At 59.9% G+C, this 51,657-nt stretch carries 46 protein-coding genes; 19 read left to right on the top strand and 27 right to left on the bottom strand.

The annotated features are described in order from the left end of the window. Positions 1-103: 103 nt before the first annotated feature. The 10 genes from AC3WWR_RS16665 to AC3WWR_RS16620 all read right to left on the bottom strand — a co-directional run bounded on the left by AC3WWR_RS16665 (position 104) and on the right by AC3WWR_RS16620 (position 9,412). A complete protein-coding gene (locus AC3WWR_RS16665) occupies positions 104-904 on the bottom strand; it encodes an N-acyl homoserine lactonase family protein (RefSeq protein WP_020796835.1) in 801 nt (266 codons plus the stop codon). A gap of 14 nt (positions 905-918) precedes the next feature. Then, complete coding sequence (locus AC3WWR_RS16660) at positions 919-1,878, bottom strand: diiron oxygenase (RefSeq protein ID WP_492598891.1); 960 nt, start codon at positions 1,876-1,878, stop codon at positions 919-921. Between the two features lie 62 nt (positions 1,879-1,940). Then, the gene (locus AC3WWR_RS16655) at positions 1,941-2,699 is read right to left on the bottom strand and encodes a TauD/TfdA family dioxygenase (RefSeq protein ID WP_492598890.1); all 759 of its coding nucleotides are present in this window, start codon (positions 2,697-2,699) and stop codon (positions 1,941-1,943) included. Between the two features lie 21 nt (positions 2,700-2,720). After that, positions 2,721-3,593, bottom strand: coding sequence for a branched-chain amino acid aminotransferase (locus AC3WWR_RS16650; protein ID WP_020796838.1), 873 nt, complete (start codon positions 3,591-3,593; stop codon positions 2,721-2,723). 31 nt (positions 3,594-3,624) lie between these two features. Then, positions 3,625-4,977 (bottom strand): KamA family radical SAM protein, encoded by a 1,353-nt coding sequence (locus AC3WWR_RS16645; protein ID WP_020796839.1) that lies wholly within the window; start codon positions 4,975-4,977, stop codon positions 3,625-3,627. A 34-nt stretch (positions 4,978-5,011) separates the two neighbouring features. After that, a complete protein-coding gene (gene yfcF / locus AC3WWR_RS16640; RefSeq protein ID WP_020796840.1) occupies positions 5,012-5,668 on the bottom strand; it encodes a glutathione transferase in 657 nt (218 codons plus the stop codon). A gap of 210 nt (positions 5,669-5,878) precedes the next feature. Beyond that, entirely contained in the window at positions 5,879-6,364 is a 486-nt protein-coding gene (locus AC3WWR_RS16635) for a cupin domain-containing protein (protein WP_020796841.1), read from the bottom strand. 84 nt (positions 6,365-6,448) lie between these two features. Then, positions 6,449-6,943 (bottom strand): RidA family protein, encoded by a 495-nt coding sequence (locus AC3WWR_RS16630; RefSeq protein ID WP_020796842.1) that lies wholly within the window; start codon positions 6,941-6,943, stop codon positions 6,449-6,451. Positions 6,944-6,991: 48 nt separating this feature from the next. After that, positions 6,992-8,272, bottom strand: coding sequence for an ATP-grasp domain-containing protein (locus tag AC3WWR_RS16625; protein WP_083348251.1), 1,281 nt, complete (start codon positions 8,270-8,272; stop codon positions 6,992-6,994). A 42-nt stretch (positions 8,273-8,314) separates the two neighbouring features. Further along, positions 8,315-9,412 carry an MFS transporter gene (locus AC3WWR_RS16620; RefSeq protein ID WP_020796844.1) on the bottom strand — a complete coding sequence of 366 codons (1,098 nt, stop codon included), beginning with the start codon at positions 9,410-9,412 and terminating at the stop codon, positions 8,315-8,317. Positions 9,413-9,560: 148 nt separating this feature from the next. On the opposite strand from AC3WWR_RS16620, the gene AC3WWR_RS16615 reads away from it, so the two are divergent. Then, on the top strand, positions 9,561-10,979 hold the full coding sequence (locus AC3WWR_RS16615) for an aminotransferase-like domain-containing protein (protein ID WP_020796845.1): 1,419 nt from the start codon (positions 9,561-9,563) through the stop codon (positions 10,977-10,979). Positions 10,980-11,077: 98 nt separating this feature from the next. Here the strand turns inward: AC3WWR_RS16615 and cyoE are convergent, their stop codons facing one another. The 7 genes from cyoE to AC3WWR_RS16580 form a co-directional block, all read right to left on the bottom strand. Further along, a complete protein-coding gene (gene cyoE, locus AC3WWR_RS16610; protein WP_020796846.1) occupies positions 11,078-11,965 on the bottom strand; it encodes a heme o synthase in 888 nt (295 codons plus the stop codon). Positions 11,966-11,975: 10 nt separating this feature from the next. Next, positions 11,976-12,311: a cytochrome o ubiquinol oxidase subunit IV gene (gene cyoD / locus AC3WWR_RS16605; RefSeq protein WP_007916940.1), complete on the bottom strand. Its 336-nt coding sequence runs from the start codon at positions 12,309-12,311 to the stop codon at positions 11,976-11,978. After that, positions 12,311-12,934, bottom strand: a complete 624-nt coding sequence (locus AC3WWR_RS16600; protein ID WP_033038499.1) for a cytochrome o ubiquinol oxidase subunit III — start codon at positions 12,932-12,934, stop codon at positions 12,311-12,313. The genes cyoD and AC3WWR_RS16600 overlap by 1 nt, the downstream gene beginning before the upstream one ends. 3 nt (positions 12,935-12,937) lie before the next feature. Further along, positions 12,938-14,968, bottom strand: coding sequence for a cytochrome o ubiquinol oxidase subunit I (gene cyoB / locus AC3WWR_RS16595; RefSeq protein ID WP_020796848.1), 2,031 nt, complete (start codon positions 14,966-14,968; stop codon positions 12,938-12,940). A gap of 3 nt (positions 14,969-14,971) precedes the next feature. Continuing rightward, positions 14,972-15,907, bottom strand: a complete 936-nt coding sequence (cyoA, locus tag AC3WWR_RS16590; protein ID WP_033038503.1) for a ubiquinol oxidase subunit II — start codon at positions 15,905-15,907, stop codon at positions 14,972-14,974. A gap of 815 nt (positions 15,908-16,722) precedes the next feature. Next, on the bottom strand, positions 16,723-17,232 hold the full coding sequence (locus AC3WWR_RS16585; protein WP_033038505.1) for a disulfide bond formation protein B: 510 nt from the start codon (positions 17,230-17,232) through the stop codon (positions 16,723-16,725). A 107-nt stretch (positions 17,233-17,339) separates the two neighbouring features. Continuing rightward, a complete protein-coding gene (locus tag AC3WWR_RS16580; protein ID WP_020796852.1) occupies positions 17,340-18,233 on the bottom strand; it encodes a LysR family transcriptional regulator in 894 nt (297 codons plus the stop codon). A gap of 121 nt (positions 18,234-18,354) precedes the next feature. On the opposite strand from AC3WWR_RS16580, the gene AC3WWR_RS16575 reads away from it, so the two are divergent. Then, entirely contained in the window at positions 18,355-19,290 is a 936-nt protein-coding gene (locus AC3WWR_RS16575) for a DMT family transporter (RefSeq protein ID WP_492598889.1), read from the top strand. Positions 19,291-19,311: 21 nt separating this feature from the next. Here the strand turns inward: AC3WWR_RS16575 and AC3WWR_RS16570 are convergent, their stop codons facing one another. The 6 genes from AC3WWR_RS16570 to AC3WWR_RS16545 form a co-directional block, all read right to left on the bottom strand. Continuing rightward, entirely contained in the window at positions 19,312-20,088 is a 777-nt protein-coding gene (locus AC3WWR_RS16570; protein ID WP_020796854.1) for an ABC transporter substrate-binding protein, read from the bottom strand. Positions 20,089-20,394: 306 nt separating this feature from the next. After that, positions 20,395-20,847, bottom strand: a complete 453-nt coding sequence (gene moaE, locus AC3WWR_RS16565) for a molybdopterin synthase catalytic subunit MoaE (protein ID WP_033042207.1) — start codon at positions 20,845-20,847, stop codon at positions 20,395-20,397. A gap of 3 nt (positions 20,848-20,850) precedes the next feature. Continuing rightward, positions 20,851-21,093, bottom strand: a complete 243-nt coding sequence (moaD, locus tag AC3WWR_RS16560) for a molybdopterin converting factor subunit 1 (protein ID WP_020796856.1) — start codon at positions 21,091-21,093, stop codon at positions 20,851-20,853. Beyond that, on the bottom strand, positions 21,090-21,563 hold the full coding sequence (gene moaC, locus AC3WWR_RS16555) for a cyclic pyranopterin monophosphate synthase MoaC (protein WP_020796857.1): 474 nt from the start codon (positions 21,561-21,563) through the stop codon (positions 21,090-21,092). Before moaC ends, moaD begins: the two co-directional genes overlap by 4 nt. A gap of 233 nt (positions 21,564-21,796) precedes the next feature. Next, a complete protein-coding gene (locus AC3WWR_RS16550) occupies positions 21,797-23,191 on the bottom strand; it encodes a PhoH family protein (protein WP_020796858.1) in 1,395 nt (464 codons plus the stop codon). Positions 23,192-23,527: 336 nt separating this feature from the next. Next, positions 23,528-24,652 (bottom strand): polysaccharide deacetylase family protein, encoded by a 1,125-nt coding sequence (locus AC3WWR_RS16545; protein WP_492598888.1) that lies wholly within the window; start codon positions 24,650-24,652, stop codon positions 23,528-23,530. Positions 24,653-24,906: 254 nt separating this feature from the next. On the opposite strand from AC3WWR_RS16545, the gene yaaA reads away from it, so the two are divergent. From yaaA to AC3WWR_RS16465, 16 genes are all read left to right on the top strand, one after another. Continuing rightward, positions 24,907-25,686: a peroxide stress protein YaaA gene (gene yaaA / locus AC3WWR_RS16540; RefSeq protein ID WP_492598887.1), complete on the top strand. Its 780-nt coding sequence runs from the start codon at positions 24,907-24,909 to the stop codon at positions 25,684-25,686. Positions 25,687-26,505: 819 nt separating this feature from the next. Beyond that, positions 26,506-27,822 carry a nucleotide sugar dehydrogenase gene (locus AC3WWR_RS16535; protein WP_020796861.1) on the top strand — a complete coding sequence of 439 codons (1,317 nt, stop codon included), beginning with the start codon at positions 26,506-26,508 and terminating at the stop codon, positions 27,820-27,822. 169 nt (positions 27,823-27,991) lie between these two features. Then, a complete protein-coding gene (alg8, locus tag AC3WWR_RS16530; protein ID WP_020796862.1) occupies positions 27,992-29,473 on the top strand; it encodes a mannuronan synthase in 1,482 nt (493 codons plus the stop codon). Positions 29,474-29,509: 36 nt separating this feature from the next. Further along, positions 29,510-30,679, top strand: coding sequence for an alginate biosynthesis protein Alg44 (locus AC3WWR_RS16525; RefSeq protein WP_020796863.1), 1,170 nt, complete (start codon positions 29,510-29,512; stop codon positions 30,677-30,679). Positions 30,680-30,817: 138 nt separating this feature from the next. Continuing rightward, positions 30,818-32,197 carry an alginate biosynthesis TPR repeat lipoprotein AlgK gene (gene algK / locus AC3WWR_RS16520; RefSeq protein WP_492598886.1) on the top strand — a complete coding sequence of 460 codons (1,380 nt, stop codon included), beginning with the start codon at positions 30,818-30,820 and terminating at the stop codon, positions 32,195-32,197. Next, positions 32,194-33,684 (top strand): alginate export family protein, encoded by a 1,491-nt coding sequence (locus AC3WWR_RS16515; protein ID WP_492598885.1) that lies wholly within the window; start codon positions 32,194-32,196, stop codon positions 33,682-33,684. The genes algK and AC3WWR_RS16515 overlap by 4 nt, the downstream gene beginning before the upstream one ends. A 26-nt stretch (positions 33,685-33,710) precedes the next feature. Then, complete coding sequence (algG, locus tag AC3WWR_RS16510) at positions 33,711-35,315, top strand: mannuronan 5-epimerase AlgG (RefSeq protein ID WP_492598884.1); 1,605 nt, start codon at positions 33,711-33,713, stop codon at positions 35,313-35,315. Positions 35,316-35,325: 10 nt separating this feature from the next. Next, a complete protein-coding gene (locus AC3WWR_RS16505; RefSeq protein ID WP_020796867.1) occupies positions 35,326-36,789 on the top strand; it encodes an alginate O-acetyltransferase in 1,464 nt (487 codons plus the stop codon). A gap of 8 nt (positions 36,790-36,797) precedes the next feature. Further along, positions 36,798-37,922: a mannuronate-specific alginate lyase gene (locus tag AC3WWR_RS16500; protein WP_492598883.1), complete on the top strand. Its 1,125-nt coding sequence runs from the start codon at positions 36,798-36,800 to the stop codon at positions 37,920-37,922. Between the two features lie 199 nt (positions 37,923-38,121). Then, the gene (locus AC3WWR_RS16495) at positions 38,122-39,687 is read left to right on the top strand and encodes an MBOAT family O-acyltransferase (protein ID WP_020796869.1); all 1,566 of its coding nucleotides are present in this window, start codon (positions 38,122-38,124) and stop codon (positions 39,685-39,687) included. A gap of 11 nt (positions 39,688-39,698) precedes the next feature. After that, complete coding sequence (locus tag AC3WWR_RS16490) at positions 39,699-40,874, top strand: alginate O-acetyltransferase (RefSeq protein ID WP_020796870.1); 1,176 nt, start codon at positions 39,699-39,701, stop codon at positions 40,872-40,874. 17 nt (positions 40,875-40,891) lie between these two features. Next, positions 40,892-41,548, top strand: coding sequence for an alginate O-acetyltransferase AlgF (locus AC3WWR_RS16485; protein WP_042955313.1), 657 nt, complete (start codon positions 40,892-40,894; stop codon positions 41,546-41,548). A gap of 219 nt (positions 41,549-41,767) precedes the next feature. Further along, on the top strand, positions 41,768-43,219 hold the full coding sequence (locus tag AC3WWR_RS16480) for a mannose-1-phosphate guanylyltransferase/mannose-6-phosphate isomerase (RefSeq protein WP_020796872.1): 1,452 nt from the start codon (positions 41,768-41,770) through the stop codon (positions 43,217-43,219). Positions 43,220-43,510: 291 nt separating this feature from the next. Continuing rightward, positions 43,511-43,975, top strand: coding sequence for a hypothetical protein (locus AC3WWR_RS16475; RefSeq protein WP_033044341.1), 465 nt, complete (start codon positions 43,511-43,513; stop codon positions 43,973-43,975). Between the two features lie 33 nt (positions 43,976-44,008). After that, on the top strand, positions 44,009-44,833 hold the full coding sequence (locus tag AC3WWR_RS16470) for an SDR family oxidoreductase (protein WP_454866581.1): 825 nt from the start codon (positions 44,009-44,011) through the stop codon (positions 44,831-44,833). A 104-nt stretch (positions 44,834-44,937) separates the two neighbouring features. Beyond that, a complete protein-coding gene (locus AC3WWR_RS16465) occupies positions 44,938-45,327 on the top strand; it encodes a hypothetical protein (protein WP_033044339.1) in 390 nt (129 codons plus the stop codon). A 3-nt stretch (positions 45,328-45,330) separates the two neighbouring features. Here AC3WWR_RS16465 and AC3WWR_RS16460 read toward each other — a convergent pair whose 3' ends face one another. The 4 genes from AC3WWR_RS16460 to AC3WWR_RS16445 all read right to left on the bottom strand — a co-directional run bounded on the left by AC3WWR_RS16460 (position 45,331) and on the right by AC3WWR_RS16445 (position 50,231). Next, positions 45,331-46,185 (bottom strand): efflux RND transporter periplasmic adaptor subunit, encoded by an 855-nt coding sequence (locus tag AC3WWR_RS16460; RefSeq protein ID WP_083348245.1) that lies wholly within the window; start codon positions 46,183-46,185, stop codon positions 45,331-45,333. A 24-nt stretch (positions 46,186-46,209) separates the two neighbouring features. Then, positions 46,210-46,410, bottom strand: coding sequence for a DUF1656 domain-containing protein (locus tag AC3WWR_RS16455; protein ID WP_007896379.1), 201 nt, complete (start codon positions 46,408-46,410; stop codon positions 46,210-46,212). Further along, on the bottom strand, positions 46,400-48,592 hold the full coding sequence (locus AC3WWR_RS16450; RefSeq protein WP_454866580.1) for an FUSC family protein: 2,193 nt from the start codon (positions 48,590-48,592) through the stop codon (positions 46,400-46,402). The genes AC3WWR_RS16455 and AC3WWR_RS16450 overlap by 11 nt, the downstream gene beginning before the upstream one ends. A gap of 139 nt (positions 48,593-48,731) precedes the next feature. Then, a complete protein-coding gene (locus AC3WWR_RS16445; RefSeq protein ID WP_033044517.1) occupies positions 48,732-50,231 on the bottom strand; it encodes an efflux transporter outer membrane subunit in 1,500 nt (499 codons plus the stop codon). Between the two features lie 181 nt (positions 50,232-50,412). Between AC3WWR_RS16445 and AC3WWR_RS16440 the strand changes: the two genes are divergently transcribed. Further along, positions 50,413-51,381: a LysR family transcriptional regulator gene (locus AC3WWR_RS16440; RefSeq protein ID WP_020800725.1), complete on the top strand. Its 969-nt coding sequence runs from the start codon at positions 50,413-50,415 to the stop codon at positions 51,379-51,381. Positions 51,382-51,657 lie beyond the last annotated feature (276 nt).

Below are 51,657 nucleotides of genomic sequence, written 5' to 3'. Positions count from 1 at the left end.
TCGTGGGCTCGGAGATGTGGAGAAGAGACAGGCCGCAGGCTGCGATCTTTTGATCTGAAAAAAACAAGATCAAAAATCGCAGCCTGCGGCAGCTCCTACAGGGTCAACGTGGCGGTTGGTGCAGGCAAATGATATGCGGGTCGTCATTCCAATGCGGGAAACGTTCGGCGATCAGCGGGTCGTGGCCAGGGATGACGTGGTCTTCGCTGTCGGCCAGGCGATCGATTTCACTGAACGCTTCGAGTGACTGCGCCAGGTCATCGATGATCGGAAACGGACTGCGCTCGCGAATGTTCACCCACAAGTGCGCCGCGTCCGATGCCAACACGATCCAGCCCCGTTCAGTGTTCACCCGCACCACCTGGCTGCCGGGTGTGTGACCGCCCACCGCGTGCAGTGTCACTCCCGGCAGCACCTCGACAGTACCGTTGTGCAAACGCATCCTTCCTTCGAACAGCGGTGGCAGCGCCGACATCACATCCTCGACCTCATAGGTCTTGTTCACCGTGTGATGGGTCATCTTCGGTCCGGTGCAGAAACGCAGTTCCGCTTCCTGCAAATGCACCGTGGCCTTGGGAAACAGCCCCAGGTTGCCAGCGTGATCCCAGTGCAGGTGCGTGAGGATCAGGTGCTCGACCTGCGCCGGATCGATGTCCAGTTGCCGCAGGGAGTCTTGCGGCAGGCGATACATCTGCCGGTTGCGCCGGTCCGCCGTGGCCGGTTGAAAACAGGTGTCGACCACGATCACCTGGTGCTCGTTGCGAATCACCCAGAAGTAATAGTCCAGCGGCATCGGCGCATTCGGATCGCCGCAGCAGGCGTCGTAGAGGAAGTTCTCCCGGGCAGTGCGCTGCGCGTTGGCGCCGACACGCAGGGCGAACACTTCGTACATGGGAACGGACATGGGCACCTCCAGGTTCAGGCGGCTGCGGTGGCTTTGAGGGTCGGACGAAAATCGAAGTCGATCTGCTCGCTGATGCCCAGGTCCTGCGCCAGCTTATGCAGACCACTGTAGTCGCGCATGATCGTCGCGTTCCTGTTGCTCTCGCGGGTGTCGGCAATGATTGCCTGCGCGTCCTCGACCCCGAGCTGCGTGAGGATCGCCTCCCACATCGAGTAGTCCTGGGCGATAAAAGCACTCAGCGCCACCGACAGGTTGCGGGCGAAAAGTTCCCGTTGGACTGGCTGCATGTTGGCGTACATCACCTTGGCGACTTCGGCCAGCACCTTGCTGTGGGCGTATTCGTCGCGGTTGTGCAGCTCGGCCACGCGGCGGTTTTGCGGCTGGATGGTCGGGTCGTCCGCCAGCAGGTCGAGATAGGCGTTGACGCTGATCTCGGCGACCACCGCGAAGGTGATCGCCGCCAGGTCGCGCTGCCAGGGTTCGCGCAGTTCCTCGCGCAGGGCCTTGAGGCGCAGGTAAGTCACCGACGGCGGCAACTCCAGGTCCTGGTCCAGTGCGCGATCGCGCTTGGTCCGCTCGATGGCCCGCAGGTGCATGAGCGTGTGGTAGTGCTCGTCGATCAGGGTCTGCTGCATCGCTTCGCGAAAATGCCAGTCGTCCTTGCCCAGGTATTGATTGGCGATGACGCTCAGCGCCGGGTTCACCACGAGCTCTTCGGCGGTGACCGTGCGCAGGTTGTAGCCGATCCAACCCCAGGTCACCACCTTGCTCTTGAGCTCATCACTCAAGGCCTGGAATGTCGGATGATGGAAAAACGGCACCATGCACTCCGGGTAATCCGGGCGTGCCGGGTCGAACACTTCGTTGATCTGGGCCTTGTCCGGCGAGCAGACTGCGGCGCGTTTGATCCAGGCCTGATTGAGCCGTACGATCAGTTGATGATCGACCTGGGCGATCTCGATTGCTGTTTGCATGACGCGATACCTGTAAACGCGTACCCCTGGGGGTACGCTGAAAAAGAAGGGCGACGGAAAAATCAGGCCAGCCAGTAGCGGGTCAGGTGGCGCGCCGGGTCAGTGTATCGGCTGCGAGCATGAATCATCCGCCAGTTGTCCCAAATCAGCATGCATCCGTCGGGAATCAGCACCGGGATGTTGTGTTCGACGAAGTACGCTTCGCCGAGCACCGCAAACCTGGCAAGCGGCGAGTCGTTGTCGGCGACCTGTGATTGCTGCAAGGCTTCCTTGGACGGATTCACATCGCCGTAGTGAAACTGGTTGTAGCTGAAGCGGAAAATATCGCCTTCCTCGGTCGGTGTCAGGATGTATTCCCTGACCCGGGTTTGCGCCGGTTCGCCGGGCTTGGCAGTGGCGACGAATTCCACCGGCGTATCGTCGAGCCACTTGCGCAGTTCCGGTTCGGATCGCTCAAGCGATCTCAAGAACGCATAGCCGTCCACCAGCCCGGTGTGACCGCCACCGCAGGTCGCCTGTTTATGGCAATGCAACGCCAGGTAACGCGGTGGCGGGCCGTACACCGGCGCTTCGGTGTGAGGGCCGATGCCGTTCATGCTCTGGGAGTACGGCAAGTCCTCGTAGCCCGGCTTGCGGGTGATGGCGAACGCCACCTGGCCATTGAACTGCGGAATGATCGGGCCGAATTCATGCAGTGTTCCTGCAACATCGTGGGCAAATTCCCCTGGCGTCAGCACGGTCCAGCCACGATTCGACAATTCTTCATGGCGATGGCCCAGCGAAACATAAGGTGTGGACGCAACAATCCCTTGGTCTGACATGGTGAGTTTCCTGGCGGTTTATCAGGCGTTTACGGTTGAGGTGTAAGCGGCAATCAATTCACTGCAGGCGGTGCCCGGTCGGTATCGCTGCTCATCGATGCTCTGTACCGGGGTGATTTCAGCGGCGGTACCGGTGAGAAAACACTCGTCGAAGTCGCCCAGTTCCGTGGGCAATATCGTGCGTTCGATGACCTGGTAATCCAGGGCACGGGCCAGTTCGATGACGGTCTGGCGGGTAATGCCGTCGAGGAAGCAGTCAGGCACCGGCGTGTGCAAGGTCCGGCCTTTGGCGAAGAACACGTTAGCGCTGGTGGCTTCGGCCACATGGCCGCGCCAGTCGAGCATCAAGGCGTCGTGGTAGCCGGTGTTTTCGGCGTCGTGCTTGCTCAGCGTGGCGATCTGGTAATGCCCGGACGCCTTGGCTTCGAAGGGACTGCTGCTGGGAGGCGGACGACGCCAGGTGGCGGTTTTCAGACGGATGCCGGCCATGCGCGCGGCCGGGTCGAAATAGCTCGGCCATTGCCAGCAGGCGATCGCCACATGCACGCGATTGAAACGCGCCGACGTGGAAATCATCTCGCTGCCGCGCCAGGCCACCGGGCGCAAATAGCCGTCGTTCACCTGGTTGCGTTGCAGCAATTGATGGCTGGCCGCTTCCAGCTCGGCGGGTTCGAAGGGGATGGCAAAATCCATCAGCTGCGCCGAGCGATACAAACGCTCAGTGTGTTCGCGCAACTTGAAGATCTTGCCGTCATACACGCGCTCGCCCTCGTACACGGTGCTTGCATAATGCAAGCCGTGAGTCAGCACATGCAGGCGCGCCTGGGACCACTCGACGAATTCGCCATCGAGCCAGATCAATCCTTCGCGCTGATCAAACGGGATACCGCTCATGTCCTTGTCTCCCCAATAATCAAGTGTCGTCCTAGGCCGTTTGCAGCAGGACCGGTATCAACTCAGGCGTTGGCGCCAGCAACAGCTCAGCCTCGGCCTGAAAGAAAAAGCTTCGTTCGCCAAAGGCCGGGCGAAGCTCATCGAACCAGGTCGCCTGCGGATCGAAGCGCGCATAGAAGGTCCGCAATACCCATTGCGGGTCCCGGGCCTGGAGGAACTGCAGCACGAAGACTTTTTCCCCGGCGACGGTCTCGATGCCATTGATCAACACCTTGCCGTAGAAGGTGCTCATCGACGGCCCGCGCACCGTTCGCGCCAGGCCCGAGACCGTGCGGTACGCTGCCTGGAAGATTTCGAACGCACGGGCCAGCGGCATCGCAAAGTAGTGGCTGGGGCCGGTGTCGCGCTCGACGAACATGTAATACGGCACTGCACCGAGCCGTACGCCTTCGGTCCAGAGATCCGCCCAATCGGCGGGGTTTTCGTTGATATGGCGGATCACCGGCGCCTGCATGCGCAGGGTCGCGCCCGTGGAGCGAATACGTTCGACGGCGTGCCGGGCGATGTCCTGGCGAATCTCTACCGGGTGGTTGTAGTGCCCCATGATCGACAGGTTTTTACCCGCCGCGACGATCCGCCGGAACAGCTCGAGCAACTCGTCTGCGTCCTTGTCGCTGACAAACCGCTGCGGCCAGTACGCCACCGACTTGGTGCCGATGCGGATGCTCTTGAGATGCGCCAGCTCCAGCAGCGGCTCGATGTACCCGGCCAGCGAGCGGGTGTTCATGATCAGGGGATCGCCACCGGTGACCAGTACGTCGGTCACTTCCGTGTGCACACGCAGGTAGCTCAGCAGCTCTTGGGATTCCCGCGCGTTGAACTTGAGCTCCTCCTCGCCGATGAACTGCGCCCAGCGGAAACAGAAGGTGCAATAGGCATGACAGGTTTGACCGGCACCGGGGAAAAACAGCACGGTCTCGCGATATTTGTGCTGAATGCCCGGCAAGACTTTTCCGTCGAGGGTCGCGCCGTTGTGCGTCAGTTGCCCGGCCGGGTGGGGGTTCATGCGCAGCCAGATCGCCTCGATCCGGCGCTTGATCGCAGCGGCGTCATCCTGCTCGATCAGTTGTTTGAGCGAGTCATATTCATCGACCAGCAACATGTCTTTGTGGGGAAAGGTCATGCGGAAGATCGGATCGTCCGGGATGTTGTTCCAGTCGATCAGCGTTCCCAGCACGTATTCGTTGGTGCGAAACGGCATGACCCGGGCCACGACCGTCATGGCTTCCTGCAACTGCGGCGTCAGCCTGTGCCAATACGGTGTGTCGCGAATGGTGCGAGCGTTGTAGGGTTTGTAGCGTTCGTGCTCCGACAGTCCTTGCATGGCAGCGCTCCTGGTGATTGCCCTGACGGTCGCCTTAAACCACCGCGGGTGCGATGGCCGGCGCTTTGCGCTCTATGTCCATCCATGCCCGAACGCTGTCGCGATCCCACTGGCGACGGACATAGGCGGCGAGTCGCGCCGGGACTTGATCACCATTGGCGACCAGTCGATTGAGCATGATCGCCAGGTCGGTATCGGCAATGCTCCAGTCGCCGAAGAGGTGCTCGGCGCCCTCCTCCAACAAGCGCTCGGCGACGAAGAACAGACGTTCGACCGCGGCCTTGGCATCGTCGGAGAGCGGCGCGTCCTTCTTGCCGAAGTACACCAGGTCAAACGGGCGCTCTTTGCGGATCACCAGCAAATCGCTGCGCAGCCAGGCCTGGAGTTGACGGGCCCGGGCGCGCTGCTGGAGGTCCTGGGGGAAAAGCCGTGCATGCCCTGGCGCGAGTTCCTCGAGGTATTCGGCGATGGCGGAAGACTCTGAAAGCGCAAAACCTGTGTGAACTAATGTAGGAATCTTGCAGGTAAGTGAAATATCTCGATATTTCGCCTGATAGTTCTCTCGCGCCTTTAAATCCAGCGTGACAAGTTCAAATGAAAGTTGCTTCTCCTTGAGCGCTACAAACGCTGACATCGCAAACGCGCTGACAAAATCCGCGCCGACATAAAGTTTAATCCTGTTATTTTCCATGGAACGCTCCCTTGCACTAAGCACATTAATCCGTTGCATTCGAGTCGATCGTAGTAAGTTGATCGAACGCTGAACAGATACAGAAATTATCCGTTTGCATCGATACAGAAATTCGAAAATTCGCATCGCCAAGGGCTTATCGAGGGCACGACAGAAACGAAAAAAGGGAGTCCGCGAACGCGGACTCCCTCGTGTGTAATGAAGGGGGATTTACAGCTGGCGGGGGATCAGGCCGACGTTGTCGGTGCAATTGGCGAGTAGCAGCGCCTGGGGCATATTGCTGATATTGAGCATGGCCAGCGGCTCGGTGGTGCTGGTGTTGACGAAGCCGTGGCGGGTCCAGGCCGGCACCAGCAGCACGTCCCCACTGCCGACGCACACGGCCTCGGCATCCCCCAGGGTCAAGGTGCCGTTACCGCTCTGGATGATGAACAGGTGCCACCACGAATGATCATGACCTTGGAGCTGCGCGCCCGGTATCAACCATTGCATGGACACGGCCATGCCAGGCGTCAGCGAGCAGCCATCGAGGCTGTTGTCGTGGGCCAGCGCGACAATATCGACATCGCTGTCCTCAAGGCTCTGACGTATTCCCGTTAGTTCAACTTCCTTCCACACCCGTGGCTTGATCGGCTGGCGAACCAGACTTTGACGAAAGTCCTTATAGGAAAAGAACGCACCTTGAACGTTATTCATGCTCGTCTTCCAACTTATTCTTCAGCGTTGAGTCACTCGACCTTAGGCGAACAATTAATCGCTGTAAAGCCGAACACCCCTTACTTATAACGCCGAAGGTCGTAACGCTACGATCATGTCCACTTCTACTGCCGCATTTTTTGGTAATTGATAAACACCGACGGTCGTGCGCGTATGTTTCCCGGCATCGCCGAGTACGTGACTGAAAACATCCGAGGCGCCGTTGGCCACATCGCTGAGGTCGACAAAATCTGCCGTGGATTTCACATACACCGTGATCCTTATCAACGACTTGATCTTGTCCAGCGAACCGATGGCGTCGACGATCAACGCCAACCCGCGCATCGCGCAGAGGCTGGCGGCCGCTTGCGCATCCGCCATGTCGAGGTCCAGGCCGACGCGCCCAGGGAATTGGATCTTGCCATTCACCCGCGGCACCATGCCGCTGACATACAACTCGTCGTGATGACGGATCAGCGGAGCGTAATGCCCACCTACACTGTTTTCACCGTAGATGTCGTAGTCGAATTCCTTCGCCAGCGCGATGAAGCGCTCGTCACAAGTCATGTGCTCAATCATTTACCGAACCTCTTGATCAATACTGCAAAAAACATCGATCCCTGACACTCAACACACCGCCTTTGCAGAAGACGCCAGGCTGGTGATCCCGATGTTCGTTTCAATCGTTTCGGCCAGGCGTAACAGGTCATGGCTGAGCCGCTCGTAGTCTTCGTTGAACAACACGATGTGGCCGATAAACGAGAAGTTGTCTTTCACCAGCGCGCTGACCGGTTCGCCGATGCGTTTGCTCACCACCGAATCCAGCAGATCGATATTCAGCGAGCGGGCCAGGGACGGGATGTCTGGTACATCTCGCAGGATGCCGCCCGTGGTCGCCCGCAGCAGGCGTATGCCGCAGTAGCCGCGAGGTACCGGGTCCTGGCTATCGACCTGGCCTTCCACGGCCCAGCGGACCCAACGCTCCCACGGGTCGAAATCGACGAACGCCTGGCGCGCCAGGTCCCAGATGTGCATGCCACCGGGGCGCATGTTGGTTTCCACGGCCGAGGTGCGATGATTGGCCCTGTAGAACACTTCGTTGTGCCAGGCACCGTTGTCCTGGGAAACCAACCCCGCCATGTGCTGGCCGGCAGCCTTCAGTCGAGCCTGCACCTCAGGCGCCAACGGTGCTGGCACCACTTGCTGGATCTCGGCGCGGTAGGCACCGTCGGTGGTGGTTTTTTCGGTGATCCAGGTGCTCCCGGCGACAGAATCCCAGCTGTATTCCCGGGCATTCTGGATCAGTTCCTCGAGCACGATGCCGCCCTCGCGATAGGGCTTGAGTGCTTGCCACGCGTCGTCGCATTCGGACGGGTGACGGATGACCCGGCAGCCTCGACTGGCACCTTCGCAGGCTGGCTTGATGAAAGCCTTGCCGCCCAGTTCGATCACTCGCTGACGCAGTTCCGGCAGGCTTTCGATACGGCTGGAAACCACCGGCCGGTAATCTTCGGGAGCCGTGGTGGCCGACGCTTCGAGCTGGCGGAAAATCTGTTTATCCAACCCGGCCCTGGCCTCGACGGGAGAAATACCGGGCAAGCCGAAATGACTGGCCAGCGCCGCACCGAGCAGCACGCCACGGTCGGAAAACGGCAGCACGCCGATCAGCTTCCAGCGATCGGCATTCAGGCACCCCACCACCAGTTCGAGGGATGACGCAACGTCTTGTTCGGCCAGTGAAGTGCTGCAAACGTGATCCGCCACCTGGTCGTCATGGGGCTGGACCTGCTCGACCAGCAGGATCAGCCTGGCGTCGTACAGCGACTTGCACAGGTCACGCAGCTTCTGGATATCGTGAACCCGACTGCCGTTGTACCCCACCACTACTACGCATGAAGTCGTATTCATAATGCCCCCGACTTGCAAAGTTAAAACCGGAACAGCGATGACTCAGTCATGCAATGCGATTGATCGACGGTTGAGCCAGTACCAGGCCAGGATCCCGCCAGCGCCGATGGCCGCCAGTACCAATGCGTTGTAGGGCGGTGGCGCGACCCGCATGATCAACACGGTCAACCCCGCGCCGACGCCCAGGGACACTTCCTTGACGAACATGTTGTTCTGCTTGACCGAGAAGTAATCGAGGTGACTGAAGGCGCACTCGGCGATGGACAGCAGCGCCACCCAGATCAGTGCGCCGACCAGGGTTTCGACGTGGAACGCGGCAGGCGAAGACAGCACGGCAAAACCGCCGACGATGATTGCGATCACCGTCAGCACCTTGAAGCGCCCGGTGCTCTCGATCAGTTTCATGACCGGTACTTGCGCGAACACCACCACGGCGCTGTTGAGGATCAGCATCAGGCCATACCAGGCCGGCAGCTCGCCGGTCTTGAGCAGGATCGCCTGGGGCAGGATCGAGAACACGCCGAACAGCTTGATGCCCATGATGACGCCGGCGATGACCCACGGCAGCTTGTTGCGCCAGCCGCTGCCATCCTGGCTGGCGGGACGGGCAACCACGGGGTCGCAGGTGAACGTCGCGCCCATGGCGATCGGCAGGCACAACAGGACGAACCCGGCGGCGCCGAGGAAAAACAGGGTCGGGGTGAGCAACGGCGACAACAGGATCAACCCTGCCAGCAGGCTGCCCATGTTCATGGCGACGCGGTTGTAGGCGGCGCCCTCCTTGGTCTGGGCCGCCTCGCTCTTGATCAGGTAGCCGGCAATTGCAATGCCGTAGGCAAACAACGCCGCGGCAAACATGACCACTCCCTGGTTGCTGGTGACCGCCAGTAATATCAGCCCGAGGGCGGCGCACAGCAGCGTGACGCTCAAGGAGCGGCGACCGAGGACCAGCAACGTCAACGGCAACAGTAGCAACAAGGCCCGATAACCCAGGGCCAGGATGCTGTTGGTGGCGGTATCGAGCCAGACGTTGGCCTTGCCCAGCACCGCGAACAGCGACACGGCAGTGATGATCCGGATAGTGAACAACCGCAGGTTGATCACCGGTTTCGCCACGACGACCGTTGTTTCGACACTCATGCAACACCTCACGAACCTGGCATGGATCGACCGGCATAGGCCGACCATCCAGAAAGTCTGTAAAGCGATGGTAGAAAGAGATGCTTGTCTTGATCAGAGCAAGTTCGTATAGAATCGAACGAACTTTACTGCCGGAGAGACCAGTAAAATGCACGCTCAGCGAGCAGTGATCGCCGCTATCGAGTTCCAGCCGGGTGTGCCGCTGGTGCAGCAGATCGTCGATCAGTTGACGGTGGCGATCAGCAAGGGTGGACTGCCCCACGGCTCCAGGCTGCCACCGATTCGCGAACTCTCCGACCTGATGCACGTGGGCAAGTCCACGGTGGTCGACGCTCTCGATCGCTTGCGCGCCAAGGGGCTGGTGGTGTCACGCCAGGGCTCGGGGCATTACGTGCACCGTTCGAGCACCACCGCCCAGACCAACGCCGGCCCCGACCTGTTGCCCCAGGACACACTCAGCGTGGTCCGCCGCGCGGTCTTGCAGGACAACGGTGCGCTGCGTCCGGGTGCCGGTTTTCTGCCGTCTTCATGGTTGCCTGCCGAAGAGTTGCTCAAGGCTGTGCGCGGCACACTTCGCGCAACGTCACTGCGCATGGGCGAATACGGTAACGCCAGCGGCTACCTGCCGTTGCGCCAGGCCTTGCGGGTCAAGATGTCGACCCTGGGCATCGAAGCGCCAGTCGACCAGATCATTACCACCGCCAACACCGTACAAGCCATCGACATGCTGATGCGCCTGTTGGTCAAGCCCGGCGACACGGTGCTGCTCGATGATCCCTGTTACTTCACGATGCACACCAACCTGGCCTGGCACGGCGCCAAGGTCATCACCATCCGCCGCGATTGCGACGGCATGGACCTTGATGCCCTGGAACAGTTGCTGATCGCCCACCGTCCCGTGCTCTACTTGACCAACAATGCACTGCACAACCCGACCGGGCACTCGTTCACCTCGGCGCAGGTCTACCGCTTGGTGGAACTGAGCCATCGCTACAATTTCCACATCGTCGAAGATGATCTGTACTGCGACATGCAGCAACGCCGAACGCCGCGCCTGGCCGCGAGCGGGCTGGACAACGTGTCTTACGTCTCGGGTTTCTCCAAGACCCTGACCGCCAACAGCCGCGTCAGCTTCGCGGTGCTGTCCCCACAACTCGCGGCGCGGATGGTGACCCTGAAAATGGCCTGCGGTGGCATGACCTCGGAAATGGCCGAGCAGATTATTTGCACCATGCTCAGCGATGGCAGCTATGCCAAGCACATGCGTCGTACGGTGGACCGGCTCTATGAGTCGAACAGCCGGGTGGCGGCGTGGCTGGGCGAAGCCGGGTGTTCGGTATCGTCGTTGCCTGGAGAAGGCTTGTACATCTGGACGCGGCTTCCCGATGGCTTTGAAGCCGAGGCACTGGCCCGCAAAGGCCTGGAAATCGACCTGGTGCTGGCGCCGGGGACCATGCTCAGCAAAGCGGCGGACGGCAATCGGTTTCTGCGTTTCAACGTGGCGCACAGTGATCATGTGCAGGTGCGGGAGCGGTTTTTCCGGTTACTGGACAAGCCACACAAATAACCGACAACCGCTATCCCCTCGCCACAGATGACATTTCGGCCAACAAAAAGCCCCGCTCTTCTCTCGAAGGCGGGGCTTTTCTTTACAGCGTCCGACGCTTAAGGCGCGTACGTCAGCAGCAACTCGGTCGGCACTTTGAAGTCCAGGGACATCATCACGCTCAACGCGGTAATGGTGAAGATCGAGAACACGAACAGCTTACGTGCCCAGACCGTGTCATCCACTGCCTTGTAGCCGGTCCAGGCCATGTACAACCAGTACATGCCCATGGCTGCCGCGACGGCGAGGTAGCTCATGCCGGCGTAGCCGCTGAAGGTCAGCATCAAGGTCGCCACGAGGAAGGCCAGGATGTAGATCAGGATGTGCTTCTTGGCCACCTGGATTCCGCGCTTCACTGGCAGCACCGGGATCGATGCGGCCAGGTAATCGTTGAAGCGGAAGATCGCGATGGCGTAGGAATGCGGCATCTGCCACAGGCTGAACATCACCAGCAGGGTCAGTGCGGCCATGTCGAAGGTGTTGCTCACCGCGACATAACCGATCACCGGCGGCATGGCGCCAGACAGGCTGCCCACCAGCGTGCCGTGAACCGACTTGCGCTTGAGGTACAGGCTGTAGAAGCCGACGTAGATCACGAAGCCGATCACGGCGAACAAAGCAGCCAACGGGTTGGCTACTTTGTACAACAACGCAACGCCGAGAACACCCAGGACGGTCGCATAGATCAGGGCCAGTTTCAGGGAGATGAGGCCCTGGACCAGCACTCGGTTCTTGGTGCGTTCCATCTTGATGTCGATGTCGCGGTCGATGCAGTTGTTGAACACGCAACCGGAGGCGACGACCAGGGAAGTGCCGATCATGGCTGCCAGAAACACGGCCAGATCGACATGCCCTTTCGAGGCCAGGAAGAACCCGCCTGCCACAGAAAGCACGTTACCGAAAATGATCCCCGGTTTGGTGATTTGGATAAAGTGCTTGAGCGACATCGGGTCTACCTCACTTCGCCATCATGTACGTGTGGATGCTGAACATGATCCACAGCGACAGGCCAACCAGCAGCACGATCACGATGGCCGTAAAGACGAAAGCGATCACGTTGTTACGCTGAGCGATGGAACGGTCCAGGTGCAGGAAGTAATACAGGTGAACGATCACCTGGATCACTGCGAACAGCAGAACGATTGCCAGCGTGGTGGCCTTCGGCAGGCTCGGGTACATCACCAGACCGAACGGGATGACGGTCAGGATCACCGACAGGATGAAGCCGATGGCGTACGACTTTACGCTGCCGTGGCCAGCATCATGGCTGTCATGGGAGTGTGCATTAGCCATTACAGAGTCCCCATCAGGTAAACAACGGTGAATACACAGATCCACACCACGTCCAGGAAGTGCCAGAACAGGCTCAGGCAGCTCAGACGGGTCTTGTTGGTCGACGTCAGGCCCTTTTTCTGCACCTGATACATCATGATCGCCATCCAAATCAAACCGGCGGACACGTGCAGACCGTGAGTACCGACCAGGGTAAAGAACGCGGACAGGAAGCCTGAACGGCTAGGGCCGTAGCCTTCGGAGATCAAGATGTGGAACTCGTTGATCTCCATCGCGATAAAGCCTGCGCCCAACAGGAAGGTCATGCCCAGCCAGGTCAGCACCGCCTTCTTGTTGCCCTTGTACAACGCCAGCATGGCGAAGCCGTAGGTGATCGAACTGAACAGCAGCAGAGCGGTTTCGCCCAGTACGTATGGCAGTTCGAAGATGTCGTGGCCCGACGGGCCACCCGCTACGTTGTTAACCAGTACCGCGTACACCGCGAAGATCGACGCAAACAGAATGCAGTCGGTCATCAGGTAGAGCCAGAAACCGTATACGGTCATCTCGCCCGAGTCGTGGTGGTGGTCATCGTGCCCATGGTCACCATGGGCGTGTCCAACATTGGTCACTAAGTTCGACATGGTTTAAGCCTGTTCCAACGAGGTTTCAACACGGGTGGCGGTGGCCGGGATTTTCCCTGCCGCTACCAGACGCTTGTGCTGCTCGGCTTCGATGCGCTCGATCGTTTCAACCGGGACCATATAGCCCTGGTCGTCACGTGCAGCGTGGATCGCGAAGTAGACGACAGTGCCTACCAGGCTCGCGATTGCCAGCCACCAGATGTGCCAGATCATCGCGAAACCGAACACGGTCAGCAGAGCCCCCATGACCACACCGGTAGCGGTGTTGTTTGGCATGTGGATCGGCTCGTATTTGGCCGGAGCCTTGTACGCGGTGCCGTTTTCCTTGGCTTCGGTGAACGGGTCGATGCAGTCAGCCTTAGGCAGCACGGCAAAGTTGTAGAACGGAGGTGGCGACGAGGTCGACCATTCCAGAGTGTGGGCATTCCACGGGTCACCGTGTTCGCACATGTTCTCTGGCTTCTTGCGGTCACGCACACTGACGTACAGCTGGATCAGTTGGCAGGCGATACCGAAGGCGATCATCACCGCACCGAACATGGCGACGTACAGATACGGCACCCACTCAGGGTTGGTGGTGGCGTTCAGACGACGGGTCATGCCCATGAAGCCCAGTGCATAGAGCGGCATGAACGCGACGAAGAAGCCCGAAATCCAGAACCAGAACGCTGCTTTACCCCAGCCTTCGTGCAGCTTGAAGCCGAACGCTTTCGGGAAGTAGAACGCGAAACCTGCGATGTAGCCGAATACCGCACCGCCGATGATCACGTTATGGAAGTGCGCGATCACGAACAGGCTGTTGTGCAGAACGAAGTCAGCACCCGGGATGGCCAGCAGTACGCCGGTCATGCCGCCGATGGCGAAGGTCACCATGAAGCCCAGGGTCCACAGCACCTGGCTGGTGAAACGCAGACGGCCCTGGTAGATGGTGAACAGCCAGTTGAACAGTTTCACACCCGTCGGGATGGAAATCAGCATCGTCGCCAGACCGAAGAAGGCGTTGACGCTGGCACCCGAACCCATGGTGAAGAAGTGGTGCAGCCAAACCATGAAGCCCAGTACCGAGATCGCGCCCGAAGCGTAGATCATCGAGTGGTGGCCGAACAGTTTCTTGCCGGTGAAGGCCGAGATCACTTCCGAGAAGATGCCGAATGCCGGCAGGATCAGGATGTAAACCTCAGGGTGGCCCCAGGCCCAGAACAGGTTGACGTACATCATTGGATTGCCACCAAGTTCATTGGTGAAAATGTGGAAATCCATGTAACGGTCGAGGGTCAGCAGTGCCAGGGTAGCGGTCAGGATCGGGAACGAAGCCACGATCAGGACGTTAGCCCAGGTGCAGGTCCAGGTGAAGATCGGCATGTCCATCAGCTTCATGCCAGGGGTACGCATTTTCAGCACGGTGGCCAGGAAGTTGACCCCCGTCAGCGTCGTACCCAGGCCGGATAGCTGTAGCGCCCAGATGTAGTAGTCCATCCCCACGCCAGGGCTGTATTGCAGGCCCGACAACGGCGGATAGGCAACCCAACCGGTCTTGGCGAATTCGCCGACGCCCAGGGACAGGTTGATCAGCACCACGCCGGAAACCAGCAGCCAGAAGCTCAGGGAGTTCAGGAACGGGAAGGCAACGTCACGCGCGCCGATCTGCAGCGGCACTGCAAGGTTCATCAGGCCGGTGAAGAATGGCATCGCCATGAAGATGATCATGATCACACCGTGGGCGGTGAAAATCTGGTCATAGTGTTCAGGTGGCAGGTAGCCAGGCGAACCCTCGGTGGCCATGGCCAGTTGGGTACGCATCATGATGGCGTCGGCAAAGCCGCGCAGCAGCATGACCATGGCGACGATGATGTACATCACGCCGATTTTCTTGTGGTCGACCGAGGTCAACCACTCGGTCCACAGATAGGTCCACTTCTTGAAGTAAGTGATACCCGCGAACAGTGCCAGACCGCCGAGCGCGATCATGGCGATGGTCACCATCACGATCGGCTCGTGGAATGGGACCGCTTCCCAACTTAATTTACCAAACATCGTTTACTCCTCTGCCCCGGCAGCTGAATGCGAGTTCATGTCCGTAGCGGCCACTTCTTTCTCTTTCTTCTCGTGCTTGACCTTCGGGCCTGGTTTCATGCCTTCGTACTTGTCGACGATGATCTGGAACAGGTTCGGCGTCACCGAGGAGTAGAGCTCGACTGGGTTGTTCTGGCTCTGCTTGGAAAGGGCTGCGTATTCAGCTTGTTCAAGCTGTTTAGGTGCCTTTTTGACTTCACTTACCCAGGCGTCGAAATCTTCCTGGGAAGTTGCGATCGCTTTGAATTTCATACCGGTGAAACCGGCACCGCTGTAGTTGGCGGAGATGCCGTCCATTTCAGCGTTGCGGTCGGCGATCAGGTGCATTCTGGTCTGCATGCCCGCCATCGCGTAGATCTGGCCGCCCAGGCCCGGGATGAAGAACGAGTTCATCACGGCGTCGGAGGTGATCTTGAAGTTGATTGGCGTGTGCGCCGGGAACACGATCTTGTTGACCGTGGCAATGCCTTGTTCCGGGTAGATGAACAGCCACTTCCAGTCCAGCGCGACCACTTCGATGGTCACAGGCTTCACGTCGGATTCGATCGGACGGTACGGGTCCAGCTCGTGGGTCGACTTGTAGGTGATGTAACCCAGGGCAATGATGATCAACACCGGAACAGTCCACACCGCGATCTCGATCTTGGTGGAGTGGTTCCATTTAGGCGTGTAGGTCGCCTTGGTGTTGGATGCGCGGTATTTCCAGGCAAACAGGAAGGTCATCACGATGACCGGGATCACAACCAACAGCATCAGCAGCGTTGCGGTGATGATCAGGTTTCGCTGTTCCAGGCCAACCTGGCCCGTGGGATTGAGCAAGGTCATGTTGCAGCCTCCCAGCAACAACGTGCCGAGCAGCGGCAATAAGCCTAGTAGTCTGGGGTACCTGTTTTTACTCATCTCACGACCTCTAAAGCAGCTTGCGCAATGCAGTTGGGTTTTGATCGCCAACACTTCACCCTGCCAAGGGTTGGCATTTTTCTTGGATTGAATAAGGGCTTGCCCGTCGAGCGTCAGAGGCGTTTCGACAAATCCTGGGCCAGCAGTGAGTTCTTATTCGAATTCGTGGTCAAAGGCCTTGTTACAGCCCAATTCCATTTGGTGCGGATAGTTGGAGGCACCGACACCTGGGCGTCGCATCAAGCCCGAAGGCCTCTCGACACCCTCGTGCCATTCATGCACCAGAGCCAGGGTGAGCAGTGCCGGGAATTCAGTGCGGGCGATTGTAGATATGTAGCGTTTTATAAACCATGTCTTATCCCGAAATAATTTTTATCCCAGCCCGCAACAATCCTGACCCAATTCTGTAAAAGTGGCGCATCTTATCGAAATTGATTCTCAACAAAAACACCAAAAAAAGTAGGGCTACCACCCGCAATTCAGACAGTATCGAAGGCGCGGAAACGACCCTGAATGCCGCCCTGGCCCCGATGAGACAAGGGCTTCGGCAAATCGCCACAACCTGTTAAAACTGCCTGCTTCCTTTTGGGCCGGCGAAAAACCGGCGGCACTCTAACACACCAATTTCATTACAGGAGACTGCACCAATCCGGCACCCGAAAGCGCGCTGCGACACTCGCGATGTGACAACATGTCGCAGACTTGTCGCACCCCTGATTGCCGTGCATCAGGGTGTCCTTGCCTGCCCCCTGAAACGCAAAAACGCCCCGGCCCTCTCATCGAGGACCGGGGCGTTTGGCATCAATCGGATGACTTCAGCGCAGCGCCTTTCGATTGCGTAGCGTCAGCAGCGGCACCAGCACCACCACCAGCACGAAGGCCAGCAGCGCCCATTGCGCCAGGGACAACCCCAGGATCGGCGGGTAAGGCGTGGAGCAGAAACCGTCTACCTGGAAACCCAGCGGGAAGATCTTCGCCAGCGGCAAGCCATCGACGATCGGTTGCAGCACATCGATGCCGCAACTGACGGCCGGATAGAACTGCGTATAGACGTGGTGACCGGCCACCGCGACGCCCGCCAGGGCACAAATGACCACCAGGGTCTCCAGCACCGTGATGCTGCGTCGGGTGCGCATGGCCGCACCGATGAAAGCGAAGAGCGCGATCAACAGCAGCGCGTAACGCTGCAGGATGCACAATGGGCACGGGGCCTCGCCCAAAACCACTTGCATGTATAACGCACCGCCGATCAGCGCCAGGCAGATGATGCCCAACAGCACCAGGTAGCGCCGCTCACGGCCCAGACGCATCGTTTCCTCGCTCATCGTGTTTCCCTTTTGACTTTCGATTGCCCGCCAGTTTACACGCTGGCCTTGACCTTTGAGAGCCTGGCGCGTGCAAGCGGGTATCGTGGGAATAGACGACAGGTCGGTTAAGAAGACATTAACTGTAACGACCCTGGCCCCGAGAACTCGGCCTGCAGCAACTTCACAAACGCCTCACGAGCCGGGTGCCGACCTGCGTTCTCGTGCCAGTAAAAAAGGTTGTCGATGCTCGTCAGTTCCGGGAATTCATATCCCTGGCAGCCTGCCCCGAGACAATACTGCTCGTAGATTCCACGGGGTACCAGCGAGACGCCCGCACCGGCACTGACACAGCCAACGATGGTGCCATAGCTGGCGATGCTGACAATCGGTTGCACCTGGTCATGGCGCAGCAGCCACTGTTCCAGTGCGAAGCGGTACGGGCAGCCCGGGGGCCACATGAAAATCGCCTTGCCCTGCAGATCCGCCGCCTGGCGCAAAGGCCCGTGGGAGGAGGACGCGATGAGAATCAGATCTTCGCGGTACATCACTTCCCGCTGCAGTCCCGGGCGTTCAACGTTCACCGCTACGAACGCCCCATCCAGCCGACGATGTTGCGTGTCGTCGAGCAATTGAGCCCAAGTGCCGGTGCTCAGCTCCAGCATCACCTTTGGGTAGAGCGCGTGGTACTTGGCCAATAGTCGCGGCAAGCGTCCCGTGGCACTGGACTCGATGGCACCAATGCGCAGAGGACCGCTTGGCGCACCGTCGGGGGCCAACGCCCTGCACGCTTCCTCGGCCAGGCCGAGGATTTTCGTCGTGTAATCGAGAAACACTTCACCGGCCGGCGTGATCCGCAATCCTCGGCCATCGCGAGAAAACAGCGGCGTACCGAGTTCACGCTCCAGGGACTTGAGGCGTGCAGTGATATTGGACGGTACGCAATGCAGCACCTCAGCCGCACGCGCGATGCTGCCGAGATGGTGAACCGTGTTGAACATGCGCAGCTGGGACAGCTCCATAGCTCACCCAAAGTGAATGCTTGAGTCAGTTTAAGTCACTTGTAGTGAATCTGGATGGTTTTGATAATTCGAGCGAGAGCCATCCAGTCGCACCTTCACACTTTGGGGAATCAGGCAGTCTATGGGTTTTATCCAGCGCAAGATCCAGTCTTTCGCCAAAAGCCCTGGCGCTAGAATCGTCCTGGCGGCTTTTTTCGTCATCCTTTGCTGGGCCTATTCGCCCATTGGCATCCACATCGGGTTAGAGGCTTACCAGCCCGGTCATCTGGCGCTGATCCGCTTTCTCATCGCCTCGACATTCATGGCCGGGGTCGCAGGGGTGATGGGTATTTCCCTGCCTCGCCTGAAAGACCTGCCGCTGTTGGCTGTCCTGGGATTCTTTGCTGTGAGTCTGCACCACATCGCCCTCAACTTTGGCCAACGAGAGGTCAGCGCCGGCGCCGCGAGTGTCCTCGCACAATCCACGCCGCTGTTCAGCACGTTACTGGCGCATTTCGTGCTCAAGGAGCGCGTCAACCACTGGCAATGGGTCTGTGTGCTGGGCGGTTTGCTCGGTGCCGCTGTCGTGGTCACGGGGGATCGTGGTTTTGGTGAACTGGATGCCCATGGGTTGCTGATTCTGCTGGCGGCATTGTCCTGGAGTGTTTATTTCGCCATGCAAAAACGCCATTCCCATCGCTACAACGGGCTGACAATGGTGTGCTACACCCTTTGGTCGGGCACCACGCTATTGCTTGTGTATGCACCGGGGTTGTGGAGTGAAGTGCAGAAAGCCCCGGCATCGGTCAATCTGGCGGTGCTCATCCTGGGGATTTTCCCCAGTGCCCTTGCTTACCTCGCCTGGGCATATGTACTGGCGCACAGCAACGTGAGCCGCGCGTCCATTTCGCTTTACTTGATTCCGCCCACCGCCATGCTGATGGCCTCGGTGGCCCTGGCTGAACGCCCTTCGATCATGGTCGTCATCGGGATGATCATCGTGCTGACGAGCGTACTTGCCCTCAACCTGAAACCATCGAAATCCAGGGAATCTGCAGCGCACCGGGGGCTTTCGTGAGAAAGCCCCGGGAGCGATCGATCAGTCGCCGTAGATATCGGACTTGAAGTACTGTTGCGAAATCTTCTGGTACTCGCCATTGGCGCGAATGCCGTCGATGGCGGCGTTCAGCTGTGATACCAGCTCGGTGTTGCCCTTGCGTACCGCAATCCCCGCGCCCTCACCCACGTATTTCGGGTCCTTGAGCTCCGGGCCGGCAAATGCGTAGCCCTTGCCGCGCGGCATCGACAGGAAGTCGTTGAGCGGAATGGTGTCGGCAAAGATGGCATCGAGCCGACCGGCTGCCAGGTCCATGTAGATCTCTTCGTTGTTGCTGTAGCGCTTGACGTTGACGCCCTTGGGTTCGAAGACTTCGGTCGCGTAGCGGTCGGTGGTGGTTGCCCGTTGCACGCCAACGGTCTTGCCCTTGAGGCTGTTGTATTGATCATCCACGACTGCGCCTTCCTTCATGACCAGGCGCGACGAGGTGAAGTAGTACTTGTGGGTGAAATCCACCGACTTCTTGCGGTCTTCATTGATGGTCATCGACGACAGCGCCATGTCGATTTTCTTCACTTTCAAGGAAGGAATCAGACCGTCGAACTCGCCCTCGACCCACACGCACTTGACCTTCATCTGCGCGCACAGGGCATTGCCGATGTCGTAGTCGAAACCGACGATTTCGCCTTTGTCGGTCTTGGAGGCGAACGGCGGGTAGGCCGCTTCGATGCCGATACGCAGGGTTTTCTCGGCGGCAAACACGCTGCTGCACGCCAACAAGCTCAGGGCCAGACCGGTGATGAGGGGGAATTTCTTCATGTTCGTTCTCTCGCGGGTTGTTGTTGGTTTGGCAAGATGGAAGAAGAGCAGAAACGGGAGAAGCCTTTTTTGTACTTATAAATCCATACTGGACTTTTATGTATTAGGCGTCAATCCGGCCCGCGCTCTTAAATCACCCTCTGGTCGGGAGGTGAGTCAAGAGAAAATCGGATGTTGCAGATGGCCCCTTCGCGAGCAGGCTCGCTCCCACATTTGAACTTTGAAGAACACACATTCTGTGTTCGACAAAAATCCCCTGTGGGAGCGAGCCTGCTCGCGAAGGCGTACTTGCAGAAGTCGTCGGAGTCACTGCTTCCAGCGATCCGCCGCCGCATGATCGCTGTCACGCCCCTCGACCCAACGCGGGCCGTCGCTGGTGTTTTCCTTCTTCCAGAACGGTGCGCGGGTTTTCAGGTAGTCCATGACAAAGGCGCAGGCGTCGAATGCCGCCTGGCGGTGGGCGCTGGCGGCGCCGACAAAGACAATCGGTTCGCCGGGCTCAAGGGCACCGATGCGATGCAGCACTTCCAGCTTGAGCAAGGGCCAGCGCTGCTCGGCCTCGGTGGCGATCTTGCCAAGGGCCTTTTCGGTCATGCCCGGGTAGTGTTCGAGGAACATCCCGGCGACATCCAGGCCATCATTGAAGTCGCGCACATAGCCGACAAAACTCACCACCGCCCCGACGCCGACATTGGCATCGTGCATGGCGTTGACTTCGGCACCGGGATCGAACGCGGTCGATTGCACGCGAATGGCCATGGCTCAGCCCCCGGTCACGGTAGGGAAAAACGCCACTTCATCGCCATCGCTCACCGGCTCATCGAGCTGGCAGAGGTCTTCGTTGCGGGCGCACATCAGGTTTTGCTCACTCAATACCTCGGCACCCTCACGCTGGGCCAACAGTGCGCGGACGTCATCGACGGTGGCGAAGTCGCCTTGAACCTTCATCGAGTCCAACCCCAGCGCTTCACGATATCGAGCAAAAAACTTCACGGTGACGTTCATGATGGATCCGCCTGAAAATGACCGCTCTTGCCGCCGACCTTTTCCAGTAGCCGTACACTTTCAATGGTCATGCCACGATCCACGGCCTTGCACATGTCATAGATAGTCAAGGCGGCGACACTGGCAGCCGTCAGCGCTTCCATCTCGACCCCGGTCTGCCCGGACAATTTGCAGCGCGCGACGATGCGTACGCTGTCCTCGCCTTCGGCACTGAGCTCGACCTTGACCCCGGTCAGCATCAACGGATGGCACAGGGGGATCAGGTCACTGGTTTTTTTCGCCGCCTGAATGCCGGCAATGCGGGCCACGGCGAACACATCGCCCTTGGGATGACCGCCGCTTACGATCATTTGCAAGGTTTCGGGCAGCATGCGCACCAGCGCTTGGGCCGTCGCTTCGCGGAACGTCACGGCTTTTTCGGTGACGTCGACCATATTGGCGCGACCTTGGGAATCGAGATGAGTCAGCACGGGGTTACTCCTGATCAGGAGTCCCGATTGTAAACCTGTGGGTCAGATTTCCGCACGCGAGATTATCGGATCACCACAGAACACTGTGGGAGCGAGCCTGCTCGCGAAGGCGTATCAGGCACCTCTGTGTCGACTGACACACCTTCGCGAGCAGGCTCGCTCCCACAATGGGGAATTGTGTCGGGCATGGAAAACCGGGCGGCTTTTGGGGCCGCCCGGTCTGGGTGAAGTGGTTACAGATGCGATTCGGCGTATTCGGCCAGGATCGAACGAGGCACCCCTTGCAGGGTGATGTGCACGCCGTTAGGGAAGTCCTTGAAGCGCTCGGTCAGGTACGTCAGCCCGGAGCTGGTCGCGGACAGGTAAGGGGTGTCGATTTGCGCCAGGTTACCCAGGCACACCACTTTGGAGCCGGCACCGGCACGGGTGATGATGGTTTTCATCTGGTGCGGTGTGAGGTTCTGGCATTCGTCGATCAGGATCAGGCTCTGCTGGAAGCTGCGGCCACGGATGTAGTTGAGGGATTTGAACTGCAACGGCACTTTGCTGAGGATGTAGTCGACGCTGCCATGGGTGCTTTCGTCATCCATGTGCAAGGCTTCGAGGTTGTCGGTGATAGCGCCCAGCCAAGGCTCCATTTTTTCCGCTTCGGTGCCGGGCAGGAAGCCGATTTCCTGGTCCAGGCCTTGCACGCTGCGGGTGGCGATGATGCGGCGGTAGCGCTTGCTGACCATGGTCTGCTCGATGGCCGCGGCCAGCGCGAGGATGGTTTTACCGGAACCTGCGGCACCGGACAGGTTGACCAAGTGGATGTCCGGATCAAGCAAGGCATACAGCGCCAGGCTCTGATAGATATCCCGCGGCTTGAGGCCCCAGGCTTCCTGGTGCAGCAGCGGCTCCTGGTGCAGGTCCAGGATCAGCAGCTTGTCTTCCTCGATCTCCTTGATCCAGCCGACGAAACCCTGCTCATCGATGATGAATTCGTTGATGTGCACGGCTGGCAGATTGTCGATCAACTGCACCTGGTGCCAGGTGCGACCGTGGTCCTGACGGGTCTCGACCTTGCTTACCCGGTCCCAGAAGGAGCCGCTCATGTTGTGGTAGCCATTAGGCAACAGCGACACGTCGTCGACCAACTGGTCGGTGCTGTAGTCCTCGGCCGCGATCCCACAGGCACGCGCCTTGAGGCGCATGTTGATGTCTTTGGTGACCAGCACCACGGGCTTCTTCGGCTCGCGTGCGTGCAGGTCGATCAGCTGGTTGATGATCCTGTTGTCATTTAGATGCTCAGGCAGAACGATGTGGGGTTCAGCCTGCTTGCTCATCAGAATTGACAGCAATCCCTTGGGCCCGCTCTTGCCCCGCTGGATCGGCACGCCCTGCTCGACGTCCTCGGGCGAGGCATCACCCAGGGTCTTGTCGATCAGCCTGATGGCCTGGCGACATTCGGCGGCAACGCTGTGATGCCCGCTCTTGAGCTTGTCGAGTTCCTCAAGCACGGTCATCGGGATCGCGACGTGGTGTTCTTCGAAGTTAAGCAGCGCGTTTGGATCGTGAATCAATACGTTGGTATCGAGTACATAAAGGATTGGCTGGTTGGAAGAAGAGCTACGTCCGTGATCATCCATACTCGGTCACCTTTGTCAGAGCCAGTGGACGCAATACCTTGGCGGTGCTGCGCCTCGAAGTGACTACCGAATACACCTGCGGGGACTCAAGTGTTCTGCATACATGCGGGGTCTTGGAAGACGCCACCTGTGTTGCAGGTTTCGGCGGTCTGTCTTCGTAATACTCCAAAACCCATGACAGAAAAAAGCACTTTGACGCTTTTTTGAAGTTTATTTTGCAGAGTGACGAAAAGCCCTTGGCGGACTGCCATCACTTGTTTACAGTCGGAGATCAACCTGCAGCAAAACCCCCTCAAAAATCGCCACTTACCCAATGTTTCCGGGCTTTGGCCGTTTTCAGCGGAACCCTTCCTGACAGTCTTCCCAACCGATCCCGCTTTGCGCCGTTTGCGTGATCAGCCAGGGCAACGCCGTTTTCACTCCGTCCTGTTTCACATTGAAATTGATCACCCCGTGGCGCCACAGCAGCATCAGGGTCAACACCCTTTGCGCACTCTGGCTGCCCTTGAGCTTGCCCGCGCCGTCCTGGGCATCGATGTCCCACAGTGCGACCTGCAGCCCCTGGGCCTTGAAGAAAGCGCTGGCGTCGGCGCGACGCTGGCCGTCGGGCGGGCGAAACAGGGGGACGAAGTTCTCCGGCAGTTTGTTCTTGGCCAGCTCGACGCTGCGGCGTACCGAGTCCTGCCAATCCTGCCAATGGCTGTGGGAGCGAAACTCCCAGCCCTGCACACCGACGCACTGGGTTGACCAGGTTGCTTGCAGACTGGTCCCCGGGCGCTCGCCCAGGCGCGCCTGGAGGTCCTTGCCGAGCACGAAGAACGTGCCGCTCAGGTTGGCCTTGCGCAAGTACTCGGCGACCCAGTCGGTATTGTCCGGCACGGCATTGGCGGCGCTGTCGAACGTCAACAGGAACAGCCGGTCATGCATCGCGTCGCCATTGCGCTCATAGTCTCCAAAATGATCGACTTCACTGCTGGTTTGCGGAAACAGTGCCGCCTTGCGCAGTTGCTCATCCAGGTACTGGGTGTGGAACAGGCGACTTGGTTCGGCCCAGCGTATGTAGTAGCTGTCTTCGCTGAGCTGGAACTTGCCCGCCTGCTCGCGCAAGGTGGCCATGTCCTCGACCAGGAAACAGAAGGAGGCATCTTGGTCGCAGCTCTGTTGGGCGAAGTTGTAGTTGGCCAACAGGCGTTGCCATAGACGCTGGCGAACACGATTGACCGACTCCAGGTTGATCGTGCGCAGGCCCAGGCGTTGCGCCAGTGCCGCTTCGTCCAGGGATTCACTGGCCAGCAGCACACGGGCGAACATGAGGATTTCGGCACGCGACGCGACATCGAACAGGGTCGGGTTGTCGAGCTTTTCCGGCCAGGTGCTGCGATCCAGCGTGGCCACTTCACCTGGCGCCGCCATGACGCCGAAGCCCAGCAGCCAGGCGCTGAGCAGAAAAACGATACGCAATGGGATGTCTCCATAACAAAACCCGGGCGGCACTATATCGCGGGAAGATCAAAAGATCGCAGCCTCGCTTCGCTCGACAGCTCCTACAGGAATGCATGTTCCGATTTCACGCCAACGCGGTCCCGTAGGAGCTGTCTCGCGAAGCGAGGCTGCGATCTTGTCCCATGACACCACCGATCACCTATCACACCCATAGCTGGAGTCAACGATGACAACCCCCTAGAATCGCCGCCACGATTAAAGGAGACGACTTCATGCTGATGGTGATTTCCCCCGCCAAGACCCTTGATTACGAAACACCGCCGGCGACCCAGCGCTTTACCCAGCCGCAGTACCTCGACCACTCCCAGGAACTGATCCAGCAATTGCGCGACCTGACCCCGACGCAGATCAGCGAGTTGATGCACGTTTCCGACAAGATCGGCGGGCTCAACGCCGCCCGATTTGGCAGCTGGACACCCGCCTTTACCCCGGCCAACGCCAAGCAGGCTTTGCTAGCCTTCAAGGGCGACGTCTACACCGGGCTCAATGCACAAACCTTCAACGAAGCCGACTTCGACTTCGCCCAGCAGCATCTACGCATGCTTTCGGGCCTGTATGGCCTGCTACGCCCCCTGGACCTGATGCAACCGTACCGCCTGGAAATGGGCACCAAGCTGGCCAATGCCCGGGGCAAGGACCTGTATGCCTTCTGGGGCACGCGTATCAGCGAGTGGTTGAACGAAGCCCTGGCCGATCAGGGCGATGACGTGCTGCTCAACCTGGCCTCCAACGAGTATTTCTCGGCGGTCAAGCGCAGCGCCTTGAAGGCACGCATCATCAACACCGACTTCAAGGACCTGAAGAACGGTCAGTACAAGATCATCAGCTTCTACGCGAAAAAGGCCCGGGGCATGATGAGCCGCTTCATCATCGAAGAGCGCATCAACGATCCGGCAGACTTGAAAAAGTTTGACGTTGAAGGCTATCGGTACAGTGCCGAACAGTCTAAACCAGACAGTCTGGTGTTCCTGCGCGACCACACTTCAGAGTAAGCAACTGATCGGTGCGCGACTCATGAGCTGTCGCGCACCGATGCCTGATCGTCCGACAATCCCCCGCCCCATTCGTCGATCCTTTGACGCCAAAAAACCAACACCCAATTTGCTAACTTTTGTTTCACTGGACGTCAGTGATTTTTTTTGTAGTGGCACTGAAAATTTTTCTCAGTAGTGGCACAAAACTACCAGACAGGACATTGAGCCAATATATAAAGGGCCAAATCGCAAGTGCTATCAATATGAGAGCAGTGCCATCTTTCTCAATATTTCAAGAAATTTCAAAATTCGCGATGGGTGGGCTGGAACTATGTCCAAATGCGTAGCTCATACCACCTGTAACGAATCTCTCAATGCGTGTACGAGATAACTTACGCAGAGAAGAGATCTACGCAGCCAAGTTGTCATATTAACTTTGGCAGACTGATCTCTGATTTGGGCAACACATTAAGGACTGGAGATACGCATATCACTATCCCTTACAAGGCCAAGGCTGCGCCCCCTATAAACGTGCTTCCCTGAGCACCCAACCGCTTGATTTACAGGCCTCACGGCCTGGCTTTGAGCGCGCAAGACCTTTGCCCATTGTCTTCTGACTGGAAGACCGGCTGCATGGCAAGGCACATCAGAACAATAAGGCCTAGTTGCGCACACTTTGAGTGAACTGTTTAGACACTCGAAACTTTGAATGCCTGCACGCGACACTGTGGCGCCTATAAGCCGTAGTTGCCCGTGCACTATGACCGCTGAACACCCTTAACTTCGGCCAACTAATGGCCCGATGAAAACAGGCTTGATAATAGAGAGGTAATTGCGATGCGCATCAGCATATTTGGTTTGGGTTACGTTGGCGCCGTCTGTGCCGGTTGCCTGTCTGCACGGGGCCATGACGTCGTTGGCGTCGATGTTGCCAAAGACAAGATCGATATGATCAACGCCGGCAAATCGCCGATCGTTGAACCGGGCCTGGGCGAACTTCTGGCGCAGGGAATCGAGACTGGCCGTCTGCGCGGCACGACCAACTTCGCCGAGGCGATTCGCGATACCGACCTGTCGATGATTTGCGTCGGCACGCCGAGCAAGAAGAACGGCGACCTGGAACTGAACTACATCGAGGCCGTGTGCCGCGAGATCGGTTTTGTCCTGCGCGACAAGACTACCCGTCACACTATCGTGGTCCGCAGCACCGTTCTGCCGGGTACCGTGGCAAACGTTGTCATCCCGATTCTCGAAGACTGCTCCGGCAAGAAGGCCGGTGTCGATTTCGGTGTCGCGGTCAACCCTGAGTTCCTGCGTGAAAGCACCGCGATCGCCGACTACGACCAACCGCCAATGACCGTCATCGGCGAGTTCGACAAGGCCTCGGGCGACGTCCTGCAATCGCTGTACGAAGAACTCGACGCGCCGATCATCCGCAAGGACATCGCCGTTGCCGAAATGATCAAGTACACCTGCAACGTGTGGCACGCCACCAAGGTGACCTTCGCCAACGAGATCGGCAACATCGCCAAGGCCGTCGGCGTCGATGGTCGTGAAGTGATGGACGTGGTTTGCCAGGACAAGACCCTGAACCTGTCCCAGTACTACATGCGCCCAGGCTTCGCCTTCGGCGGCTCCTGCCTGCCCAAGGACGTGCGCGCCCTGACCTACCGCGCCGGTTCCCTGGACGTCGAAGCACCGCTGCTCAACTCGCTGATGCGCAGTAACGAGTCCCAGGTGCAGAACGCCTTCGACATCGTGTCCAGCCACGACAAACGCAAAGTCGCGCTGCTGGGCCTGAGCTTCAAGGCCGGCACCGACGACCTGCGCGAGAGCCCATTGGTTGACCTGGCAGAAATGCTGATCGGCAAGGGCTACGACCTGAGCATCTACGACAGCAACGTCGAGTACGCCCGTGTCCACGGTGCGAACAAGGACTACATCGAGTCGAAGATCCCGCACGTCTCGTCCTTGCTCAATTCCGACTTCGACGCGGTGATCAACAACTCCGACGTGATCATCCTCGGCAACCGTGACGAGAAATTCCGCGCCCTGGTGCAGAACGTCCCGCACGGCAAGCAAGTGATCGACCTGGTCGGCTTCATGTCCAAGGCCACCAGCACGGATGGCCGGGCTGAAGGCATTTGCTGGTAACCGGCGGGTTGTAAGCGCTTCAAGCTGATCGCCAGCAAGCCGGCTCCTACAGATCACCGCAAATCTGTAGGAGCTGGCTTGCCAGCGATGGCGTACCTGAGATCGCCATCGCCGACAAGCCGGCTCCTACAGGGGCGCGAGACTTGCAACTGACTTTAGGATTCCGATTATGCACAGGCTAAAGAACGGCCTACTCCAGGCCGCCGGTTGGCTGTTTTATCTAAGTTTACTGATGGGCATCGCCATGGCGCTGCCTGTGTCCACGTTCGACTCCGAGTCGAAGGACTTCATTTTCCTGATCGGTATCGTCGGTATCTGGCGCTACTCGATGGGTGCCACGCACTTCCTGCGCGGCATGCTGTTCCTGTACGTGGTCTATCCGCACCTGCGGCGCAAAGTGCGCAAGCTGGGCAAGGCGGCGGACCCGTCCCACGTATTTTTGATGGTCACCAGTTTCCGTATCGACGCCCTGACCACCGCGCAGGTCTACAGCTCAGTGATCCGCGAAGCGATCGACTGCGAGTTGCCGACCACCGTGGTCTGCTCCATCGTCGAAATGTCCGATGAACTGCTGGTCAAGAGCCTGTGGAGCCGGATGAATCCGCCTGCCCGGGTGAAGCTCGACTTCGTGCGCATTCCCGGTACAGGCAAGCGCGATGGCCTGGCTTTCGGTTTCCGCGCCATCTCCCGTCACCTGCCGGACGACCGCGCCGTGGTGGCCGTGATCGATGGCGATACCGTGCTCGGCGAAGGCGTCGTGCGCAAGACCGTGCCGTGGTTCCAGCTGTTCGGCAACGTCGGTGGCCTGACCACCAACGAATTCTGCGAAGTGCGCGGCGGCTACATCATGAGCGAGTGGCACAAGCTGCGTTTCGCCCAGCGTCACATCAACATGTGCTCGATGGCCCTGTCCAAGCGCGTGCTGACCATGACCGGGCGGATGTCGGTGTTCCGTGCCACCGTGGTCACCAACCCGGAATTCATCGCCGACGTGGAAAGCGACTCGCTGCAACACTGGCGCCTGGGTCGTTTCAAGTTCCTCACCGGCGACGACAAGTCCAGCTGGTTCAGCCTGATGCGCCTGGGCTACGACACCTTCTACGTGCCTGATGCCGCGATCAACACCGTCGAGCATCCTCCGGAAAAGAGCTTCATCAAGGCCAGTCGCAAGCTGATGTTCCGCTGGTACGGCAACAACCTGCGGCAGAACTCCCGCGCACTCGGCCTGGGGGTCAAGCGCCTCGGTGCGTTCACATCCGTGGTGTTGTTCGATCAGCGCGTGTCGATGTGGACCTCCCTGCTGGGCCTGACCGTGGCGTTGATCGCCAGCTTCAAGTACGGCACCGCGTTCATCCTGGTGTACCTGCTGTGGATCGGCATCACCCGCCTGATCCTGACCCTGCTGCTGTCGTGCTCCGGCCACCGGATAGGTCCAGCCTACCCAGCGATTCTCTATTACAACCAGATCGTTGGCGCACTGGTGAAGATCTACGTGTTCTTCCGCCTCGACCAACAGTCCTGGACTCGCCAGCCCACTGCCCTGACCCGTGATCTCGCCAGCTTTCAACGTTGGTTCAACACCTGGTCGTCTCGGACCATGACCTTCTCCGCCGGCAGCATCTTTGTCGCCGTGCTGCTGATGATGGTCTGACCGCCCCCTTTTTGAATTAACCAGGAAATCGCCTTTATGAATACCGCCGTCAACGCCAACGTAGTGCACGAATCCGAAGCCCAGCGCCAACACGCCCGCGTGAAAATCCCGGCCAAGCTGCGTTTCTTCGGCCCTGACCGGACCCCGGTCGAGGCGCGAGTGATCGACCTTTCCGCCGGTGGCCTGGCCTTCAACGCCGGGCAACTGCCACTGAAAGTCGGCGACAAGTACAAGGCCCGACTGCAATTCGTCATCGACAACCTTGGCCTGGCCATGGACGTGGAATTGCAGGTACGTTCCTGCGATCGCGAGACCGGTCGCACCGGTTGCCAGTTCCAGAACCTGGAGCCGCAAGACATTTCGACCTTGCGCCACCTGATCACGTCGCACCTGGCCGGCGACATCGTCACCATCGGCGAAGTGCTGGCGACCCTGCAGCGCGACAACTTCACCAAGGCGCGCAAGAACAAGGATGGCGGTCACGGCATGAGCGCCTTCGGGCGCATGAAAGCGGTGACCTTCAGCCTGGGGATTTTTGTCGTCGGCCTGGCGGCGTTCGGCTTCATCTTCAAGTCGGTGTACGGCATGTACTTTGTCAGCCACGCCCAGGCGGGCATTGTCAGCGTGCCGGGTGTGAACATCACCATGCCCCGCGACGGCACCGTGCAGAGCCTGGTGAAAGCTGATGGCGTTGCCGCCAAAGGCGCGCCGCTGGCAACCTTCAGCACCAGCATGCTCGACGTGCTCAAAGGTCACCTGGAAGACGATCAACTGGCCCCGGCCAAGGTTGCAGAGCTCTTCGGCAAGCAAATGACGGGCACCCTGACGTCGCCTTGCGATTGCATCGTGGCCCAGCAAATGGTGTCCAACGGTCAATACGCCAGCAAGGGTGACGTGATCTTCCAGCTGGTGCCACGCAACACCGAAGCCAACGTCGAGGCGCGCTTCTCCTATCGCCAGTTCAGCGACGTATTGCCGGGCACCCCGGTGCGCTTCCAGATCGCCGGCGAAGACAAGACCCGCACCGGCAAAATCGTCAGCAGCACCAGCCTGAAAAGCGCCGACCTGTCCTCCGACATCCGCGTACTGATCCAGCCTGACGAAGCCCTGGGCAGCAACCTGGCCGGCCGTCCCGTGGAAGTGAACAGCGACCGTGGCCCTAACCTGAACTGGCTGATCGATAAAGCCATGGCTGCTGGTCTGTAACCGGAGGACATGCCTGTGACGATTCCACCAATCCTCAGAACACCAAAAGCCCTGTGGGAGCGAGCCTGCTCGCGAAGGGCTCAGCGCGGTCTGTCTGATGCACCAAGTGGTCTGCTTCGCGAGCAGGCTCGCTCCCACATGGGATCTCTGTGTGCAGTAGCATTGGCAGTCAGCCTGGCGGGTTGCGCCGGCCTGCCCGACCAGCGCCTGGCCAACGAAGCGCTCAAGCGTGGCGATACCGCCACCGCGGCGGCGAACTACCAGCAACTGGCGGAGCTGGGCTACAGCGAAGCCCAGGTCGGCCTGGCCGATATTCAGGTCGACAGCCGCGACCCGACGCAGATGAAACAGGCCGAGGCGACCTACCGCGCCGCCGCCAGCGTTTCACCGCGTGCCCAGGCACGCCTGGGTCGCCTGCTGGTGGCCAAACCTGGTTCAACCGAAGCTGAACAGCACGAAGCCGAAGGCCTGTTGAAAAAGGCCTCGGCCGCCGGTGAAGGCAACACCCTGATCCCGTTGGCGATGCTGTATCTGCAATATCCGCACAGCTTCCCCAACGTCAATGCGCAACAGCAGATCAGCCAATGGCGCGCCGAAGGCAAACCGGAAGCGGGTCTGGCGCAGGTGCTGCTCTATCGCACCCAAGGCACCTACGACCAGCATCTCGATGAAGTCGAAACGGTCTGCAAAGCCGCGCTCAACACCACCGACATCTGCTACGTCGAACTGGCCACGGTCTACCAGAAACAAGGTAAACCGGAACAACAGGCCGAGCTGATCAAGCAGATGCAGGGGGCGCACAGTCGCGGCACCGTCTCCGCCCAGCGGGTGGACAGTGTGGCTCGCGTGCTCGGCGATGCGAGCCTGGGCAAGACCGACGAAAAAACCGCGCAGTCGCTGCTCGAAGAGATCGCCCCCGGCTACCCCGCTTCCTGGGTCAGCCTGGCGCAACTGCTCTATGACTTCCCGGAACTTGGCGATGTCGACCAGATGATGAAGTACCTGGACAACGGCCGCGCCGCTGACCAACCGCGCGCCGAGCTGCTGCTGGGCAAGCTCTACTACGAAGGCAAGATGGTCCCGGCCGACGCCAAGGTCGCCGAGGAACACTTCCAGAAAGCAGTCGGCCGCGAAATCGCCGCCGATTACTACCTCGGCCAGATCTATCGCCGTGGCTACCTGGGCAAGGTCTACCCGCAGAAGGCCCTCGACCACCTGCTGACCGCTGCGCGCAATGGCCAGAACAGTGCCGACTTCGCCATCGCCCAACTGTTTTCCCAAGGCAAAGGCACCAAGCCTGACCCACTCAATGCGTACGTGTTCAGCCAGCTCGCCAAGGCCCAGAACACCCCGCAAGCCACCGAGCTTGCGCAAACACTTGAAGCCCAACTGCCACCTGCGCAGCTGGCCCAGGCCCAACGCCTGTTGAAACAGGAACAGGCCGTTCGCGGCAACTTGAGCCAGAACACGCTGCAACTGCACGCCCTGCAAGAAGAAGACGGCGAGGAATCCCTATGAAGTTGAATCCATTCATGAAGGCCGGTATCGGCCTGACGTTCGCGCTGATCTGGTCCTGCCCGACACTGGCGGCGATGACAGAAGAAACCAAGAACTACGGCCTGGACGTGAAAATCACCGGCCAGTCCGAGGACGACCGTGACCTCGGCACCCAGAGTGGCGGCGACGTCAACGGCCTGGGCCTGGACTTGCGCCCTTGGGTGTATGGCGAGAGCGGCGCGTGGAGCGCGTATGCCATGGGCCAGGCCGTGACGTCAACGGACATCATCGAGACCGACACCTTGCAGGAATCCGCCAGCGATGGCACGCAGAATACCGACAACAGCGACCGCAAAACCAAGAAGAACTACCTGGCGATGCGCGAGTTCTGGGTCGGCTACAGCGGCTTCACGCCCTACCCCGGCGAGATCCTCAAACTCGGTCGCCAGCGTCTGAACAACGATGACGGTCAATGGCGTGACACCAACATCGAAGCCCTGAACTGGACCTTCGACACCACGCTGTTGCGCGCCAACGCCGGTATCGCCGAACGCTTCAGCGAGTACCGCACCGACCTCAAGGAACTGGCACCCAAGGACAAGGACCGCCTGCACGCCTACGCCGATGCCGAATACCAGTGGACACCAGGTCATTGGGCCGGCATCCGCGGTCATCACACCCACGATGACGGCAAGCTGGACTACGCGCAGCCAGGGGTTGCCAGTGATTCGCTGGACAAGAAACAGAACGGCGACATCAGTTGGCTGGGCCTGCAGGCCAACAGCGACGCCTATAACTGGCGCAACACCAACACCTTCAACTACTGGGGCAGCATCACCGGCATGAGTGGCGACCGCGATACGGTCAACCCGCTGAACGTCGATGGAACCGCCCCCGCGCAACCCAAGAGCAGCGGCAATGTCGATGGCTGGGCTACCGACCTCGGTGTACGCCTGCGCCTGGATCCGCAATGGCAGGTCGGTGCCGCCTACGCCCGTGCCAGCGCTGATTACGAACAGAACGGCCTGGAAAGCAACCGCTCGAACTACACCGGTACCCGCTCGCGGGTGCACCGTTTCGGCGAAGCCTTCCGTGGCGAAATGAACAACATGCAATCGGCCACGCTGTTCGGTTCATGGATGCTTAACGACGAATACGACGCCAGCCTGATCTACCACAAATTCTGGCGTGTCGACGGTAACAAGCCGATCACCAGCGACGGCATTGACGCAGTGCAGAACAACACCGACGACGTTACCGGCGCCGTACTGTCCAGCACCTCCCTGCCGCTCAACGATGGCGACAAAGACCTCGGCCAGGAAATGGATCTGGTAGTCACCAAGTACTTCAAGCAAGGCCTGTTGCCGGCGGCGTTGAGCCAGAAGATCGATGAACCTTCGGCCCTGGTGCGCTTCCGCGGCGGTGTGTTCAAACCGGGCGATGCCTATGGCAAAGAAGTCGATTCGTACATGCACCGCGCGTTCGTCGACGTGGTCTGGCGCTTCTGATGCACATTGCGAAGGGAGTCTCCCAGATGAATCATCAAGCCATGAAAGGCTCGATCAGCCTGTTGGCCGGCGCGTTGCTACTGGCCAGCGCGGCCAGCTTCGCCAACGCAGCGCAGGCCAATGTGGAGTCGGCGGCGCCTCAAGCAACCAAGCCGGCCACCATGGCCAAGGGACTGCAACACGCCAGGACCTACACCGTCAGCAGCGCGCCGGTCGCGCCGCTGGAGTTGGCCAAGCCGAAACTGCCGGACACCTCGGGCTACACCGCCGAGGCGATCGCCGCGAAAATCGTGCGCACAAAGGCCGGCAAGATCAGCGTGCGCCGGATGATGCAAGAGAACGCCCTGAAGGACTTCATCGGTGGCGACAACAAGATGGCCGAGTGGGTGGTGCGTCAGCACGGCATCCCACAGGCGATCTTCGTCGACGACGGCTACATGAACCTCAAGGACCTGGCCAAGAAGCTGCCCAAGCAGTACTTCAGCGAAACTTCGCCGGGCGTATTCCTGGCCAGATTGCCGATCGTCGTGGGTGAGAAAGGCATCCTGGAAATCGACCAACAGACCCAGGAACTGCGCCTGTCCCAGGAGGCCGGGTCGTTCCTGGTCAACGACGGCCAGTTGTTCGTGCGTGATACCAAGGTCACTGGCTGGAGCGAGAAGGCGAACGGCCCGGCGGCCTTCAAGTCGCCCAAGGAATTCCGCCCGTTCCTGCTGGCCTGGGGTGGCACCGAGACCTACATCGCCAACAGCAAGATGGCCAGTTTCGGCTACGCCAACAGTAAGTCCTACGGTGTGAGTATTTCCCAGTACACGCCGAACATGGCGAAGGTGCTCAAGCGTCCTGAACCGACCGGCTGGATCATTGGTTCCGAATTCTCGGACATGTGGTACGGCTTCTACTGCTACGAAACCCGCGATTTCGTGGTCAAGGGCAACACCTACAAGGACAACATCGTCTACGGCATTGACCCGCATGACCGTTCCCATGGCCTGATCATTGCCGACAACACGGTGCATGGCACGAAGAAGAAGCACGGGATCATCATTTCCCGTGAGGTCAACGACAGCTTCATCTTCAACAACCGCAGCTACGACAACAAGTTGTCGGGCATCGTGATCGACCGTAACAGCATCAACAACCTGATCGCCTACAACGAGATCTACCAGAACCACACCGACGGCATCACTCTCTACGAGAGTGGCGACAACCTGCTGTGGGGCAACAAGGTGATCAGCAACCGGCGCCATGGCATCCGCGTTCGTAACAGCGTGAACATCCGCCTCTACGAAAACATCGCCATGGCCAACGGCCTGACCGGCGTCTACGGGCACATCAAGGACCTGAGCGACACCGACCGTGACATCAAGCTCGACCCGTTCGACGCCCAGGTGTCGCTGATCGTGGTCGGCGGTGAACTGGCGGCCAACGGCAGTGGCCCGCTGTCCATCGACTCGCCGTTGAGCGTCGAGTTGTATCGCGTGTCCATGCTCGCACCGACCAAAACCAGCGGCATCAGCTTCACGGGGATCCTCGGCGAGCGCCAGGATGAAATTCTCGACCTGCTGGTGCGCCAGCAGAAAGCCGTGCTGATCGACCCTGTCGAACGCCAGACCGAAATGCAGGACTGAGGATAATTTTATGCACCCACACTTGATCAAATTACTCAGCCTGTCGGCCCTGACCGCCGGCATTCTCGCCGCCAGCGGCGGTGTGCGAGCAGACGATGCTGCCGGTAACGTAAGTCCACCGAAATTCAGCGCCGAACCGTGCTGCAGCCTGTGCCCCGCGGCCCACGATCCGAAGAACTACACCACGCGCTACCAGCAGAACTTCACCACCCTGGTGCAGGCTCAAGGCGACTGGTTGTTTCGTACCCAGGAAGACTTGCGCACCGAATTCGACACCACGCCCGCCGGCTACAAGCGCATGAAGCAACTGCACGATGCGTTCAAGAGCAAAGGCGTGGAACTCGTGGTGGTTTATCAACCCACCCGTGGCCTGGTGAACCGCAACAAGTTGAACCCGGCAGAGAAAGCCAGCTTCGACTTCGACAAGGCATTGAAGAACTACAAGACCATGCTCGGCCGCTTCGCGCAGATGGGTTACGTGGTGCCGGACCTGTCGCCGCTGACCAACGAACAGCTGCCCGAGACCCTGCCCGCCCACGACTTCTACTTCCGTGGCGACCAGCACTGGACGCCTTATGGCGCGCAGCGCACGGCGAAAATCGTGGCCGAGAAGGTCAAGCAGATTCCGGCCTTCGCCGACATTCCCAAGCGCGAATTCGAGACCCACAAGTCGGGTCGCATGGGCAAGAACGGAACGTTGCATAACATGGCCGGTCAACTCTGTGGCACCAGCTATGCGGTCCAGTACATGGATCAATTCACCACCGAACCCAAGGGTGAGGCAGGTGATGGCGATCTGTTCGGCGAATCCGGCAATCCGCAGATCACCCTGGTCGGCACCAGTCACAGCGGCAAGAACTACAACTTCTCCGGTTTCCTCGAAGAGGCCATCGGCGCCGATGTGCTCAACGTAGCCTTCCCCGGCGGCGGCCTGGAAGGTTCGATGCTGCAGTACCTGGGCAGCGACGAGTTCCAGAAGACTCCACCGAAAATTCTCATCTGGGAATTCTCGCCGCTCTATCGCCTGGACCAGGAAACCATCTACCGCCAGATGATGGCGCTGCTGGACAACGGTTGCGAAGGCAAGGCTGCACAGTTGTCCGGCAGCACCACCCTGAAACCTGGCAAGAACGAACTGATGGTCAACAGCAAAAACCTGAATCTGCAAAACAGCAGTCACCAGGTCGACATCCGCTTCGCCGACACCTCGGTGAAAACCCTGCAAGCCACCCTCTGGTACATGAACGGGCGCCACGAGGACATCAAGATCGAAAAACCGGAAACTTCCGACACCGACGGGCGTTTCGCCTTCGAGTTGCGCACGGACGAAGACTGGGCCTCGCAGAATCTGCTGGCCGTCGAAATCCAGGGGCCTGAAAAAGCAGGCGCCGCGCCACAGAAAGTCGAAGCGAAAGTCTGCAAACGCAACGTATTCCCGGACGCTGGGCAACGTACCGCTTCAGCCGGGCAATGAGGTCTGCTATGCAAAATCCGAACTTGAAAAAACTGTTGGCGCCGACGCTTTTGAGCCTGGCGATGTTCGCCGGCGCAACTCAAGCCGCGGCGCCATTGCGTCCGCCGCAGGGTTACTTCGCGCCCATCGAGAAAGTCAAAGCCGGCGACAAGAGCGAAGACTGTGATGCGATGCCGACACCGTACACCGGCTCGCTGCAATTTCGCAGCAAGTACGAAGGCTCGGACAAAGCGCGTTCAACGCTGAACGTGCAATCGGAAAAAGCCTTTCGTGACAGCACCGCCGACATCACCAAGATCGAGCGCGGTACCAGCAAGCGCGTCATGCAGTTCATGCGCGATGGTCGTCCGGAACAGCTGGAATGCACGTTGAACTGGTTGACTGCATGGGCCAAGGCGGATGCCTTGATGTCCAAGGACTTCAACCACACCGGCAAGTCGATGCGCAAATGGGCATTGGGCAGCATGGCGTCTTCGTACATCCGCCTGAAATTCTCCGACTCCCGTCCGCTGGCCAACCATCAGCAGGAGTCGCAGCTGATTGAGGCCTGGTTCAGCAAGATGGCCGATCAGGTGGTCAGCGACTGGGACAACCTGCCGCTGGAAAAAACCAACAACCACTCGTACTGGGCAGCCTGGTCGGTGATGGCAACGTCCGTCGCCACCAACCGCCGCGACCTGTTCGACTGGGCCGTCAAGGAATACAAGGTCGGCGTCAATCAGGTCGACGCCCAGGGATTCTTGCCGAACGAACTCAAGCGCCAGCAACGGGCGCTGGCCTATCACAACTACGCCCTGCCGCCGCTGGCGATGATCGCCAGTTTCGCCCAGGTCAATGGCGTGGATCTGCGCCAGGAAAACAACAGCGCGCTCAAGCGCCTGGGTGATCGCGTGCTGGCCGGGGTGAAAGATCCTGACGAGTTCGAAGAAAAGAACGGCAAGGAACAGGACATGACCGACCTGAAGGTCGACTCGAAATTCGCCTGGCTCGAACCGTTCTGCACGCTCTACACCTGCTCGCCGGATGTGCTGGAGAAGAAGCACAAGATGCAACCGTTCAAGACCTTCCGCCTCGGCGGTGACCTGACCAAGGTCTATGACCCGGCGAACGAGAAGGGTAACAAAGGCAGTTGAGTCAACGCTGATCGTTCCCACGCTCTGCGTGGGAATGCAGCCCGTGACGCTCCGCGTCACATGCCGAAGCGGACGCAGAGCGTCCATTGAGGCATTCCCACGCAGAGCGTGGGAACGATCATGTATCTCTCCGGATTTTGCGGGGGGTTTGGGGGGGCCGTTGGCCCTTGAATGTAGTTTCAGACAAGGAGAGATCGGGATGGTGTTTTCATCCAACGTGTTCCTGTTTTTGTTCTTGCCGATCTTTCTCGGCTTGTACTACTTGAGCGGGCAACGCTATCGCAATTTGCTGCTGCTGATTGCCAGCTATATGTTCTACGCCTGGTGGCGTGTGGACTTCCTCGCACTGTTCGCGGCGGTCACGCTGTGGAACTACTGGATCGGCCTGAAAGTCGGTGCCGCCGGCGTCAGGACCAAACCGGCGCAGCGCTGGCTGCTGCTGGGCGTTGCCGTCGACCTGTGTATCCTCGGCTACTTCAAGTACGCCAACTTCGGCGTCGACAGCATCAACGCCATGATGACCTCGGTCGGTCTTGAGCCATTCATCCTGACCCACGTGCTGCTGCCGATCGGTATCTCGTTCTACATCTTCGAGTCCATCAGCTACATCATCGACGTCTACCGTGGTGATACCCCGGCGACTCGCAACCTGATCGACTTCGCAGCGTTCGTGGCGATCTTCCCGCACCTGATCGCCGGTCCCGTGTTGCGTTTTCGCGACCTGGCCGACCAGTTCAACAACCGCACCCATACCCTCGACAAGTTCTCCGAGGGCTGCACGCGGTTCATGCAGGGTTTCATCAAGAAGGTCTTCATCGCCGACACCCTCGCGGTGGTGGCTGACCATTGCTTCGCCCTGCAAAACCCGACCACGGGTGATGCCTGGCTCGGCGCCCTCGCCTACACCGCGCAGTTGTACTTCGACTTCTCCGGCTACAGCGACATGGCCATCGGCCTGGGCTTGATGATGGGTTTCCGCTTCATGGAAAACTTCAAGCAGCCGTACATCAGCCAGTCAATCACCGAGTTCTGGCGCCGCTGGCACATCAGCCTGTCGACCTGGCTGCGTGACTACCTGTACATCACCCTGGGCGGTAACCGCAAAGGCACGCTGACCACCTATCGCAACCTGTTCCTGACCATGCTGCTCGGTGGCCTTTGGCACGGTGCGAACATCACCTACATCGTCTGGGGTGCGTGGCACGGCATGTGGCTGGCGATCGAGAAAGCCATCGGCCTGAACACTTCGCCGCGCAGCTTCAACCCGATCCGCTGGGCACTGACCTTCCTGCTGGTGGTGATGGGCTGGGTGATCTTCCGTGCGGAAAACCTGCACGTGGCCGGTCGCATGTACGGCGCCATGTTCAGCTTCGGCGAATGGTCGCTGTCGGAACTCAACCAGGCCAGCCTCACCGGCTTGCAGATCGCAACCCTGATCGTGGCCTACGTAACCCTGGCGTTCTTCGGCCTGCGTGATTTCTACAGCAATCAGCCACCGGTCAAGACCAAGCCTGCGGTGAACGTCGATGCAGACGGTCCGGCCGCCGCAACAGCCGGCACGATCAAAGCCGTGCCTGGGGATAACCCGGCGAGCATCCACCAGCCTGGCTACACCGTCGGCGTCGAAGCCCAGGTGCAACCGGCCTACTGGACTGCTGACTGGTCACGCTACGCAATGCGTGCCCTGGTGCTGCTGCTGTTCATCGCCTCGATTCTCAAACTCTCGGCGCAAAGCTTCTCGCCGTTCCTTTACTTCCAGTTCTGAGGGATCTGACCATGACCCGCTCATTACGCATCTTCTACATCGCCCTGTTCCTGGTGACGCTGCTGGCCCTGGGCCTGTGGTCGGTCCGCAGCTTCCTCGGCTTCAGCACCAACGCCGATGCGACAGTGCTCAACGGCCGCTGGACCAAGGCCGTGGAGACGCACTACGACGAGGAATTCCCGATCAAGCGCCTGGGCACCAACCTCTGGGCCGCGCTGGATTTCAAACTGTTCAACGAAGGTCGTCCTGGCGTTGTGCTCGGTCGCGACCAGTGGCTGTACAGCGATGAAGAATTCCATCCGGTCGTCAACGAAGAGCTGAACCTGCAAGGCAACTACGCGCTGGTCGAAGGCGTGCGTCAAACCCTGAAGGACAAAGGCGTGAAACTGGTGATGGCGGTGGTTCCGGCCAAGGTGCGCCTGTACCCGGAACACCTGGGTGAGGCGAAACCGGCCAGCATCCACGCCAACCTTTACCAGGACTTCCACAAGCGCCTGGCCGCTAACCGCATCCTTGCCCCTGATTTGCTGGGCCCCTTGCAAGCGGCCAAAAACGACGGCAAGCAAGTGTTCCTGCGTACCGACACCCACTGGACCCCGGAAGGCGCCGAGGTTGCCGCCGATCGCCTGGCCAAGACCATTGCCGACAAGTACCCGCTGAGCGGCGAACCGCAAGACTTCGTCACCGAGCCTGCGGAAAAAATCACCCACAAAGGCGACCTGCGCCTGTTCCTGCCGCTGGACCCGCTGTTCGAAAACCTGATGCCGGCGCAAGAGCCTTTGCAGAAGCGCAACACCGTTGCCGCGCAAGACCAGCCGGCTGGTGACGATGCCCTGTTCGCCAACACCGAAGTACCGGTTGCGCTGATCGGCACCAGCTACAGCGCCAACCCGAACTGGAACTTCGTCGGCGCGCTGAAACAAGCCCTGCGCAGCGACGTGGTCAGTTACGCCGAAGACGGCCACGGCCCGATCCTGCCGATGCTCAGCTACCTCAAGAGCGACGCATTCAAGAACAGCCCGCCACAAGTGCTGATCTGGGAATTTCCTGAACGTTATCTGCCTGTGAACAACGAAATCGGCGACGCCGACCCGCAGTGGGTCGCAGAGCTTAAACAAGCCGGTGCCCGCCAACAAAACGTAGCCGCAAACACTAAATCCGAGACGCCCGACCGGGCGCAAAACTGAAAGAGAGAGGTAATACCATGACTTTCAAGACTACTCCTCGCCGTCTCGCCAAGACTTTTGCTCTGGTTGCTGGTATGAGCGTGCTTTCGATGCAAGCGTTCGCCGCTGGCGACGCCGCGCTGTACGGCCCGACCGCACCGAAAGGCTCGTCCTTCGTGCGCATCTACAATGCCAGTAACGCCGAAGTCAGCGCCACCGTCGGCAGCACCAACCTGAGCGATGTCGCGCCACTGTCCAGCAGCGACTTCAGCTTCATGCCGGGCGGTGACTACAGCGCCAAGGTCGGCAGCCAGACGCTGCCGGTGAAACTGGCCGGCGACCACTATTACACCCTGGTCAACAACGCCAGCGGCGCCCCGCAACTGATCGAAGAGCCGCCGTTCCGGAACAAGCAGAAATCCCTGGTACGCGTGCAGAACCTCAGCGACAAGGCGCTGACCCTGAAAACCGCCGACGGCAAGACCGACGTGGTCCCGAACGTGGCCGCCAAGGGCCGTGGCGAGCGTGAAATCAACCCGGTGAAGGTCAGCCTGGCGCTATACGATGGCGCAACGAAAGTTGGCGACGTGAAGCCAGTCGCCCTGGAACGCGGTGAAGCCGCGGTGCTGTACGTCACCGGCAGCGGCAGCAGCCTGTCGCCGGTCTGGGTAAAACGCCCGGTATCGACGCGCTAATCATTTTTTCCAGAGGATGAAACACAGTCCCCTGTAGGAGCTGCCGCAGGCTGCGATCTTTTGATCTTCAATGATTTTCAAGAACGTCAAAGATCAAAAGATCGCAGCCTTCGGCAGCTCCTACCCAGGACAGTCAGCCTTTGGACACGGAACAAGAACAAGAGTGAAACGACACAGCGTTCGTAGCTCTAACCAAACGATTTTCAAGGAGTAACAAACATGATTCCGGTGATCTTGTCAGGTGGTAGTGGCTCACGTCTTTGGCCGCTTTCCCGTAAGCAATTCCCGAAACAGTTCCTGGCCCTGACCGGCGAGCACACCCTGTTCCAGCAAACCCTGGAACGCCTGGTGTTCGACGGTATGGACACACCGATCGTGGTCTGCAACAAGGACCATCGCTTCATCGTCAACGAGCAACTGGCCGCTCGCAAACTGGAAACCCAGCGCATCCTGATGGAACCGTTCGGCCGCAACACTGCGCCGGCCGTGGCCCTCACCGCGATGATGCTGGTCAACGAAGGCCGCGACGAACTGATGCTGGTGCTGCCAGCCGACCACGTGCTGGAAGACCAGAAAGCCCTGCAACGCGCCCTGGCGTTGGCCACCGTCGCCGCCGAAAACGGCGAAATGGTGCTGTTCGGCGTACCGGCCACCAAACCGGAAACCGGTTATGGCTACATCAAGTCGACCAACGATTCGCTGCTGCCCGAAGGCGTCAGCCGCGTTTCGCACTTCGTCGAAAAACCGGACGTCAAACGCGCCACCGAATATGTCCAGTCCGGCGGTTACTTCTGGAACAGCGGCATGTTCCTGTTCCGCGCCAGCCGCTTCCTCGAAGAGCTGAAGAAACACGACCCGGATATCTATGACACCTGCCTGTTGACCCTGGAGCGCAGCGCTCAAGACGCCGACACCGTCAGCATCGACGAAGCCACGTTCGCCTGCTGCCCGGACAATTCCATCGACTATTCGGTGATGGAAAAGACCCAGCGCGCCTGCGTCGTGCCATTGACTGCAGGCTGGAGTGATGTCGGCTGCTGGTCGTCGTTGTGGGAAGTGAACGCAAAAGATGCCAATGGCAACGTCACCAAAGGCGACGTGGTGATCCAGGACAGCAAGAATTGCATGATCCACGGCAACGGCAAGCTGGTCTCGGTGATCGGCCTGGAAAACATCGTCGTGGTCGAGACCAAGGACGCCATGATGATTGTCCACAAGGACAAGGTCCAGGGCGTCAAGCAGATGGTCAACACCCTCAACGAACAGGGCCGCAGCGAAACCCAGAACCACTGCGAAGTCTATCGTCCATGGGGCTCCTACGACTCGGTGGACATGGGCGGGCGCTTCCAGGTCAAGCACATCTCGGTCAAGCCGGGCGCGTGCCTGTCGCTGCAGATGCACCACCACCGCGCCGAGCACTGGATCGTTGTCAGCGGCACGGCTGAAGTGACCTGCGATGAGAATGTGTTCCTGTTGACCGAAAACCAGTCGACCTACATTCCGATCGCTTCGGTTCACCGTTTGCGCAACCCGGGCAAGATTCCGCTTGAGATCATCGAAGTGCAATCGGGCAGCTATCTGGGCGAAGACGATATCCAGCGCTTTGAAGATATCTACGGTCGCACCGCGCCGATCGAGAGTGGCGTTTCGGTAAAGACCATCGCGCAGTAAGCGAGCGCTGAAATAAAAGCCCCCGCCCGGTTCACTGCGTCCCCTATCCGCAGTGAGTTGGGCGGGGGTTTTTTTTTCCGGGGTTTTGTGTTGTCAGACCTGGCCCCTTCGCGAGCAGGCTCGCTTCCACAGGGTTTTGAGTCGGTCACAAACTTTGTGGTCAACTCCGGTCCACTGTGGGAGCGAGCCTGCTCGCGAAGGGGCCAGCACATCCACCGCAAATCTCACCCATCGCCAACCTCCCCCACGCTTAGGTAGGATGACCCTCTATCCCCCCGAGGTTTGCGCATCATGTTCATCGGTGTCCTGCTGGTCATCACCTGGCTGATCCTGTTGCTGCGCTATCCGGCCAAGGCCTTGCCGGTGTCCATGGCGGCTGCCTTGGGCCTGGGCATCGTCGCTACCTGGGTCATCTGGATGGACCACCGCGAGCTCAAGCAACTGGAGCGCCTGGAATTGCGCATCAGCTACGCACCGCAACACTGCCCGGCAGACCGACCGCTGCAACTGACCCTGAACAACGGCAACGATGTACCGCTGACCGAATTGCGCTGGCGTGTTGCCGCTTATGCACCGGGCGACACGGTCAATCTCGCCGACAATCAGTACACCGCCCCACGCTACCGCGGACCTGGCGAATTGCAGGCCGGTGGCAACTGGGAAGACTGCTTGCCGCTGCCGCCCCTGCGGCCCGGCTATCGCCCGGAAACTTTGGAGTTTCGCGCCGAGCGTTTGCAGGGTAGTTTCTCGGACTGACCTCACCTTACCTTTCCGCACAAGGACCGCGCCATGCCCGTTGCGTTGATTACCGGATGTTCCAGCGGCATCGGCCGCGCCCTCGCCGATGCGTTCAAGGCTGCTGGCTACGAAGTCTGGGCCAGCGCCCGCAAGGCTGAAGATGTCGCAGCGCTGACCGCGGCCGGTTTTATCGCCGTGCAACTGGACGTCAACGATGGCCAGGCACTCGAACAGTTGAGCGAACGCATCAACCAGCAACATGGCGGCCTCGATGTGCTGGTCAACAACGCCGGCTACGGCGCCATGGGGCCGTTGCTCGATGGCGGTGTGCAGGCGATGCAGCGTCAGTTCGAAACCAACGTGTTCGCCATCGTTGGCGTGACCCGTGCGTTGTTTCCCGTGTTGCGACGGGCCAAAGGCATCGTGGTGAACATCGGCAGCGTTTCGGGAATTCTGGTCACGCCGTTTGCAGGTGCTTACTGCGCGTCCAAAGCCGCGGTGCATGCCCTGAGCGATGCCTTGCGCATGGAACTGGCGCCCTTTGGGGTGCGGGTGATGGAAGTCCAGCCCGGTGCCATCGCCTCCAGTTTCGCCAAGAATGCCGGCCACGAAGCCGAGCAGTTGATCAGCGAACAATCACCCTGGTTCCCGCTGCGCGAGGGCATCCGCGCTCGGGCCAAGGCTTCCCAGGACAACCCGACACCGGCCAGTGAGTTTGCCGCCGGATTGCTCAAGGCCGTGCAGCAGAGCAAGCCACCGCGCCTGCTTCGATTGGGCAATGGCAGCCGGGCATTGCCGTTGATGGCAGGGTTGTTGCCCAAGGGCTTGCTGGAGTCGGCGTTGATGAAGCGGTTCGGCTTGCGCGGGCAGCTCTGAGCCCGGGTCGACACCATCGCGGGCAAGCCCTGTGCATGACCTCTGGGAGCGAGCCTGCTCGCGAAGGCGCCAAAACAGACTCCACAGAATTCAAGGAATCAAACATGACCGACTACAACGAATACTTCGACGAAGTGATCCAGGCGCACGTCGCCATCGAACAATGGCTGGCCAAGGAACGCGACCCGGCCGAACTCGAACAATTACTAAGGCGTTTTTCGCCACAGTTTTCCATGGTCTCGCCGTTGGGCCGGGTGCTGGATTTCGATGCGTTGAACGAGTTGTTCCTGATGGCCGCAGGCAAGAAGCTTGGGTTGCGCATCGAACTTGGCGAGTTGAGCGGCATTGCCTTGCACAACGGCGGCGCAACCGTGAGTTACCGAGAACAACAGACCGATGCCACCGGCCTGCATTCCGATCGCCGCTCGACCGTGGTGTTCGAGAAGGTAGAAGGCAAGATTCTTTGGCGGCATCTGCATGAGACGTTTTGTTGAAACCTACAATGCGTTGACAACCACCGTACAGGTAATCCCCGCCGCCAACAGCACGCCCTCCGGCACTTCATCGATGTGAATCCGCACCGGCACGCGCTGCGCCAGGCGCACCCAGTTGAAGGTCGGATTCACGTCGGCAACCAGCTCGCGACTTTCCGGATTGTCGCGGTCGTAGATGCCTCGCGAGATGCTTTCCACATGGCCCTTGAGCACTTCACCGCTCATCAGTTGCATGTCGGCCTTATCGCCCACGCGCACGTGGGGCAGTTTGGTTTCTTCGAAGAAGCCGTAGACCCAGAACGAGTTCATGTCGACCACGGCCATCTTCGCTTCGCCGATGCGCGCGTAATCGCCGCGATGCACATTCAGGTTGGTCACGTAGCCGTCGACGGCTGCACGCACTTCAGTGCGCTTGAGGTTGAGTTCGGCGGCTTCCAGTTGGGCCTGGGCGTGCTGGTAGTCGGCCAGGGCCGAGTCGGCGAGGTTGCTGGCGTCGTCGCGGTTTTCCCTGGAGATCACCAGGTTGTCCATATCGGCGCGGCGATGGGCATTGACCTTGCGCATCTCCCAGGTGGCCTTGCGCGACGCCACCAATGACTGCGCCTGCTTGACCGCGAGGCGGTAGTGCTCGGGGTCGATCTGCATCAGCAAGTCGCCCTTCTTCACCAACTGGTTATCGCGCACGGGCACGTTCACCACTTCGCCCGTGACATCGGCGGCAACGTTGATGATGTCGGCGCGCACCCGGCCATCGCGGGTCCAGGGGGTGTTCATGTAGTGCTCCCACAGGGAGCGACCGATCCCTATCGCGAGGGCCAGCACCAACAGGGTCGCGAGTAGGCTGAAAAGCTTTTTCATCAGGGCATTCTCAGTGGTAGAGAGTCAACGGTAGACCGTCAGCGCCAGGGCGCCGAACAGACAGGTAAAGAGGCTCAGGCGCAGCAGCGCCGGGTGCCAGAAGAAGCGGTACAGGTCGAAGCCGGACAGAAATCGGTCCAGAGCCCAGGCCAACGCCGCCGCGATGAAAAACATCAGGGTCATGGTCGGCATGTACACGCCGTGGAAGGCGATTTCACGAGGCATGTTCAAGTCCTTTGGGCTTGGTATTGGCGTAGGCGGTGAGCGGTGATTGCGGGTCGAGCAACGAGGTGCGGATAAAGTGCAGGTAGCTCTTGACCCGGCGCAGCGCCGACGTGTCGAAGTGCGGGGCAAAGGGTTCGTCGGTAGCTTGTACGCGGCTGATGGCGTGATCGACGGCGATCAGGGCGCGCTCCAGATTGCTCTGGCCCGGTTGCAGGAACAGCCGCACCAGCGAACGGCCCATCACACGGATCGACTGGCGCCATGGCTGGGACTCGGCGTACGCCGGATGCACCGGCAGGATCGCCTGCTCCTTGCGCAACTCGATGATGGCGTGCCCGACCTCCAGTACCACAAACATCCAGCGCAGCAGATCGCGCTGGACCTGTGGCTGCCCCGCCGCGAAGCCGTAGGCCTGATGCACCAGGTCGCGGGTGCGGCTTTCGAAACGCGACGCCAGTCCCTTGAGCTTGCCGCTGATGGCGTAGACCACCTGGCCACGCAAGTCCTGCTCCAGGCGCCGCCACAGCCAGCGACTGTTCGGCGGCAGAATGATCGCGCCGGCCGCCGCGCACACCAGCATGCCAAGCACCATGGCGATGTAGTCGTTGATGAAGGTGTACGGGTTGTAGACCGTGAGGTTGTCCGGCACCGAACCGGTGCTGAAGAAGATCAGCAAGCCGAGGCCGACACCGGCATATTGCGGCCGCGAGCTCAGGAATGAACCGAGCACGATCACCGGTGCGAGCATCACACACAGCAACGGGAAGCCGTCGATCCAGGGGAAGATAAAAAACATCTCGACGAAACCGATCAGCGCCCCGAGAAACGTCCCGCAGGCCATCTGGAACGCCATGCGCTTGGGGTTCGGCGTGGCGGCGGACAAGCCGACGGTGGCGGCGGCGATCAATGTCATGGTCGCCCCGCTCGGCCATGCCGTCGCCACCCAATAACTGCCCAGCACCACCAGGATGAATGCGGCCCGAATCCCCGAGGCGGCCGACACCAGCCAGTTGGTTTGCGGTGTGAACGGTTCGTCCCAGCGCTCGCGTTCATGGCTGTGATCGGCCAGGGATGCGTGGGTCTGTGCATAACTGTGCAAGTCGTCGACGAAGCGATAGAGCAATTCGTACGCCGTGTGGAAGTCCAGCAGTTCGGCATCGCTCGGACCGCCCTCCTGGAAGATCGCGCGCAGGCTTCGTACCCGCGCCGGCAAACCGGCCTTGTAGGCTGTCAGCGCCGTGACCAGGCGCGCCGCGTCGGCACTGGTCAGCGCACGGCCGCTAAAGCCATCGAGCAGTTCGGCGAGGTCTTGCAAGCCTGGTTTGATGGCCGCCACGGCGTGATCGGTGTCACTGCTGCGCAGGCGTTCGAGCAACTGGTGCAAGGCGTTGAAACGCGTGGTGATCCCCATGAACTCGCTGTTCAAGCGGCTGAGCCGACCGTTGCGCCGACGCATGTGCGGGTCTTCGAACACGGTGACGCTGCGCAGCCCTTCCAGGCCCACCGCTTCGGCGATGAAGCGCACGTTACCGGCCTCGAAGGCCTCGCGCTGACTGCGACCGCGCAAACCATCGGTGACGAACAGGGCAAATATCCCGAAGCGCTGATACAAGGCATTGCGCATCGCGGCACTGGCGGTTTGCGGCAAGATCGCGGCGCTGACCAGGGTCGCGCAGAGAATCCCCAGGGAGATTTCCAGCACCCGCCAGACCGCCGCCATGAACGCACCGTCTGGATGGGCCAGCGCTGGCAACCCGACCATCGCGGCGGTGTAGCCGGCCAACACAAAGCCGTAGGCGCGGAAGTTGCGGCAACGCGCCGCGCCGGCCGAGCAGATACCCACCCAGATCGCCAGCGAACCGAGGAACAGTTCGGTGTTCTGCGCAAACAGGGCGATCAACGCCACCATCACCGTCGAACCGGCCAAGGTGCCCAGAAAGCGATAGAAACTCTTGGCGAACACCTGGCCGCTTTGCGGCTGCATGACGATGAACACGGTGATCATCGCCGTTCGCGGCTGCGGCAATTCCAGGCGCATGGCCAGCCACAGGGTCAGGAAGGCTGCGATCAATACCTTGAAAATGTAGACCCAGGTCACGCCGTCGCTGCGTGCCCAGTCGAAGAAACCCCGGCGCCATTCAAGGGAGTACAGCCAGCGCAAGGGTGCGGGCAAGGGCGTCATCAGATCCTGCTCATTGGATAAAAGGTCAGACTCAGTACCTGTGGGAGCGAGCCTGCTCGCGAAAGCGGTGTGTCAGGCGACAACTTCTTTGACTGACAAGGCCTCTTCGCGAGCAGGCTCGCTCCCACTGGGGTTATGTTCAACGCAAAAGGACCGGGGTTTTCGGTGCAGCGGTCTGGCTGTCTTTCGGCACATCGTTGCCTGCACCGAGCCCGCCGCCCAACGCCGTCACCAACTCGGCATGGGCGCTGAGGCGCGCTGCCTGCACCTGCTGCTGCACCTGCTGCTGCTTGAACAACAGCGTCTGCGCATTGAGCACGTTGAGGTAATCGGTGAGCCCGCGCTGATAAGCGATCGTCGCGATGTCATAGGTTCTCTGTGCAGTGGCAACCGACTCGGCGGCGAAGGCCTGCTGCTTGTCCATGGACTCGCGACGAATCAACTGGTCAGAGATGTTCTTCAGGGCATTGACCAGGGTCTGGTTGTACTTGGCCACGGCAATGTCATAACCCGCCGAAGCCTCGCCCAGCTCCGCGCGCAAACGGCCGCCGTCGAAGATCGGCAGGGATATCGCCGGGCCGACGCTGTAGTTGAGCTTCCTGCCGGTCAGGAACTCCAGCGCCCCGCCACCGGTGGCCATGTAGCCCAGGCTGCCGACCAGATCGACGTTGGGATAGAAGCCTGCATGCGCCACGTCGATGCCCCGTGCTTGCGCCGCCACTTGCCAGCGGCTGGCGACAACGTCCGGACGTTGCCCGAGCAACTGCGCCGGCAACGACGACGGCAGTTTGAGCGCTGCACCCAGTGACAGGGTCGGCCGTTGCAATTGCGCCCCCTGCCCCGGCCCAAAGCCTGCGAGTGCGGCCAGTTGGTTACGGCTCAGGGCGATTTCCTCGTCCAGTGCATCGATCTGGCGATGGGTTTCCGGCAGGGGCGTCTCGGCCTGGCTGACTTCGAAATGGGTCCCGATGCCGCCGTTCAGGCGCTTGTGCGCCAGATCCAGGATTTGCTGTTGTTGCTTCAATGTCGCTTCGACGATGTCCCGCTGCGCGTAATGCAACGAGAGCTCGATGTAGACGCGCACGATGTTGTTCTGTAATTCGAGCTGCGCCTGACGCGCTTCGGCGACGGTCATGTGGGCCATGTCCACGGCGCGCTCGGTGGCATTGCTTTCACGACCCCAGAGGTCGAGGGCGTAACTGAAGCCCAGCGCGGCGTTGTTGTCCCAGGTCGTGCTGTTGGCCAGATCGCCGGGGCCGTAGAACTGATCGGTGGGCCAGTTGTGGCGCTTGAGGGTGGATTGGCCGTTGATCTGCAACGACTCGGCCGACTCGGCCACACCGGCGATGGAATTGGCCTGACGCACCCGCGCGGCGGCCATGGCCATGGTCGGGCTGCCTTGCACGGCGAGGTCGATCCAGCGATTCAGTTGCGGATCGCCATAAGCCTGCCACCATTGAGCGGTGGGCCAATGCGCATCCTGCGCGGCGCTCTGGATGGCTTCGTCGGTGGCCAGCGAATCAGCCTCCAGCGCCTTGCCCTGCGGGGCGATACCTCCGGTTCCGATGCAGCCGCTGATTACCAGGGTTAAAGCCAGAATACTGAGGGGTTGAAGCGCTCTGCTGATGCGACGCGGCACTGCTGAAAATTCCTGAGGTGGGGAACATAGGAGGGACAGCGCAATTCTAGGGGTGGGTTTTCAACGCGATAAGCTGGGATTCCTGTGAATCTTTGTTACCGTTAACGCGATAATCCCTTTGTAGGGGTCTCCGCCCCTGAAACTTCGTGTCACAATTTGCCATCGAACCCGAGAGCACCCCATGGACACATTGCAAAACATGCGCGCCTTCAGTTACGTGGCCGAGGCCGGCAGCTTCACCGCCGCCGCGGTGCAACTGGACACCACCACGGCCAACGTCTCGCGCGCGGTCTCCAACCTGGAAGCCCACCTGCAAACCCGTCTGCTCAACCGAACGACACGACGCATCGCCCTGACGGAAGCCGGCAAGCGCTATTTGCTGCGCTGTGAGCAGATTTTGACGTACGTGGAAGAAGCCGAAGCCGAAGCCAGCGATGCCCACGCGCGCCCGGCCGGGCAGCTCAAGGTGCACACCATGACCGGCATCGGCCAGCACTTCGTGATCGACGCCATCGCCCGCTATCGCAAGACCCACCCGGACGTGACCTTCGACCTGACCATGGCCAACCGCGTGCCGGACCTGCTGGACGAGGGCTACGACGTGTCCATCGTGCTCGCCAGCGAACTGCCGGATTCGGGCTTCGTTTCCCAGCGCCTGGGAATCACCTACAGCATCGTTTGCGCGTCGCCGGCCTACGTTAAAGCCAACGGTTGCGCGCAAAAACCCAGCGACCTGCTGAACCACGCGTGCCTGCGCCTGGTGAGCCCGGTCATCCCCCTGGAAAAATGGGCCTTCGACGGTCCCGACGGGCAGGAAATGGTCACCATCAACAGCTCGCCGTTTCTGGTGAACTCGGCCGATGCGATGAAAACCGCGATCACCAGTGGCATGGGCGTCGGTGTACTGCCACTGTACGCCGCGATCGACGGTTTGCGTAACGGCACGCTGGTGCGGGTGATGCCCAAGTACCGCTCGCAGGAGCTGAACCTGTACGCGATCTATCCGTCGCGGCAGTACCTGGATGCGAAGATCAAGACTTGGGTGGAGTACCTGCGCGGGTCGTTGCCGGAGCTGCTGGCGGCGCATCAGGCGGAATTGGCGGCGTATGAATTGAGCGGCAGTCTCGCCGGGGCGCGAGTGGCAAACTGAGACGTACTTGAACGAATGGCGATTAAAAACCCGGACCTGGTCCGTAAAGCTGCTGTTCACTTAAGCATGGGGTTGTATTTAAGGACTGGATTGGGGGGATATCCATTGCTGCGGTAACGGCCGCTTATGGTTTCGCCCTTACGGCGAGTCCCTTTTTCAAACGCCGGAGTGCCGGCCCAGCAAAAAGGAACCAAAAGGCTTTGCCCCACCACTCGGTGCCTCGCTAGGGCTCGGCATGCCAGAACGAAGGCATTGCTCCGTGGGTCGCCGCGCTGG

Source organism: Pseudomonas sp. EB271-G4-1 (assembly GCF_058791355.1).
Note: the sequence above shows the minus strand (reverse complement) of the source record. Positions and strands in the feature narration are given on the sequence as shown.

Bases quoted from the DNA above. Each gene is read 5' to 3' on its own strand.
- AC3WWR_RS16600 (WP_033038499.1), bottom strand. From the start codon at position 12,934: ATGTCGAACTTAGTGACCAATGTTGGACACGCCCATGGTGACCATGGG.
- AC3WWR_RS16535 (WP_020796861.1), top strand. From the start codon at position 26,506: ATGCGCATCAGCATATTTGGTTTGGGTTACGTTGGCGCCGTCTGTGCC.
- AC3WWR_RS16495 (WP_020796869.1), top strand. From the start codon at position 38,122: ATGGTGTTTTCATCCAACGTGTTCCTGTTTTTGTTCTTGCCGATCTTT.
- AC3WWR_RS16660 (WP_492598891.1), bottom strand. From the start codon at position 1,878: ATGCAAACAGCAATCGAGATCGCCCAGGTCGATCATCAACTGATCGTA.
- cyoB (WP_020796848.1), bottom strand. From the start codon at position 14,968: ATGTTTGGTAAATTAAGTTGGGAAGCGGTCCCATTCCACGAGCCGATC.
- AC3WWR_RS16500 (WP_492598883.1), top strand. From the start codon at position 36,798: ATGCAAAATCCGAACTTGAAAAAACTGTTGGCGCCGACGCTTTTGAGC.
- AC3WWR_RS16440 (WP_020800725.1), top strand. From the start codon at position 50,413: ATGGACACATTGCAAAACATGCGCGCCTTCAGTTACGTGGCCGAGGCC.
- AC3WWR_RS16650 (WP_020796838.1), bottom strand. From the start codon at position 3,593: ATGAGCGGTATCCCGTTTGATCAGCGCGAAGGATTGATCTGGCTCGAT.
- AC3WWR_RS16620 (WP_020796844.1), bottom strand. From the start codon at position 9,412: ATGAGTGTCGAAACAACGGTCGTCGTGGCGAAACCGGTGATCAACCTG.
- AC3WWR_RS16570 (WP_020796854.1), bottom strand. From the start codon at position 20,088: ATGAAGAAATTCCCCCTCATCACCGGTCTGGCCCTGAGCTTGTTGGCG.
- cyoA (WP_033038503.1), bottom strand. From the start codon at position 15,907: ATGAGTAAAAACAGGTACCCCAGACTACTAGGCTTATTGCCGCTGCTC.
- alg8 (WP_020796862.1), top strand. From the start codon at position 27,992: ATGCACAGGCTAAAGAACGGCCTACTCCAGGCCGCCGGTTGGCTGTTT.
- AC3WWR_RS16460 (WP_083348245.1), bottom strand. From the start codon at position 46,185: ATGAAAAAGCTTTTCAGCCTACTCGCGACCCTGTTGGTGCTGGCCCTC.
- yfcF (WP_020796840.1), bottom strand. From the start codon at position 5,668: ATGGAAAATAACAGGATTAAACTTTATGTCGGCGCGGATTTTGTCAGC.
- AC3WWR_RS16485 (WP_042955313.1), top strand. From the start codon at position 40,892: ATGACTTTCAAGACTACTCCTCGCCGTCTCGCCAAGACTTTTGCTCTG.
- AC3WWR_RS16525 (WP_020796863.1), top strand. From the start codon at position 29,510: ATGAATACCGCCGTCAACGCCAACGTAGTGCACGAATCCGAAGCCCAG.
- AC3WWR_RS16470 (WP_454866581.1), top strand. From the start codon at position 44,009: ATGCCCGTTGCGTTGATTACCGGATGTTCCAGCGGCATCGGCCGCGCC.
- AC3WWR_RS16630 (WP_020796842.1), bottom strand. From the start codon at position 6,943: ATGATTGAGCACATGACTTGTGACGAGCGCTTCATCGCGCTGGCGAAG.
- AC3WWR_RS16615 (WP_020796845.1), top strand. From the start codon at position 9,561: ATGCACGCTCAGCGAGCAGTGATCGCCGCTATCGAGTTCCAGCCGGGT.
- AC3WWR_RS16450 (WP_454866580.1), bottom strand. From the start codon at position 48,592: ATGACGCCCTTGCCCGCACCCTTGCGCTGGCTGTACTCCCTTGAATGG.
- AC3WWR_RS16455 (WP_007896379.1), bottom strand. From the start codon at position 46,410: ATGCCTCGTGAAATCGCCTTCCACGGCGTGTACATGCCGACCATGACC.
- AC3WWR_RS16580 (WP_020796852.1), bottom strand. From the start codon at position 18,233: ATGGAGCTGTCCCAGCTGCGCATGTTCAACACGGTTCACCATCTCGGC.
- AC3WWR_RS16475 (WP_033044341.1), top strand. From the start codon at position 43,511: ATGTTCATCGGTGTCCTGCTGGTCATCACCTGGCTGATCCTGTTGCTG.
- AC3WWR_RS16465 (WP_033044339.1), top strand. From the start codon at position 44,938: ATGACCGACTACAACGAATACTTCGACGAAGTGATCCAGGCGCACGTC.
- AC3WWR_RS16515 (WP_492598885.1), top strand. From the start codon at position 32,194: ATGAAGTTGAATCCATTCATGAAGGCCGGTATCGGCCTGACGTTCGCG.
- algK (WP_492598886.1), top strand. From the start codon at position 30,818: ATGGGATCTCTGTGTGCAGTAGCATTGGCAGTCAGCCTGGCGGGTTGC.
- AC3WWR_RS16550 (WP_020796858.1), bottom strand. From the start codon at position 23,191: ATGGATGATCACGGACGTAGCTCTTCTTCCAACCAGCCAATCCTTTAT.
- yaaA (WP_492598887.1), top strand. From the start codon at position 24,907: ATGCTGATGGTGATTTCCCCCGCCAAGACCCTTGATTACGAAACACCG.
- AC3WWR_RS16480 (WP_020796872.1), top strand. From the start codon at position 41,768: ATGATTCCGGTGATCTTGTCAGGTGGTAGTGGCTCACGTCTTTGGCCG.
- AC3WWR_RS16625 (WP_083348251.1), bottom strand. From the start codon at position 8,272: ATGAATACGACTTCATGCGTAGTAGTGGTGGGGTACAACGGCAGTCGG.
- cyoD (WP_007916940.1), bottom strand. From the start codon at position 12,311: ATGGCTAATGCACACTCCCATGACAGCCATGATGCTGGCCACGGCAGC.
- moaD (WP_020796856.1), bottom strand. From the start codon at position 21,093: ATGAACGTCACCGTGAAGTTTTTTGCTCGATATCGTGAAGCGCTGGGG.
- AC3WWR_RS16645 (WP_020796839.1), bottom strand. From the start codon at position 4,977: ATGCAAGGACTGTCGGAGCACGAACGCTACAAACCCTACAACGCTCGC.
- AC3WWR_RS16490 (WP_020796870.1), top strand. From the start codon at position 39,699: ATGACCCGCTCATTACGCATCTTCTACATCGCCCTGTTCCTGGTGACG.
- AC3WWR_RS16655 (WP_492598890.1), bottom strand. From the start codon at position 2,699: ATGTCAGACCAAGGGATTGTTGCGTCCACACCTTATGTTTCGCTGGGC.
- AC3WWR_RS16585 (WP_033038505.1), bottom strand. From the start codon at position 17,232: ATGAGCGAGGAAACGATGCGTCTGGGCCGTGAGCGGCGCTACCTGGTG.
- AC3WWR_RS16665 (WP_020796835.1), bottom strand. From the start codon at position 904: ATGTCCGTTCCCATGTACGAAGTGTTCGCCCTGCGTGTCGGCGCCAAC.
- AC3WWR_RS16505 (WP_020796867.1), top strand. From the start codon at position 35,326: ATGCACCCACACTTGATCAAATTACTCAGCCTGTCGGCCCTGACCGCC.
- AC3WWR_RS16575 (WP_492598889.1), top strand. From the start codon at position 18,355: ATGGGTTTTATCCAGCGCAAGATCCAGTCTTTCGCCAAAAGCCCTGGC.
- AC3WWR_RS16635 (WP_020796841.1), bottom strand. From the start codon at position 6,364: ATGAATAACGTTCAAGGTGCGTTCTTTTCCTATAAGGACTTTCGTCAA.
- algG (WP_492598884.1), top strand. From the start codon at position 33,711: ATGAATCATCAAGCCATGAAAGGCTCGATCAGCCTGTTGGCCGGCGCG.
- cyoE (WP_020796846.1), bottom strand. From the start codon at position 11,965: ATGTCGCTCAAGCACTTTATCCAAATCACCAAACCGGGGATCATTTTC.
- moaE (WP_033042207.1), bottom strand. From the start codon at position 20,847: ATGGCCATTCGCGTGCAATCGACCGCGTTCGATCCCGGTGCCGAAGTC.